We start from the raw sequence: 57671 nt of genomic DNA on the forward strand, positions 1-57671 counted from the left end.
CGCTGCCGACGAAAGGCCGGGATCTCCGGCTGGACCTGTTCCGAGGTGTGGCAAATTGGGGAATCTTCCTCGACCATATCCCCAACAACATCGTGAACTGGGTGACAACGCGCAACTACGGCTTCAGCGATGCCGCGGATCTCTTCATCTTCATTTCCGGCTACACGGTCGCCTTCGTCTTTGCGCGGATGATGCTCGAACGCGGGTTTGTCATTGGCGCGACCAGGCTTCTGAAGCGCGTCTGGCAGATTTATGTCGCCCACGTCTTCCTCTTCGTGCTCTATCTCGCCGAAATCGGATATGTTGCGCAGAGATCTGGCAACTCCGGTTTCACCGACGATTTCAACATCCGGGGCTTCCTGGCAAATCCTGCGCAGTTCCTGTTCGAGGGGCTGATCCTTCGCTTCAAGCCGGTGAACATGGATGTGCTGCCGCTTTACATCGTGCTGATGGGCGTCTTCCCGCCGATACTCTGGCTGATGCTGCGCAGACCCAATATGACCCTGGCCGCCTCGGGGGTGCTCTATTTGGCGGCCAGGCACTTCGGCTGGAACGTTTCGGCCTATCCAACCGGCCTCTGGTACTTCAATCCATTCGCGTGGCAGTTTCTGTTCACGTTCGGGGCCTGGTTTGCGCTTGGCGGATCGGGGCAGGCGATGCCGTTCATCCGGTCGCGGACCGCGTTGGTGCTCGGCATCGGCTATCTTCTGTTCGCTCTGGTGATGACGATGGCGGCTCGGTTTGACGGACTACGGGCACTGATCCCGCCGGAGATCTATGGCGCCTTCAATCCGAACGACAAGACCAACCTCGCGCCTTATCGCCTGCTGCACTTCGTCGTGTTCGCGTTCTTCGTCGTTCGTCTGTTGCCACGCGATTGGCCGGCGCTGGAATGGGCGATCTTTCGGCCCGCAATCAAATGCGGTCAACAGTCGCTCGAAGTGTTTTGCGCCGGGATATTCCTGTCCTTTGCCGCACATGTCGTGCTGGTCGAGGTCTCCGGCGCGATCTGGATGCAGATCGTGGTCAGCATTGTCGGGATCCTGATGATGACCGCGCTGGCGTACTACCGCTCCTGGTCGAAGCGCGTCGACAAGGCGCCGAAGGCCAAGCCGGCCGTTGTGGCGGCAGGCTGAGCGTCGCGCGGGGCGGAGTTTGCAAACACGATTTGCGATGAAGCGCTCACGATTTCATGGATCGATCCAGGCCGTGCTTCTGCCGCCATTTCGGGCCCGGCCCCCGCATGTAGTGAGCTTCGGGGCGGTATCGCATGCGCGGGCCGTCATTCCCCAGGAGGAACCGGAATATGGCCAAAGCAGCCTTTCGGGCCAAGCTCTTCGGATCTCTTGCCAGAGCCGGGTAGATCATCTTCTGTCTCCATCGCCACCGTTGGCAAATGCTTGCGCAGTAGATGAGCTCGAAGGCGTTTGAATTCGAGAGGAAGGCGTTTGTCGTCTTATATGGGCGGTATAGGGACGCCCATGACGGATTCGGTGACCTGAAGCACTGACACCACAAGCTCCTGCTCTGGAGCCTGTACGTTGGGTTAGGCGTCGCTCCCTTTCAATCGGGAATTTGTCGAGGAACGTCCTTCCATGTTCCCGCGCGACTCGAGGCATGAATGGTCTCGACGAGCGTTTGGATGCGCAGGCCCGCGCGGAAGTTGAATGGCTCCGGCTGACGTCCAGCGATAGCATCAAGGTACCCTGCAGCTTCGATCGCTTTCAGGTCATTGAAGCCAAGCTGATGGCCCGGCGCAACGCAGAACAGGCCGTATGGCCGATGGTCCGGGCTCGCCTCGATCCGGCGGAATCCCTGACGGCCACGGCGGTCATCGGTCGAGAAGAAGTGCAACTCGTTGAATCGTTCCTGGCTGAAGGCGAGGGCGCCTTTGGTTCCATAGACTTCGAAGTCGTGTTGCATCTTCCGCCCGGTCGCAATCCAATTCCCCTCGATCGAGCCGGAGGCACCGTTCGCGAAACGGAGGAAGGCTCGCCCGACATCGTCGACTTCGACACGCCTCCGGCCGCCTTTGCTGTCGGGACGTTCCTTGATCATCGTCACGCAATCTCCCATGACCCGGGTGATCGGTCCAGCGGCCGGACCCACTAAGAATTCGGCCGTTGCCAATGCGTGGCTGCCAATGTCGGCCAGCGCGCCGCCACCAGCCGGATCATGCCGGAAGGTGAACGGCCCAGCGCTGTCTGCCATGTAATCTTCGGCGTGGACTCCGCGGTAGCCGCGTAATTCGCCGAGCTCTCCGGCGGCGATCATGTCGCGCGCGAGTTGCAGCATCGGGTTACAAAGGTAATTGAAACCGACTTGTGTCTTTACACCGGCCGCTTCAGCGGCCTCGGCCATTTCGCGGGAGTCTGTGTCAAGCGGAGCCAGTGGCTTCTCGCAGTAGACATGTTTGCCACCGGCAATCGCAGCCAGGGCCATTTCCTTGTGGAGCGCGTTGGGCGTGGTGATGTTCACGACGTCGATGGCTGGGTCCACCACGAGCGAGCGCCAGTCGGAGGTCCCGCGCGCGAAGCCCAGGGCCGAGGCTGCTCTCACCGCCGCCTCGCCGCTGATATCCGCAATCGTATGCAGTTCCAGCTCGAAAGGCAGGTCGAAGACGCGCGCGGCTATGGAGTAAGCGAAAGCGTGCGCCTTGCCCATGAAGCCGCTACCGATAAGACCGATGCGAAGCTTCGGTTTGGTCATGTCGGAATTCCCTGTTCATGATGAGGTCGGAGTTGAGGCGACCAGCGCAAAAGTCCAGCGCGGAATGTCGTTGACGTTACCGTCATTGGCAATAATTGTTGCGAAAAAATATGATTGTCAATATTCGATGCGCGAGGTTATGTTCCTCACAAATCGTCGAGGGAGGAGACTACATGACCGGCGCCACAATCCGACTCACAATGGCCCAGGCCGTGGTGCGATGGCTGACTCAGCAGTTCACCGAAATCGAAGGTGTTCGCGCGCCCCTGTTCGCCGGCGTGTTCGGTATTTTTGGTCATGGGAACGTCACCTGCCTGTCCGAGGCGCTGGAGGCGGTGCAGGATCGTCTGCCCACATGGCGCGGGCAGAACGAGCAGTCGATGGCGTTGGCAGCCGTTGGTTTTGCCAAGGCCAAGCTTCGGCGGCAAATCATGGTAGCGACGTCGTCCATTGGCCCCGGCGCTCTGAACATGGTGACGGCGGCGGGAACAGCTCACGCAAATCGCTTGCCGCTTCTTCTCATAGCTGGCGATACGTTCACCAATCGGCTACCGGATCCGGTTCTTCAGCAGGTCGAGCATTTTGGCGACCCGACCGTTACGGTGAACGACGCTTTCAAGGCGGTTACGCGCTATTGGGATCGGATCACCCATCCCGCGCAGATCATTTCTTCGCTCCCGCAGGCCGTGGCCGCGATGCTCGATCCGGCCGACTGTGGCCCGGCCTTTCTCGCTCTGCCTCAGGACACCCAGGAGGTGGCATTCGACTACCCCGAGGCCTTCTTCGAGTCTCGAACCTGGACCATTCCGCGGGCGCGTCCCGATCGTCAGAAACTCGCGGAAGCAGTCGCGCTGCTCAAGACCGCGAAGAAGCCGATCCTCATCTCCGGCGGCGGCGTACGCTACTCGCTGGCGGGAGATGTCGTCGCGGATTTCGCGGTCAAGCGCGGAATTCCTATTGTGGAGACCGTCGCCGGCAAGGGCGCCGTGACCCACTTTCACCCGGCGCATGCGGGCCCGATCGGAATTATCGGCTCAACGTCGGCGAACGCGCTCGCAGCCGAAGCCGACGTGATCGTTGCGATCGGAACGCGTCTTCAGGATTTCACGACGGGCTCATGGACCGCTTTCGGCCCGGATGCGCGCTTCATCTCGATCAACGCGGCCAGGTTCGATGCGGTAAAGCATCGTGCGCTGGCGGTGGTGGGCGACGCGCGCGAGACGGTTGCAGAGCTGGACGCGGAGCTCGGCGCGTGGCGCGTCGACCCAGCCCACATGACGCGTGCCCAGATGCTCTTTAGGGAATGGGACGCGCTGCTCGAGTCATTGCAGGCCGCCAGCAATGCTCCGGTGCCGACCTACGCGCAGATAGTCCAGGCAGTGAATGCGTCCGCCGGCGACAGAGATACCTTGATTTCAGCGGCCGGCGGCCTCCCGGGTGAAGTGGCAAAGGGCTGGCGCGTCAAGGCGCCGAATACCTTCGATCTCGAGTTCGGCTTCTCTTGCATGGGCTACGAGATCGCCGCTGGTTGGGGCCATGCGATGGCCAATTCCGGGCCCGGCGGGCTCGGCGGCACGCCCATCGTGATGGTCGGCGACGGCACCTATTTGATGATGAACTCCGACATCTACTCGACGGTTCTGAGCGGTCACAAGATGATCGTTGTGGTCTGTGACAACGGCGGGTTTGCGGTGATCAACCGGTTACAACAATTCAAAGGCGTGCCGGGCTTCAATAATCTGTTGACCGATTGTCGAGTTCAGAATCGCGACAATCCTCCTCACGTTGATTTTGCCAAGCACGCCGAGTCCATGGGGGCGGCTGCACGGCGCTGCGAGAGCCTCGCCGACCTTGTTGCAGCACTCGAATGGGCCAAAGGCAACGATCGCACCACGGTGCTTTCGATCGCCTCGGACGCCTATTCGTGGGTTCCTGGCGACGCCGACTGGGATGTCGGCGTGCCCGAAATATCCTCGCGCGCGACGGTTCGAGATGCGCGCAAGCAACAAGAAGCTATCCGCGCGAAACAGCGCATCGGAGTGTGATGAGCCATGAAAGCGAAACTTGGAATTGCCCCCATTGCCTGGTGGAACGACGATCTTGCCGAGCTGTCCGATGACGTGAATCTGGAGGAGTGCTTACACCAGGCGAGTGTCGCCGGTTTCACGGGAATGGAAACCGGTCGGCGCTTCCCCATGAACATGGAGGAACTCGGGCCGATACTCGCCCGATTTGGCATTTCCGTGTGCGGTGGCTGGTTCTCCGGCCTTCTGCTCGACGGCGACATCGAACGGGAAAAAGACCGCATCCGTGCCCAGATGGACTTCTTCATTGCGGCGAAGGCGCCCTGCATCGTCTACGGCGAAACTGCGCGTTCGATCCAGGGGGTTCGCTCCGCGCCGCTCGATACCAAACCCAAGCTTTCCGAGGAGGAAGTCAGGGCATATGGACGCAAGATGACGGTTTTCGCTGAGTGGTGTGCGGGGCAGGGAATGCCGATCGCCTACCATCACCACATGGCTGCGGCGATCGAGACCGAAGCTGAACTCGACCTGCTTATGGCGAATTCGGGAGAGGCGTTACCGCTGTTGTTCGATGCCGGCCACATGGCTTTTGCCGGCGGCGACGTCTTGCGTGTCATCGATAAACATCACTCCCGCATCAGCCATGTGCATACCAAGGACGTCCGCAGCAGCGTCATCGAAAAGCTCGACCGGAAGCGAGACAGTTTCCTCGACGCGGTGGTGAAAGGGGCGTTCACTGTACCGGGCGACGGCTCGCTCGACTTTGTCGCGATCATCGCCCGTCTCGCGTCCTATGGCTACGAGGGGTGGTTCGTCGTCGAAGCGGAGCAGGACCCGAAGATCAGTCCGCCGTTGGAAATGGCCAGGAAAGGGCACGCGGAACTGATCCGCCTGATGGCGTCGGCCGGTTATGAGGTCGTGCCATGAACCGCACGGATCGGGTGTCGCCGCATTCCAGGAACCGCTCAGGTCTTGCCCTGGATCGGCGGGGCAATATTGGCACGAGGTTGGGGTGGAGGTGAAATGAGCATCGGAATAGGAGTCATCGGGACAGGTGTGATGGGCGCCGAGCATGCTCGGATACTCCGGCACGAGACCCCCGGTGCTCATCTTGCGGGGATTTTTGATGCGGACGCGGCCCGGGCGCAGGCAGTTGCCTCTGGAGCAACCGTCTTTTCCGATCCTCAATCGTTAATCGCGTCGGATCAGATCGACGCGATCGTGATTGCATCTCCCGACTCAACACATGCGTCGCTAACACGCGCCTGCATCGCGGCGGGCAAGCCGGTTCTCTGCGAAAAGCCGTTGGCGTCTTCAGCGGCTGATGCCCTGGAGGTGGTGAAGGCTGAAGTCGGTTTGGGTCGTAAGCTCATTCAGGTCGGATACATGCGCCGGTTTGACCCCGGCTATCGGGAGATCAAGCGCGTCAAAGACGCCGGTTCCTTGGGTGGGTCCGTGCTATTGCACAACGTGCACCGCAACGTTCGCGCGCCGGATTGGTTCAACGGTCCGATGGCCATCACGAATTCGTTCGTCCACGAGATCGACGCGAGCCGTTGGCTCCTGGGATCGGAGATGGTTTCTGCGCGCGTGGCGGCGGGGCCGGGCGGCGAACCCCTCATGATCACGATGAAAACCGACAAGGACGAGCTTGTTTCGACTGAGGTTTTCGTAAACGCCAGCTACGGCTATCACGTCCATGTGGAGCTGGTAGGTCGGCAAGGCACGATATCGCTGGCTCCGGCATCGCTGACGCTGCTGAACAGAGATCGAGCTGGTGGTCTTTCGTATCCGGACAATTGGGTGCCCAGGTTCGAAGAGGCATACCGCAGGCAGATGGCTGATTGGGTCAGCGCAGTGAAAGCCGGTGCCTCAGTCGGAGCGAGCGCATGGGATGGCTATGTCGCCTCGGCCATCGCGGAGCAAATCGCCGGGGCCCTCGCCGGAGGGGGTGTGGCAACCCTGAAATATGGACCGCGTCCTCCCTTGTATGACTGACCGATAGCAAGCGAACGCCGTTGCACGCGAGACCCGGGAGAGGAAACGATGATCAAGTATGCAGTTGTCGGCGCGGGCTGGATCTCGCAACAAGCCTTTCTGCCAGGGGTCGCGCAGTCCGAAAACTCAAAGGTCAGCGCGATCGTGACGGGCGATCGGGACAAGGCCGCCCGGTTGGCGAATTTCTACGGTGTTGGCCGGATCGTCGACTACGACGGATACGATGCCCTTCTAGGAAGCTCTGAGATCGACGCGGTGTATATTGCTCTGCCCAACGACTTGCATGCAGACCACGCAATTCGCGCCGCTCGGGCCGGCAAGCACGTCCTGGTCGAGAAGCCGCTGGCTACGAGCGAACAGGATGCGCTCGCCATGATCGCCGCTGCGCGTGAGGCCGGCGTGTTTCTGATGACGGCCTACAGGCTCCACAATGAACCTGGAACCGTCGCGGTTCTCGAGCACATCCGCAGCGGTGCGATCGGCCAACCGCTTTTCTTTCAATCGATGTTCAGCTTCCAGGCAGCGGCAGGCAACCACAGACTGAAAGCCGCGAGCTGGGGTGGGCCGCTACAGGATCTCGGCGTTTATTGCGTCAATGCGGCTCGTCACATCTTTGCTGAAGAGCCGATCGAGGCAATGGCGATGGTGAACCGGCCGATCGATGACCCGCGCTTTCGCGAAGTGGAGGCGTCCGTCGCAGCCTTGCTGCGTTTTCCTTCAGGCGGTTTGGCGCAATTCGTCGCCAGCTTCGGGGCCGCCCCCGTCGACACTTATCGGGTCGTCGGAACGTCGGGCGATCTCGAACTCGACCCCGGCTTCAGGTTCGAGACGGCAACAAAGCTGCGCCTGCGCCGCGACGGCGATGTCCGAGAAACCCAGTTTCCGCAGATCGACCACTTTGGTGCGCAGGTAAAATACTTCTCAGATTGCATCATGGCTGGAACGCCGCCCGAGGCTGATGGTGAGGAGGGCTTGGCGGACTTGCGCGCGCTGGTCGCAATTGAAAAAGCCGGCCTGACTGGACAGCCACAATCCATTACATCTCCTCCACGTGGCCGCCATCCAACGCCCGACATGGTGCGACTTACCCCTGCAACCGATCGACGACTGGTTTTATGAGGCGCTGCGTGGCCCTGCGCGCCCCTTGCCGGATGACGAAAGTCGAGAACGTGACGAGCTACCGCAAGTCAGCTCGCGTTGTTCTATTGACCGGTAACTGTTGGAATCCGCGGATTGATGTCGTTCTTCTGTAGTCTTGCTGCCAGCGCCACTGTCAAGGCCTGGGCAAGGCACATCGGAGCGGCAAGGGAACGCGAAAACGTGTACTCATGCTCTGGAACCGCGAACAGGACGCGGGCGCTCTTTGCCAACGGAGACAGTGTGCTGTCCGATATCGCGATGATGGGAATCCCATTGCGTCCGGCTTCGTCCACGACATTGACGACCTCGTTTGCGTAGAACCGGAACGATACCGCCAGGAGCACGTCCTTCTTGCGGATCGTGCGCGCGATATGTGTCGCGAGTCCGCCGCCTGCGTCGAGCAAAACACAGCGCTTGTTCAGCATGGTCAATATGTAGCGAAGGAATTCGACGACGGGTGCCGAACGCAATTGCCCGATCAGAAAAACGGAATCGGCCTTTTCAAGGAGGGTCACCGCGTCCGAGAGAGCTTTCGGCGAAATGTCCGCGAGCATGTCCTGGAGGGAGGCAATGTCACGGACCACCAGGTCGCGTAGGAAACCAACTTCGCTGCGATCAGCGCGGGCGCCCAACTCGATGTCGAGAGCTTTGATGCGTGCCTCGAAACCCGGGGCGGCGGTTGACAGGCGCCGTTGAAATAAGGCTTGAAGCTCCTTGAAACCTTCATAGCCAAGTGACTGGGCGAAGCGCACGAAGCTTGAGGCATGGATGCCGCAGCGATCGGCGATAGCGTTTACCGATAGGACCGCGACATCATTCGGGTTCTGGGTCAGATAAACGGCGATCTTTTGATAAGACTTGCTCATGTCATCATGGCGATCGTGGATGACACGGATCAATTCCTCATAGTCTTCCGGTGTCTTCACGTCCTGCATTTAAGGTGCTCTCACTATTGGTTTCATCGCGAATGCCGACAACGTCGTTCCCGTTCGGAGCCTGACCGTTGACGACGGACTAAGACCCAGGGGACTCACGTGGCCTCGCACGAACATCGTGGTGGCGCAGAATCATCGACGACGCCAAAGAACAATTATTGACAGTTTTGCACATCTGCAATAACTCTTGCAAGTAAATCGAACATGTGTCGGCGGGAGGAACGGTGGCGATCAAATTTGCATTGCTCGGATGCGGGCGCATCGGCGTCATGCATGCTCAGAATCTAGCCCAGGCGGACGGCGCACGCCTGGAGACGGTATTCGATCCGAACGTAGCTGCTGCCGAGGCGGTCGCCAGAGCAAATGGCTGCACGGTAAGCACAAGTGCGGAAGATGCCGTTGATAAGGCCGACGCGGTTCTGATCGCGACGTCAACTGCCACGCATGCCGATCTGATCGAGCTCGCTGCAAAGGCCGGCAAGGCGATTTTGTGCGAGAAGCCGATTGATCTCAGTCTCGATCGGGTACGAGCATGCCGCAAGGCCATCGAAGGTTGCAAGGTACCAATTCAGATTGGCTTCAATCGCCGCTTTGACCCCGGGCATAGGGCCGCGCGCGACGCCTGTGCAGCGGGCAAGATCGGGAAACTTGAGCAAGTCGTCATCACGTCGCGCGATCCCGGCATGCCGCCGCGAGGTTACACTGCGGTCTCGGGCGGTATCTTCCGTGACATGACGATCCACGATTTTGACGTGGCGCGTTTCATGCTGAACGACGAGCCGACCGAGGTCTTCGCGACCGGCAGCGCGCTTGTTGATCCCACCATCGGATCCGAGTTTGGCGACTTCGACTCCATCATGGTGATCATGCGCAGTGCTGATGGAAAGCTGTGCCATATCAACAACTCTCGACGCGCAAGCTTCGGCTACGATCAGCGGATCGAGCTGTTTGGCAGCGAGGGGATGATCATCTCTGACAACAAGAAGGCGCACGAGCTGAAGCTCTACGGATCGACCATGACTGATGCGGCCGAGCCCTACCTCAACTTCTTTATCGAGCGCTACGCGGAGGCCTACCGAGCCGAGATCGCGGCATTTATTGCGGCTATTCGCGATGGTCGGCCGACCCAGGCGACTTTTGACGACGGTTACCGCGCACTCGTGCTCGCTGAGGCTGCCGTCGAGTCTGCCAGGACCGGCAAGAAGGTTGAGGTCCGCGATATCGGATGACTTTGAATGGGGCCTGCTTGCGGGTGTCGAGCAGGGGAGGCAAGCTCAGCAGCGCCCTCACCAACCGTTGGGAAACTTGAATGACGTCGATGCATGGAAAGATCGCGATCGTCACCGGCGGTACGCAGGGACTCGGTGCCGCCATCGCCAAACTTTTTGCCGAGCGTGGTGCCAAAGGCATCGTAACGTGTGGTCGTGACGAGGTGAAGGGCCGAGCGAAGGCCGACGCGATCGCCGCGGCGACAGACGCAGCAGTCGTATTTGTGCGCGCCGACCTCACAAAGATCGAGGATTGCGCCAGAGTCGTGGCTGAGGCGGACAGAGCCTTCGGGCGCGTCGACGCCCTGGTAAACGCCGCGGGTGACACGAGTCGCGGCACGATCATCGATACGACCCCCGAATTGTTCGATAAGATTTTCGCCATCAACACGCGCGCGCCCTTCTTCCTCATGCAGGACGCGATCAAACTCATGCGTCGCGACAGGGTGCAGGGCACGATCGTCAACATCTCGTCGATGTCGGCGATGGGTGGCCAATCCTTCATAGCTGCATATTGCGCATCGAAAGGGGCTCTTGACACTCTGACGAGAAATGCGGGCCACGCGCTGTTGCGCAATCGCATCCGAGTGAATGGTCTCAACATTGGATGGATGGCCTCGGAAGGCGAGTTCAATACGCAGCAGGTCTTTCACGGCCGTACTGCGGACTGGCTCGAGGAAGCCGCCGCGCGACAACCCTTTGGTCGGTTGCTCAATCCCATCGAGGTGGCGCGCGCCGTCGCGTTCTTGTCGTGTGATGAGTCTGGCATGATGACGGGAGCCACGATCAACTTCGACCAAAGTATCTGGGGCGCGTACGATACGTCACCGCAGCCCGAAACGCCGCTCTGAGAAATTCAGGCAGAGGCTTTTTCTGAAATGTGCAGGCGCGGGTATGGCATCGCGCCAGGCAAGCGGGATGTGGTCTCGCGCACTCCCGATTTTCACTCGTTTCGCTCAAACCGCAACGAGTGCTCATGCAACGCCCATGAAATAGATGTTGCGAGATTGAGATTTGTGCAATATTAATTGCATCGATCGGGGAGGTGAGGCGGCCGGATAGAGCTGCCACCGCACGATGGAGGGAACGCGTGGCTTTGCTTGATGTGCGGAGCATCTCGAAGAGCTTTGGTGCCATTCGGGCACTGCATGACGTCAGCTTTTCGGTCGATGCGGGGGAGGTGGTCGGGCTGATGGGCGACAACGGCGCCGGCAAATCGACCATGGTAAAACTGATTGCCGGAAACTTCCCGCCGACCGAGGGGGCCGTCGTCGTTGATGGCAAGGCATGCCATTTCCACAGGCCGATCGAGGCCCGGGCTGAGGGCATCGAAGTTGTCTATCAGGAGCTCGCGCTTGCCGACAATCTGACCGCAGCGGAGAACGTCTTCCTCGGACGCGAAATCAAGAAGGGGATCTGGCCGCTCCGCATCCTCGACAAGCAGGCGATGATCAAGCGCGCCGGCGAGCTCTTCGCGGAACTCAAATCGGAAACGCGTCCCCGCGACCTCGTAAAGAAGATGTCAGGGGGACAGCGCCAGGCTGTTGCGATCGCCCGGGCCCGGCTGTCCAATGCCAAGCTCGTCCTGATGGACGAGCCGACCGCGGCGATTTCTGTACGACAGGTCGCCGAAGTGCTCGAGCTCATCCGCCGGCTGAAATCTCGGGGAGTATCGGTGATGCTGATCAGCCACCGCATGCCCGACGTGTTTACGGTCTGCGACCGCATCATTGTCCTTCGGCGCGGCTCAAAGGTTGCCGACAAGGAGACCGCGGCGACCTCACCGGAGCAGATCACCGGCCTGATTACGGGAGCGATCCGTGAAGCCTAGTGTCGCCAAAGCAATAGAAGAAACGCACGCCGCAATCAGTGACGTCGTCGGAGTTCGTGAGCAGACCACCCTCCAGCGCCTGATGGCAAGTCAGGCATTCTGGGTAGCCGTCGCACTTTTGGCTCTGGTAGTCTTCATGACGTGGTTGGAGCCGACCTTCGGCACGGCCGACAACGCGACGAACGTCACGCGCAACTTCGCTCCGCTTGCGATCATGAGCCTCGGCATGACTGTGGTCATCATCACGGGAGGTATTGATCTGTCCGTCGGCTCGGTGATGGGGCTCGTCGCCATCGTCACCGGGTTGCTGCTGACCTGGCACTATTCCTGGTACGTCGCCTTCGCGGCCGGGCTTTTGGCGGGATTGGCATGTGGAGCCTTCAATGGCTTCTTCGTTGCCTATATTGGTATGCCGTCCTTCGTCGTAACGCTTGGTATGCTGTCGATCGCGCGCTCGCTCGCCGTCGTGATCTCTGGGAATCAGATGCTCTACCAGTTTGGCCCAGACGCGCCGATCGTCAGGGCAATCGGCCAGGCGAAATGGCCGCTGCATGCGCCAGCCGGCTGGGCACCGCGCTGGATACCGGAGTTCTCCTCCCATTTTTGGGTCATGGTGATCCTTGCCCTCATCCTCGGTGCCATCTTCATCTTTACAGCGTGGGCGCGTCACCTCTATGCGATTGGCTCCAACGAGAACGCTGCGCGCCTGACCGGCGTGCCGGTCGACTGGATCAAGTTCCAGGCTTATGTGTTTTCGTCATTCACTGCCTCTGTCGCTTCGCTGCTGCTCCTCGGCTACAGCGGCTCAGCCATCAACGCGATGGGCACCGGCTACGAGCTTCGCGTTATCGCCGGCACCGTCATTGGCGGCGCCAACCTGATGGGCGGCTACGGAACTGCATTCGGGGCCGTGATAGGCTCTGCCTTTCTCGAAGTGATCCGCAACGCGCTTCTGATGGCCGGCATCGACTCGAACTGGCAGGGCGCCTTCGTTGGAATGTTCATCGTTATTGCCGTGCTTCTGGGCATGCAGACGAGCGGAACGTCGCTTGTTGCCACGGTCCGCGAATGGGTTGCCTGGAAGCGTGGCTAGGAATCCGACCACAAAAAGGGCGGAGGCTTGGCGTCAACAAACATGGAGGAGACACGTGAACAAGCATATTCTGATGGCGGCCGTCGCGTTTTCAGCGCTGATGGGAGGACAGGCCTGCGCGCAGCAGAAGTTCACTTTTGCGCTCGTTCCCAAGAACATGAACAATCCGTTCTTCGACCAGGCGCGCGACGGCTGCAAGAAGGCGGAAGCCGAGTCCAAGGGGGCCTTCCAATGCATGTATATCGGCCCCGGCGAGCATGGTGGTGGCGAGGAGCAGGTGCAGATCGTGCAGGACCTCGTCGCAAAGAAAGTGGACGGCATTGCTGTGTCACCGTCCAACGCGGCTGCGATGGCGGTTGCGTTGCAGGCCGCCAAGAGTGCCGGCATTCCCGTGCTGACCTGGGACTCGGACTTGCTGCCCGAGAACAAGGACCTGCGCCTTGCCTATATTGGCACCCATAACTACGAGATCGGCGTCAACATTGCCAAGATCGTGCAGACCATCAAGCCGAAGGGCGGCTCGATCTGCATCCAGTCCGGCGGCGCAGCAGCGGCTAACCACAACGAGCGCATGAAGGGCATCCGTGACACGCTGGCGGGCAAGGAGGCTGCCCAATCGCCCGGGGAACGGTTGACCGGACAGAATGGCTGGAAGGAGATCGACGGCTGCCCGCTCTACACCAACGACGATTTTCCGCTGTCGGTGCAGCAATTCCAGGACACCATGGCAAAGAACCCGAGCCTCGACGCGTTCACGCCGACGGGCGGCTTCCCGCAATTCGTGCCGGACGCTAACCGTGCTGCAGTCACGCCTTACAAGGACAAAATCGCCAAGAAGGATCTTGCGTTGGTGGTTGCCGACACGCTGCCGGTTCAGATCGACCAGATGAAGGAAGGATTCTCGCTCGGCCAAGTGGGCCAGCGTCCGTTCGAAATGGGCTACAAGACCATGTTCGCTTTGAAGGACGTCAAGGAAGGTAAAGCCCCGCCTAAAGATCCGACCTATACGGGCCTTGACGTTTGCACAACCAAGAACGTCGATACCTGCATCGCGAAGTAGTCCGTGCTTCAGGGCAGCGGGCGAGATCTTGCCCGCTGACTCCCTCATCGACACCACTGTCACTCTTGGAACGCCGGGCTGACCTTCGTAGAAAATCGCCAACGGTCAGGCCGCTTTAGCTGACTGGTGGCACATCAACCCGAGAAGCGGTCTGTCGGGGTAGAAGAACTTTGCGGCTGCTGCGGTCGCAAGAAGTGCTGCATTCTGCCCACTAAATTCGATTGATCTCGGAACGAGGTGTCCTCCGAGTGCGGCGACGGTCCCTGACAGGACGAAAGCGGACCAAAACAATACCGAACGCGGCATCCGCGTCGAAAAATAGAGTCCCATGGCCGCTGCGATGCCAAGCGTGATCACAGCGATCGCCAGACGCTCCGACGGGCCCCCGCTGTCGATGATCCAGTCCGCGCATGCGCTGGCGGCGGTTTGGGTCAGTAGTGCCGTGATCCAGAAGAAGCCGCGAACATTGGAGCGGTCTGTCGGGCCTGGCAGGTTTCCCGTGAGGCGATAGCAGATCACGAACGAGAATATGAGCAGGATGGCGATCAGCAGAATCGCACCGATGTCGCCGCCTCCCATCGAGATGTCGGCCGTCTTTGCCAGCACCGCACCCAAGAGACTGAGCAAGAATGTGGTGGACCAGAAGATTGTCCGCGGAAACCGCCGGGTCGCTCCCTGCAATATCGACATCGCAAGGAAGCACAGCAACAGCGCGACGATCACTCGTCCCGAGCGGTGAAGGTAGATATGACTGAGCGCACGGCCCGCGATCTCGCCCGCCATGGCAGCGAGAAGCCAGTAACCCCAGAACGCGGCCGTGAGCTCTCGGACGATACGCGTGCGAACCGACAGCGTGCCATTCTGGGCCCTCATGTCATCCTTCGTCTCGGCGTTCATCCTGCAAGCTCCGGATTGACAGCGGGACGGGGAGAGCGACGCGCCGCGCGCTTGCGTGCGAACCAGTCGCTGACGTTCTGGAGGTAGATGTAGACCACCGGCGTCGTGAACAGCGTCAAGAGCTGGGAAACGATCAGGCCGCCGACGATCGCGAAGCCGAGCGGCTGTCGCAATTCCGATCCGGTCCCCGTGCCGATCATCAGCGGAACGCCGCCGAGCATCGCGCACATGGTCGTCATCAGGATCGGACGGAATCTGGCCTTGCAGGCCTCCAGCGCGGACTGCTCAGTCGAAAGTCCCCGATGGCGCTCGGCGTGAAGCGCGAAATCGATCAGCATGATGCCGTTCTTTTGCACGAGGCCGATCAGCAGAACGATCCCGATCAACCCGATAACGTCGAGCCCGAAGCCGAACGTCCAGAGCGCCATGAGCGCGCCGAGCCCGGCGGATGGCAGCGTCGACAGGATCGTGACCGGATGGATCGTGCTTTCATAGAGCATGCCCAGGATCAGATAGACCGCGATAATCGCGGCCAGGATCAGGACGGGCGTGGAGGCGAGCGCAGACTGGAACGCCTGGGCGTTGCCCTGGAAGCTCGTCGCAATGGTCGAAGGCATATGCAGCGCGGCCGTCTCCTGCTGCACGGCGGCGACTGCCGTGCCGACCGCTGTGCCGGGCGACAGGTTGAAGCTCAGCGTGACCGACGGAAACTGGTTCTGATGGTTCACCGCCAGCGCCGCCGAGCCATATTCAATGGTCGTGAACTGACCGAGCGGCACCATCGATCCGTTCGATGAGCGGACGTAAATGCGGTTGAGCGCGTAGGGGCCGGTTTGGAACGACGGATCCACCTCGAGGATCACGTAGTAAGTGTTCAGCGTGGTGAAAAGTTGGGCGACGTGACGCTGGCCGAACGCGTCGTACAGCGTATTGTCTACCGCCGCCGGATCGATGCCGAGGCGGGAGGCGGCATCGCGGTCGATCTTGAGCTTGAGCTGGCGCGCGGCGTTGGCCTGATCGCTGGCGACGTCGGCGAACTCCGGCCGCTTTTTCAGTTTCTCGAACAGCTTGCCGGCCCAGCTGTTCAGCTCGTCCTGGTTCACATCCGTGAGCGTGAACTGGTACTGGGTCTTGGACAGGCGGCTGGCGAGATTGATGTCCTGCGTCGCCTGCATGAAGACTGCGATCCCCTGAAGCTTGGCGAGCTTGGTATCGAGCTGCCGGATTACCTCGTCGGCGCTGAACTGGCGCTCGTTCCGCGGCTTCAGCAGCACGAACAGTCGGCCGTTATTCTCGGTCACGGTGGGCCCGCCCGGGCCGATATAGCCCGTGGCGTTGGCGACCGAAGGGTCCTTCGCGATCACGTCGATCACGCCCCGTTGCAGCTCCGCCATCTCAGCCGGCGAGACGTCGGCCGAGGCTTCCGTGATGCCGGTGATCATGCCGGTGTCCTGCTGGGGAAAGAATCCTTTCGGAATGCCAGCGAACAGCACGCCCGTTGCCACAACGCTCGCAAGCATGACCACCAGCGTCGCCAGCTTGAAGCGCAACGCGACGGACAGAACAGCCTCGTAGCCGCGCTGGATCGCCACGAATCCGCGTTCCAGCGTTCGCGATATTACGCCCGGACCCCTGCCGTGGTCGGAGAGCAGGTAGGCGCACATCGTCGGTGTCAGCGTCACCGACACGAGCACGGAGACGGCGATCGCGACGCACACGGTGACCGCGAACTCCTGGAACATCCGTCCGATCACGCCACCCATCAGGAGCAGGGGAATGAACACCGCCACCAGCGACACCGAGATCGATATGATGGTGAAGGCGATCTCGCCGGCGCCCTTCAGCGCGGCCTCCAGCGGCGACAATCCCTCTTCGATATGCCGCGAGATGTTCTCGATCATGACGATGGCATCGTCGACGACGAAGCCGACCGCGATCGAAAGCCCCATCAGCGACAGATTGTCGAGGCTGTAGTTCAGGAGATACATCACGCCGAACGTGCCGATCAGCGAGATCGGTACTGAAATCGCGGGAATGATGGTCGCCCAGAAATTGCGCAGGAACAGGAAGATGACGCCGACCACGAGTGCGATGGTCAGGAGCAGCGTGAACTGCACGTCCGCGACGCTGGCGCGGATCGTCTGCGTCCGGTCCGATGCGATCGTGACCTTGATATCCGAGGGCAGGCCCGCGACCAGCTGCGGCAGCAGCTTCTTGATGCCGTCCACCGTGCTGATCACGTTGGCGCCCGGCTGGCGCTGAATGGCGAGGACCACTGACGGCTTGTCGTTGTACCAGCCGTGCAGCGTCAAATCCTCCGCCGCGACTTCGGCATGGCCGATGTCACGCAGCCGGACCGGTGCGCCGTTCCGATAGGCGATGATCAGATCGTCATAGCCCTTGGCGGTCAGCACCTGATCGTTGGTCGCGAGCGTGTAGGCCTGCTGATCGCCGTAGAGCACGCCCTTGGGCTGGTTGACGGTGACGTTGCCGAGCGTCGCGCGCAATTGCTCGAGATCGATGCCTGCCGCGGCGAGTTTCGCCGGATTGACCTGAACGCGGATCGACGGCTTCTGCATGCCGCCGATCGTGACCAATGACACGCCTGGCACCTGCGACAGTTTCTGCGCCAGGATGCTGTCGGCATAGTCGTCGACCTTGGTGAGCGGCTCGGTATCCGACGTCAGCGCGATCAGGAGCACCGGCACGTCGGCCGGATTGACCTTCCGGAAGATCGGCGGCGACGGCATGGTTTTCGGCAATTGCCCGGCCGCCGCATTGATCGCGGCCTGCACGTCCTGAGCGGCCGCGTCGGTGCTGCGGTTCAGTGCGAATTGCAGGGTGATCTCAGTGTTGCCGAAGCCGCTCGACGAGGTCATGGCGGTCAGGCCCGCGATCTGCCCGAACTGGCGCTCCAATGGCGTGGCGACCGAGGATCCCATGGTCTGAGGATCTGCGCCGGGCAGTTGCGCGGTGACCTGGATCGTTGGCGTGTCGACCGCCGGCAGGGCCGAGACGGGCAGCCTGAAGAAGGCAACCAGGCCGATCATCGTGATGCCGATTGCGAGGAAGGCCGTGGCGACGGGGTTGCGAATGAAGCCTCGGGAGATTCCTTGGGAGATGCTCATGGCAGCATACCTGCGCTTGCGGTGGTGGCGTTCTGGACCATGTCCTTGCGATTGTCGGGGACGACCTCGACCGATGTCCCGGGCTTCAGCCGGTACTGACCGGCGGTGACGACGGTTTCGTCACCCGACAGGCCCTGGTCGATCAGCACCTTGTCTTCGCGCGACTGGCCGGCTTTGATGTCGCGCGCGCTCACGATGTGGTTCGCATCGACGACGTAGACGAAGGTGCCGCCTGGTCCCTGCTGAACAGCCGTCAGCGGCACGGTTACGGCGTCATGGCGGAGCGCGACGGTGAGATGGATGTTGACGAAAGATCCTGGCCAGAGATTCTTCCTCTCATTCGGAAAGGACGCCTTCAGCCGCACCGTACCGGTCGATGCGTCCACCTGATTGTCGATCAGCATCAAGCTGCCATGGTCGAGCTTGTGGGTGTTGGCCGCGTCATAGGCGTCGACGGACGCCTCGCCGGACGCGATCGATTTCTGCACCTCGGGAATGTCGGTCGAGGGCAGGGTGAAAATGATCGAGATCGGCTGCAGTTGCGTAAGGATCACGAGCCCGATCGTGTCGGTTGGATGCACGATATTGCCGGGATCGATGTGGCGGATGCCGGTGATCCCGTCGAAGGGCGCGGTGATCGTGGTGTAGCTCAACTGGGTTTGCGCAGCCTCCAGCGCCGCCTTGTCGAGCGCGACCGTGCCCTGGCCCTGCGCCACCTGGGAATCCTGAGTGTCGAGCAATTGCTGGGTGGCAAATCCGCGCGTGGCAAGCGGCTGCGTCCGGGCGAGGTTGACTTGCGCGTTCTTCAAGGCCGCCTGATCACGGGCGAGGGCGGCCTCCGCCTGATCGACCTGTGCCTCGAACACGCGCGGATCGATTTTTGCCAGCACGTCGCCACGTTTCACGTTCTGCCCCTCGACGAAATCCACACTGTCGAGCGTCCCCTGGACCTGGGTGTGAATGGTCGCGGTGTTGATCGGTGTCACGGTGCCGAGCCCTTCGAGCACGATGGGCACGTCGCCCTTGTGCGCATGCGCAGCCGTCACCGGAACGGGCGGTGCTGCCTTGGATGCGAGCTTGGGCTCAGCCGCATGGCCAGGCGCGGCGTCGTGCAGGACATAAGCACCGATTCCGGTTCCGACCACGAGAGCCGTGCCGACGAGGAGAAAAGTCTTTCTGGACAGCATCGCTTTACACTCCATAGGGGCGGATTGGGCGGGTCGCATTCGCGACCAGCTCCTGGACGAAGGTTTCGGCGGCGCTCGCCGCGGCTCGTACATCGTTCGCAGCGCCCGAAGCGAACCCGATGATCCGCGTGTCGATATCGGCAGCGCGCAGCTCGCTGATGAGGTCGACCGGCGTGTCCTCGCGATCCTCGCCGCGCACGACAAGTCGGATGGCCGCGGCGGTAGGGACGATGCGAAACGATAGCGCCGTGCGGGATACGGCGATCGCAAGGAGGCCGGCACAGTCGATGGCTCCTTGCAGCACGAGTTCGAGCGCGGCACGGGCCGCTTGACCCTCCGCAATCAGGATCAGCCGGTGCGCATCGTGTCGTGCGAGCACGGAGGCAACGCCGCGCAAAATCTCATCAGGATCAGTGCTGCGTACGGAAACGGTGGACCATAGAGCGAGTGGCGTCAGACACCACCAGCGGCCAAGTTGTTCCGATGTCGCAACCAGCGCGGAGTTCGGCCCAGCAATGACGGCGACCGTGACCCGTGCGGCAGTGCGCGCGGGCCGCGCGGCGATCCTGTATGGCGAGCGCGTTGACATGGCTTGAAGTTGGACGCCGCGCCGCTATTATTCAAATGAATTGGTATAATCTACCAATTCACAATGTGCATAGAAGCCTCATGAGACTCCGCAACCTCGATCTCAATCTGCTCCTGGTGTTCGACGCGGTGTTGCGCGAGCGCAGCGTGATACGTGCCGCAGACAGCCTCGCCATCAGCCAGCCGGCCGTCAGTCACGCGCTCAACCGGCTGCGTCATGCGTTGAAGGACAAGTTGTTTATCCGCACACCCGCGGGAATGAGCCCGACCCCGAGAGCCGAGCAGCTCGCGCTTCCGGTTCGCAAGGCGCTCAACGAGCTGCAGCTCGCGGTCGAGGGGGACATCTTCGACCCCTCGACGGCAGACCGGCGTTTCACGATTGCGGTGAACAATTATGCCGCCGTGGTCGCGGTGGGACCGATCGTGGCTGCGGTGCGCGCACAGGCGCCAGCCGTGCGCCTGTCATTGGTGCCCAGCGGGACCCTGGATCTCAGGGACAAACTCGACCGCGGCGAGCTTGATCTTGCGTTGTCGGCGCAAGCCCTGGGCGGAGAGCGGTTTGCCTCGGAGCAGCTCATCGAGGATCGCTTCGTGGCCGTGCTCCGCAGCGGCCATCCAGCACTGCGGAAGCGGTTGACGACGGCATCACTGGCCGAGCTGCGGCATTTGGGGATCAGCTCGAGCGGTGAGAATTTGGAGTTCGTGGATACGTTCCTGAAGGCCCGGAAGAGCGCTCGTTTTGTCGCTTCCGAGGTGCCCTATCTCTCCGCAGGGGCGGTTCTGGTGCAGTCAAACCTGGTCACCATCCTCGGACGAAAGCTGGCGCTGGAGTTCCGCCGCGCCTATCCGATCGAGATCAGGGATCTGCCGTTCGAAGCGCCCACGCTGCACAGCGTGATGAGCTGGCATCGGCGCTTTGACGATGTTCCTGCCCACCGATGGCTGCGCAGCACTATCATCGGAGCCGCCACCACCTTGTGAATAGTGAACGCTCGTTGTCTCAAGTGGCCACGAACTCTCTCCGCCATACCGTCTGCATCCCTCACACCAATTAGCGCGTCGACTGCCACGCCAATAGTCTGCGCTCGGCCAGGGACATGGCAATCGACGTGACGTAGCCCGTCGCCCCTAGCAGGATCACGCCGGCAAACAAATCGGCAGAGCGGAATGCGCGTGCTGACAACAACACCCAGTGGCCGAGGCCGTCGAGCCCGGCGAGCACCTCGCAGACCACGGAGAGGATCAGCGCGACCGTCAGGCTGAGCCGCATGCCGGCGAGGATGTCGGGCAGGGCCGACGGCAATGCAATCTTGAAGACGATTGCGGGGCGCGACATCTGCAACGCGCGCGCGACCTCGTAGAGGCGCGGCTCGACGGCGGCGAAACCGTGAATGGTCGCAAGCATGATCGGCCAGATCGCACCGAAGGCGATCACAAACAGGGCCATCCCCTGCGTCAGGCCGAGCATCGCGATCGCGACGGGGATGATCGCGGATACCGGTAGTGGACGCAGGAATTCCAGCGATGGCGCGATGTAGATGCGCATCAGGCGAGACGATCCGATCAGGGCGCCGAGCGCAATGCCTGCAACCGAGGCAGCGAGCCAGCCATAGGCCATGTGTTCCAGCGTGCCGACGAGCTTGCTCGTGAGATCGCCGGTCGCAAAGCCACGCATCAGTGCGGCCCAGGCGCGGTCGGGGCCGGGCAAGAACACAGGTGAGATCAGCTTGAGGTTGGCGATAAGCTGCCAGAGCCCGACAAAGCCAGCCGCGACCGCAAAACTCGCAATACGCCAGATCATTGCGGTGGCGCTCATGAGCCTGCCCCGGCGATCGCGGCACGGCCGAACATGCGGCGCTGGACGACGACCAGCGCGAAGTTGAGCCCGTAGCCTATGATGCCGATCCAGACGAGATAAGCGAGCATCAGGTCGGCGCGCAGCGCCTGCTGCGCCTGCATGATGCCGGCGCCGAGGCCGAGCGGATTGATCGCGATCTCGACCGTCACCGCGACGATCAGTGCGATGCCGGCGGACAGGCGGAATGCGACGAAGATCCGCGGCAAAGCGGCTGGAATGATGATCTTGATGATCCGCTGCACCGGCGTCAGGCGCAGCGCCCGTGACACCTCCATCAATCGCGGCTCGACGCGGCGGACCGCGGTGCGGCTCAGGATCAGCATCGGCCAGACGCAGGCAAAGGCGACAATCACGATCTCCATGCGATAGCCGAAGCCGAGCGCGATCAGTGCGATCGGCAGCAGCGCGATCGACGGAATCGGTCGGATCGCCTCGATGGTTACTTCCATCAGCCGGTCGAGCATGCTCGAAACGCCGAAGGCTATTCCGAGCGCAAGCCCGATGACGCTGCCGATCGTGAGCCCCGCGAACGCCGCGAGCAAAGTGTCACGGGTAGCGATCGGAATCGTGAGGTCGGCGAGTGCTGCGGCCAGAGCGGCCAGGACTGCGCTCGGAGGTGCGAGGCTGTCGCTCTGCAAATGGGCGAGGCGGGCCCAGAGTTCGAAGACGAGCAGCACCACGAGCGGCAGCAACAGCGGTTTGGTGCGTTCGAGGCTCAATGTTCGGTCGCCTTGATGAAGTCGAACAATTGCCGGCGCAGCCGCAGGAATTCCGGGTGCTCGCGGGTGGCAAGCTGGTCGCGCGGGCGCGGCAGGTTCACATCCAGCTCGATCCCGATCCGCCCGGGATGCGGCAAGAGACCGATGACACGGTCGCCGAGATAGATCGCTTCGTCGAGATCGTGGGTCACGAAGACGACGGTCGTGTTGCTTGCCGCCGTCAACGACAGCACCTCGTCCTGGAGACCTTGCCGCGTCATCGCATCCAGCGCGCCGAATGGCTCGTCCATCAGCAGCGTGGTAGGCTCCTGTGCGAGACAGCGCGCGATCTGCAAACGCTGCTGCATGCCGCCGGACATTTCCGCCGGATATTTCTCGGCATGGGCGGGAAGGCCGACCTTGCGCAGCAACTCAGCGATCCGGTCGGGGCGCTCGCGGACGGGAATTCCGCAGGCCTCCAGCGCAAGCGAGATGTTGCCGGCTGCGGTTCGCCAGGGCAGCAGCGCCTTGCCATAGTCCTGGAATACGATCGCGACCTCGCGACGTGGTTCGAGCATCGGCTGGCCGTCGAAGGTGACGGCGCCGCCAGTCGGACGATAGAGGCCCGCCGCGAGCCGCAGCGCAGTGGTCTTGCCGCAACCGGAGGCGCCGACAATGCAGAGGAATTCGCCAGGACGCACCTCGAGATCGAGATTCTCGATAATGGTCTTGCCGCCGAGCCGAAGCGTCGCGCCGTTGAAGGTGATCAATGGCTTTTGCTGCCGCGCCGCCTTTGCTTCATCAAGTCTTGCAAGGACGGTCATCGGTCACTCTCGTTGGCGGGCGGGTAAACGAAATTGATGGTCGAGTGCAGGTGTCCCTCCAGCATTTCTTGAGCGCTTGGGACGTCCCGCGCCAGCACGCGGTCGGCGAGCATTTGATGGCTGCGGATGAATTCTGCACCGCTGTCGATCGCACGCATCATCACGCGCCGATAGCGGTAGGCCTGGTCATAGAGGTCTGAATGCGCACCGAGCATCCGCTGCGACCCGCAGGCGGCGAGCAGGGCAGTGTGAAAGCCCTTGTGCAGGCGGTCGAAATCGGCAGCGCCCTCGCGGAATTCGTTGCCAGTACGCTCGATGTGCCGGCGCATCTGATGCAGCGCGCTCACGATACCGGCCTCCCAGGCGTCATCGCCGTGGATGATGGCGAGCCGGACCGCCTCTTTTTCGACGGCAGTGCGCATGCAGGTGATGTCGGCCAGGTCCTCGCGGCTGACCTCGGCGACGCGAAAGCCGCGCTGGCCGATGCCGACGATCAATCCGCGCGACATCAGGCGCGACAATCCCTCGCGGAGCGGCGTGGCGCCGATCTCATAGCGCTGCACGAGATCGACGATGCCTAGCCGCGCCCCCGGCGCCAGACGTCCGGCGAGAATGTCCTGCTCGAGGAGAGTGGCAGCGCGCTCGCTCAAGGTGCCCGCCTCGCCGTTCGGACGTTCGACAGTGCGTTCGGAAGCCGGCATCGTATGGGTCCTCAGTTCAGCACCAGTTTGCTCGTATCGAGATTCGATTGCAGCATCTTCTGCGACGACATCACGTCGATCCACCAGGCGAGGCTTTCCGGCTTCAAACCCGGCTCAGACTGATTCGGAGGCGTCGCCTTGACGAGATCGAGCGGCTGTTTGGTGAACTTTGCGATCGAAGCGGAGGCCTTCTCGCGGTCACCGTTGACGATCACTGCCGCTTCCGCGATCGCATCGCGAAACTTCGTCACGGTCGCGGCGTTCTTCTCCGCCCATTCGCGCGAGGCGGCATAGAAGATGATCGGGTCGGTGCGGGCGAGGTCGACCGCGTAGCGCGCACCGACTGAGCCGAGGCCCGCATTGGTCATGCGGGTGACAAATGGCTCGGCGGTGAGGACGGCATCAACGCCCCCGGACTTGATGATGTCGGCCATGGTCGGGAAGGTCACCTCGACGAACTTGACGCTCTTGGGATCGACGCCTTTCTCCACCAGCCACTTCACGAACAGCACATGCAGGAAGGCGTTCAGCCCCGGTGCGCCGACTTTCTTGCCGACGAAATCCTTCGGCTCTTTGATGGTGATGCCGTTTCGGACGAAAGCCGTAATGGCGTTGTTCGACGTCGTGTTCATCACCGACGCGCCGGCGATGCCGACCAGATCGAGGCCGCCGTCGACGGCCTGGAGGAAGACCGTCGAAGTCGGTCCGCCAATCTCGATCGAGTTCGACAGGATCGCGGCCGGGATGTTCGAATTGATGGCAATCGGCGTCATCTCGACGTCAAGCCCGTGCTTTCTAAAAATGCCCTCGTCGACCGCGATCATGGCGGACGCACAGTCGGAGGTGGCCGTGCAACCGATCTGGATTTTCGCCTGTGCCGCCGCGGAGCCTGCCAATGCGCAAGACATCCCAAGCGAAATTCCGAGTGTGATTGCCAATCCTGCAAACTGCCTTTTCAAGCTGTCCTCCCAGTCCGCATTTTTTTCTCTTGATTATCGATATTTTATTCGATCATATATTTTTATCCAGAGCAAGGGGGTCCAAGGTGAAACTCGCTACATTCAGGTCGGCTGGTCAGGACAAGATCGGCGTGGTGCATTCCAATGACAGCCGGATCTTCGATATCGCTGCGGCCGCGGCGCGCGATGGACAGGATCCCGCCTTTACCTCGATGCTGGCGCTGATCGATGCCGGGCCACGCGCGCTGGAGCAGGCGGCGGCGCTGCTCGAGAAGCACGGCAAGGATCCGGCGCTATCGTCGGCGATAAGTTCGGTGGACGTCCTCGCGCCCGTGCCGGAGCCCCGGCAGATGCGCGACGGTATGTCGTTCCCGCTGCACATCCTGCAAGCGCCACGCGGGCAGCGGAAGCTCGTGGCGCGCGCCAAAGGAGACATGGCGGAACTGGCGCGGATCGACGCGGAGCCGCTCGGCGAGCTGCCCGAGGTCTATCGCAAGCAACCGATCTTCTACATTACCAACCGTTTCAGCGTCCGCGGCACCGACACCACAGTCAGGTGGCCGCGCTACAGCAAGGTGATGGATTACGAGCTCGAATTCGGGATCATCACCAGGAACAGGGGCGCGAATATCTCTGCGGCGAAGGCGAAGGATCACATCTTCGGCTACACCATCTTCAACGATTTCTCGGCGCGCGACGCGCAGCGCATCGAGATGGAAGGGCGCCTCGGCCCCGCCAAGGGCAAGAGCTTTGACGGCGGCAATGTGATGGGGCCGTGGATCGTGACACCGGATGAGATCGGCGATCCCTACAAGTTGAAGATGGAAGCGCGTGTCAACGGCGAGACCCGCTCAACGGGCGTCTCGGATGGGATGCTGTTCTCGTTCGAGGAGATCATCGCCCATGTTACGCAGGACGAGACGCTGATGCCGGGTGAATTCATCGGTTCGGGCACGGTGGGCAATGGCTGCGGGCTCGAGCTCGGTTGGTTTCTCGAACATGGCGATACGGTCGAGCTCGAAGTCGAAAAAATCGGGATCTTGAAAAACAGGGTCGAACGGCAGGACGCTTGAGCTCTCAACGGACAAGAAGAGGCAACGAGGAAACACCATGGCGCGCAAACTGATCGATATCTCCGTACCGCTGCAAAACGACGTGCCGGCCGATCCGCCGGGCAATCATCCGACCATTCAATACATCGATCATCAACAAGGCTTGCCACGCATGCTCCAGTTCTTCGATGGGCTGAAGGCGGAGGATCTGCCCGACGGTCAGGGTTGGGCGGTGGAGATGGTCAATCTTTCCACTCATAATGGCACCCATCTCGATGCCCCCTGGCACTTCCATCCCACGATGAACCGCGGCGAGCGCTCGTGGACCATCGATGAGGTGCCGCTGGAATGGTGCTTTCAGCCCGGTGTGAAGCTCGATTTCCGCCATCTTCCGGACGGATATGTGGCGACTGCCGGGGATGTCGAGGCCGAGCTGAAGCGGATCGGGCATACGCTGTCGTCGCTCGAGATCGTCGTCGTCAATACCAGCGCGGGCGTCAAATATGGCCGCCAGGACTACGTCACCTCGGGCTGCGGCATGGGCTATGAGGCGACCATGTATCTGCTGGAACGCGGCGTCCGGCTGACCGGGATCGATGGCTGGAGCTGGGACGCGCCCTTCGTCTACACCGCGAAGAAATATGCGGAGACCAGGGATGCCGGCTTGATCTGGGAGGGTCACAAGGCCGGACGCCACATCGGCTATTGTCATCTGGAGAAGCTGCACAATCTCGAGCTTCTGCCCTCGACCGGCTTCATGGTCTCATGCTTCCCCGTGAAGATCGAGCGGGCATCCGCGGGGTGGACGCGGGCGGTCGCAATCGTTGAGGGCTAAAGGTCGCAAGCAAATACCGGATAGATGGGTATTTCTCTATCGGTTCCTGGCGCGGCGCGTTCGATAGGTGTGGATCTACAGGCGTACGACTTCACCGGTTCGAACGCTCTCGTCGGCGGCAAAGACGATGCGGAGTGAGTTGATCGCGTCCTCGTGATGCTCGGACAGATCCACCTCGCCACGGACCGCACGCAGAAACAGCCGCTGCTCGCGCTCGCAGAGCTCCTGATGGTCGGGTTCATCCGCGGTCGAGATCAACTCGTCCGGCTTCGCAAAGCGGTCTTCGGTGTCGCGCGCTGCGTGATGGATGCGAAGCGCGTTGGTCCGTGTATGCGTGTCATGTTCGGCCGAACGCACGCCCGCATCGCTACTCTCTTTCGCGACGATCGACACGCTGCCGTTAGGGCCGATCATGTCCTTCACGAAATGAGCGGTCTCGCTCATCATTGGACCCCAGCCGACCTCGTACCAGCCGACGGATCCGTCGTCGAACATGATGTGAAGATGGCCGTAATTGTACACGGCCGGCGCGATTTCGCTCGTCAGTCGCGCCCCGACCGCGTGGACCGCGACGGGACGCGCTCGCGTCACTTGGCACATGATGTCGACGTAGTGGACGCCGCAATCGACGATCGGTGAAGTCGACCGCATGAGTCTCTTGTGCACCTCCCAGAAGGAGCCCGCAGACTGCTGGTTGAGATTCATGCGCATCACGAGCGGCTTTCCGAGCGTTCGGCCGATTTCGACGAACCGCGACCATGCGGGATGTACGCGCAGGATATAGCCGATCAGCAGCGCCTTTCCCGTCGCGTGTGCAGCGCTAACGACTTGTCGCGCCGCATCCAGCGTGTCGGCCAGCGGCTTTTCGCAGAAAACATGCGCGCCAGCAGCGAAAGCCTGCAACGCCATGGCGGCGTGATGCTCGGTGTAGGTGCAGATCGCGACGGCATCGGGACGCAAACTCGTGAGCGCCTCGTCGAAGCTTTCGAAGCGCGGAAGAGCGGGAAACTCGGCCTCGAGATCGTCGCGATCGGCCGCGCGAGAGGTGCAAAGACCGACGAGCTCGAAACCCTCGACCGATTGATAGGCGCGGGCATGGCTGGTTCCCATGGTGCCGAGGCCAACCACGAGAACGCGAACATTTTGCGGAGTCGAAATGGAGAGCGAGGACATGGCTCGATCGCGTCCTTAGTCAGGTGTTGTCCGCCGCCGCATCGTGCTCAGAGCCGTTGGGGGGCTGGCCTTCGATCCAGGTTTCCAGCACCCGCAGCTCGTCGTCGAGATGCACGAGGCTCGCGAGATAGCCTGGTGCGATTCGGCCAAGTTCAGTATCGCGCCGGAGAAACGTCGCCGGAACGCGTGATGCCATTGCGAGGGCATCGGCGAGCGGAAGCCTGACGACGTTGACGGCATAGCGCACCGCCTCATCCATGGTTAGAATCGAGCCGGCGAGCGTCCCGTCGTCGAGCCGCAGGCAACCGTCTGCACTCGTCACGCGGCGGCCCTGAAGATCGAAATGATCGGGGCCACCGGCCGCCGGCGGCATCGCGTCGGTAACCAGCATGAAACGATCGTGCCGCTTGGCGGCAAGCGCGTTGCGCAAATTCGCCTCGTGGACGTGATGGCCGTCGGCGATGAGGCCGACGAACACATCGTCGAGATCGAGCGCGGCGCCGACCATGCCCGGCTCGCGCCCGGTCGGCGCGCTCATCGCGTTGAACAAATGGGTGAACGCGCGCGCGCCTGCTTGCACGGCCCTGCGCGCCTCCTCGTAGCTCGCGTCGGAGTGGCCCAGCGAGACGAGCACGCCATGCCGCGCGAGCTCGGCGATGCTCTCGGTCGCGACCCGATTGGGCGCCAGCGTCAGCATGACCGCGCCGCAATTCGCCTTGGCGATTGTCGCGACGTCATCGCGCCCGAGGTCGCGGATGTAGCTGAGTTCATGCGCACCCTTGCGGCGCGGATCCAGGAAGGGCCCCTCCAGGTGAATGCCGAGTGCCGCAGGGGTCAGGCGCCGCGCCTCGCGCGTCGCAGCGATGGCAGCGGCCATCACCTGCGGCGCGTCGGTCACCAGCGTCGGCAGCAGCCCGATGGTCCCGTGTTTACGGTGCGCGGCCGCGATGCGTGCGATGCCTTCGGGCGTCGGGTCCTGGTTGAGCAGGACGCCGCCGCCGCCGTTGACCTGAACGTCGACATAGCCGGGCGCAAGCAGGCCGCCGCCGAGATCCCGCGCTGCGCCGTCAGGTCTCTCGGAGTGGGGAACGATTGCGGCAATGCGCGCACCTTCGACGACAACCGCGTGGTCATCGAGAAAGCGTTCTCCATCGAAAATCCGCGCGCCGGTCAGAACGATCATCAGACGGTCTCCGTTACCTTGCGCAGATTGCGCGGGCGGTCGGGATCGCGCCCGAGCCGGAGCGCAAGCGCTTCGGCAAGCCGGTAGAAGCGGTGGATCATGACGATGGGCTCCAACAGGGGAGCCCCGACTCGTGCCGTAGCGAGACGATCCGACTCATCGGCGCCGCCCGCTTCGATTGTGATCACCGTCGCGCCGGCGTCGGCCAGCGCCGTGAGCGTCGGCAGCATGCCTTCGCGCGCCGCGTCGGACGGCAGGAAGGCGATGACGGGGAAGCCCGGAGCGACAAGTTCGGCCGGGCCGTGCAGCACCTCGGCCGCGGAGTAGGCCTCGGCGTGAATCGCGCAGGTTTCCTTGAGTTTGAGTGCCGCTTCCGCGGCGATCGCAAGTGTTGCGCCGCGGCCGAGCACGAAAGCGCTGCGGGCATTTGCAAGTCTCTCCAGTATCGTCGCGGGCGGCGGCGCTGCTTGGGCGCGCAGGACGTCCGGCAGGCCGGCGAGGGCGGCTGCGAGCTGCCGATCCTCGCGCCAGGCCGCGACGAGGCTCGCCCCCCCGACGAGGCCGGCGATCATCGATTTGGTCGCGGCGACGGAACGTTCCGTGCCGGCGCAGAGCGGCAGCAGGATTTCGGCCTCTTGCGCGAGTGGCGAGGCCACGTCGTTGACCAATGCGAGAGCGAGCGCACCGCCGTCTCGTGCGGCACGCTGCATTTCCACGATGTCCGGGCTCCGCCCCGATTGCGAGATCGCGACGGAAACGCTCCCTGCGAGCCGCATCGGCGTCCGATAAAGCGTCGCAATCGAGGGACCGATGGAGGCACAAGGCACCCCCGAAAGAATCTCGACGAGATATTTCAGATAGAGCGCGCAGCAATCCGACGAACCACGGCCGATAGTTGCGACGAGCGGCGGGTCGAGGGCACGCAGACGTGCTCCGAGTTCAGCGAGTCGCTCGGCATTTTGACCGAGCTGGCGCGCAGCCGCGTCGCCTGCCTCGCCGATCTCCTGAAGCATCTGTGTCGTCATCGGTGCGTCTTTCGGGCCAGGGGCGACAGCGTGAGTTCGGAAACGAAATCATAGGCGTCGGCACGGTACCAGGATTTCGTGAACTCCACGCAGGCTCCGTCTGCGAGGTAGGCGATGCGCTGGATGTAGAGCGCCGGGCTGTCTGGCGCGACCCCGAGCAGTTCAGCATCGGCTTGATCGAGGAGGGTCGCGCGCAAGCGCTGCAGGCCCCGGGTTGGCCTGAAGCCCCTTGCGGAGAGTGCCTCGTAGAGCGAGGCGCCGACCGAATCCTGTCCAGGAAGAAAGCGTATCGGCACGGCGGCGCGTTCGATTGCCATGGGCGAACCGTCGGCCAGGCGCAGGCGTCCGAGTCGGAACACGCGGTCGTTTGGTCGTACGCCAAGCATCATCGCCTCTTCCGGCGTCGGCAGGAATACGCCGCGTTCGAGTTCGCGCGAGCTTGCCTCCAATCCGCGCAGCCGCATGTCTTCCGTGAAACTCGTCAGACGCGACGAGGGCTGTTCGACGCGCGGCGTTGCGCGATGGATGAAGGTGCCCGCGCCGTGGCGGTGAAACAGCACGCCTTCGGCAATCAGATCGGCGATCGCCTTTCGCAGCGTGGTGCGCGATATGTCGAGCAGCTCGCACAACACGCGCTCCGCCGGAAGCAGTTGCGTCTCCACGAAGCGTCCGGTCTCGATCTCGCGCCGAAGCGCGTCGACCACGGCACGATAGAGCTTTTGGCCCGGCGCCGTTTCGACCGTCATGGACATGCCGTGTCCTCCGCGAGCGTTCCGCCGGCGAGAAGGATCGCGCCGTCGACCGCGTCGCGCCGCGGCTGGGCGAGGCGCTTGGCCACATCAGGCGGCAGGAAGGGGCGCAAGGGCTCGCCGAAGCCGCCCGCGAGCGCAATGCGCTCGGCGCCGAGCGCGTTCAGCGCGTTCGCGAGCGCCGCGATCGCGCTGGCCGCTTCCCCGACGATTTCGCGCGCGCGCATATCTCCGGACCTGGCGACAGCCAGGATTTGGGGCGCGAAGGAGCCGTAGTCTCTGGGTCTGGCCTCCGCTGCCCAGCGGCTCATTCGCAACGGATCATCGTTGAAATGTCGCCCGAGCGCCTGGGCAAGTCCGCTCATCGGCTCGAGGCCGTCGATCGCACGCAGCGTCGCGCGCAACGCCGATTCGCCGAGGCGTGCGGCGGATCCGTCGTCGCCCAGCCAGAAGCCGCGTCCGCCGATGATAGTCGTTCGCGCTCCGACGCGAGCGATGCCCGCCGAGCCCGTGCCCGCGATGATCAGGCCGCCGTCGCCGACCCCGTTGGCTCCCACGCAGGCGGCGACAGCATCATTGACGGCGACGATACGCGCGAAGCCGGGCAGGGCGTCGGAGACACGCTCCGCTTCATTGTCGTCCGAAAGCCCGGCAAGGCTCAGGCCGACGGCGATCTCCTGCCGTGACGCGCCGGCACTGATCGCGGATTCGATGGTTTCGCGCACGACCCGCATCGCCTCGTCGAAGTCGAGATAGATGTTCGAAGCCGGCCCGAGGCCACGCCCGAGCTCGCGGCCAGACGAGTCCCGCAGTCTCGCGCGGCAACGGGTGGCGCCGCCGTCTACTCCGAGAAAGAACCGGGCTGTCGCCAAGGGGCCTCCTAAAAATATTCTTAACGCCTCTAGACAAGTGGTATGTCACGTGGATAAAACGAATACAAGAGGTATCTACCATTGGTATTCGCGATGTCGGTGTTGCCGAGTTTGGAGACGGGCGGAGAGAGGTGCGGCGGCACCACCGACGTCGTGACGACCGATGAGGCGATGTTTGCGGACGCAATGCTCGCCTCCTACCGCCGGGCGATTGCTTCGGTCGCGACTGTCTCCAGGGACATCCGCACGGCGGCACTTCGGCTCGCCGCCGTTTGGCGGGCCGGCGGGCGTCTGGTCTATGCCGGTGCAGGGTCTTCCGGCCTTGCGGCGGCCGAAGATGCTGCCGAGCTTCCCGGTACGTTCGGCCTTGACCAGAGCCGCATCGCGATCGTCTTGCCCGGCGGGACCGCCGAGCCATTTCGCATCGACAGCGCGGCGGAGGACGATGCCGCAGCCGGTGAGCGGTCCATGACCGAGCTTGGCGATCTCTCCCGCGACGCAGTGATTGCTGTATCGGCGAGCGGCTCGACACCGTTCACCGTCGCTGCGGCCGCAGAGGCGCGTCGCCGCGGTGCCTTCGTGGTCGGCATCGCGCACCATCCGGCCTCGCCGTTGCTCATCGGCGCCGACGCGTCGATCCTGCTTGAAAGCGGGGACGAGGCGCTGCGGGGCTCGACGCGGCTCGCGGCCGGAGCGGCGCAAAAGGCCGCGCTCGGCATGCTCTCATCATTGATGGGACTCGAGCTCGGTCACATCCACCAGGGGCTGATGGTCAATCTGAAGGCCGATAACGCGAAGTTGCGCGAGCGGGCGCGCGGAATCGTCGCAGCGATCGCAAGTGTCAGCGATGCCAAAGCGGCGGCGGCGTTGCGTGAGGCCGGCGGCGATGTCAAGCCAGCGGTGCTGATTGCCTGCGGCATCGCCAGCATGAGCGAAGCCGTCAACTGGCTCGCTGCTGCGGAAGGCCGCATCGACGACGCGTTGCGCCGCGCAAGGGTCAACGGAATCAAGGGCGAAGGCCCGAACAAGGGAGCGTAGCATGAGACGGACATTCAAGGCCGCATTGGGAGCTGAGGTTGCCGCGTTGGCATTGCTCGCGGGGCTGGCGTCGGCCCAGGCAGGCTCATTGAAGATCGAGAGCTGGCGTAATGACGACGCCGACATCTGGAACTCCAAAATCATTCCCGCCTTCAACAAGCACTATCCCGACATCAAGATCGAATTCGCGCCCTCGGCGCCCAAGGAATACAATGCCGCCCTCAACGCGCGGCTCGATGGGGGTACCGCCGGCGACCTTATTACCTGCCGTCCGTTCGACGCCTCGCTCGCGCTCTATCAGAAACATCAGCTCGATAGCGTCGACGGCATCAAGGGTATGGACAATTTCTCCGATGTCGCAAAGGCCGCATGGCAAACCGACGATGGCAAAACCACTTTCTGTGTTCCGATCGCATCCGTTATCGCCGGGTTCATCTACAACAAGGAGGCCTTCGCAAAGGTCGGCGTATCTGAGCCGAAGACGCTCGACGAATTCCACGCCGTACTCGAGAAGCTGAAGAAGGACGGGACCTATGTCCCGCTGGTGATGGGCACGGCTGACCAATGGGAGGCCGCAACCATGGGATTCCAGAACATCGGTCCCGACTCCTGGAAAGGCGAGACGGGTCGAGCCAATCTGATTACTGGCAAGGAGAAGCTCACCGACCCGCAATACGTTGCGGCCTTCAAGGAGATCGCAAGCTGGGCGCCTTATCTCGGATCGGGCTTCCAGGCGCAGACCTACGCCGACAGTCAGAATCTGTTCTCGCTCGGCAAGGGCGCGATCTATGCGGCTGGCTCGTGGGACATCTCGACGTTCCGGGGCCAAGCGAAATTCGCGATGGGTGCATTCCCGCCGCCGCAGCCGGCCGGCACGACGGATTGCTATATCTCAGATCACACCGACATCGCGATGGGCGTCAACGCAGCTTCGAAGAACAAGGAGGACGCCAAGAAGTTCCTGGAATGGCTGACGACGCCGGAATTCGCAACGATCTACACCAACGCGCTTCCCGGCTTCTTCTCCCTTTCCAAGACTCCGGTGAAGGTCGAAGACGATGTCGCTGCGGCGATGGTCGGATGGCGGCAGACCTGCAAGTCGACGATCCGCAATTCGTATCAGATACTGTCGCGAGGTACGCCGAATCTCGAAAACGAGCTCTGGAACGTGTCCGCGCAGGTGGTCAACGGCAAGCTGACGCCCGAGGCTGCCGGCAAGCAGCTCCAGGATGGTCTCGACAAGTGGTACAAGCCCGCCAAGTGATGTAGGTCCTAGGTCCCCTCTCTCCGCATTCGCGGGGAGAGGGACTGTCCCTCCCTGGTCGACAGTTGCTGCACGCTCCGCCAAAAGATGGCGCGAGCCGCAAGCGGACAGCGACGATAATTTACGGTAGGTGCACTCTTCCCGTCATGCCTGAACCGCTCTCGAACATCACCGTCCAGATGCCTCGCGCAAAACTCGCGGGCCTTCTGTTGTTCTTTCTCGGCCCTGCGGTGGCGATCTATTCCCTGTTTTCGATCTATCCGCTTGTCGCGACGATGGCGCTCTCCACCTACACGAGCGATCCGTCCGGAGCCCGATCTTTCGTCGGCCTCGCCAATTTCGAAACGCTGCTCGGCGATGCGCTTTGGTCAAAGCCATTCTGGAATGCCCTCGGAAACAATCTGATATTCTTCGCCGTGCATATGTGCGTGCAGAATCCGATCGGTATTGCGCTCGCAGGATTGCTCAGCCTGCCGGGTGTAAGGCTTAAGGGCTTTTATCGAACCGTGATGTTTCTCCCGACGATGCTGTCGGTAGTCATTGTCGGCTTCTCCTGGAACTTGATTCTTTCGCCGCTCTGGGGCGTGGCCGCTGGCGCTTTGAAAGCCGTCGGATTGGGCTCACTATTTGCTCCCTGGCTGGGACTCGAATCGAGCGCGCTCGTCACCCTGTCCCTGATGTCTGTCTGGCAATTCGTCGGCATCCCGATGATGTTGATCTACGCCGCGCTGCTCAACATCCCCGAAGAGTTGATCGACGCGGCACGTGTCGATGGGCTCGGACAGTTCCGCATCTTCTTCCACATCAAGCTTCCACTCGTCCTGCCGACGATCAGCCTGGTCTCGGTCTTGACCTTCGTCGCCAACTTCAACGCTTTCGATCTGATCTACTCGGTCAAGGGCGCGCTTGCGGGGCCGAATTTCACCACCGACATCCTCGGTACGTTTTTCTACCGCACTTTCTTCGGAAATCAGCTCCAGCTCGGCAATCCGACGATGGGCGCCGCGGTCGCGACCGTGATGTTTTTCATCATCCTTCTCGGCCTCTGCCTCTATCTCTTTCTCGTGCAACGGCGCATCCGCCGTTACGCTTTCTGAGGGGGAAGGCATGACGACGGACCAGCGCGCAAGGAGCATCGGTGTCCATCTCGTCCTGATTGCCTACAGCCTTCTGGCGGTAGGTCCAATCCTGCTCGTCGTGATGAATTCGTTCAAGGTGCGCAGCGCCATCTTCGGTAGCCCGCTCGCGCCGCCGGACGCATCAACCTTCAGCCTGGTCGGCTATGAGAAGGTGTTTCGCTCCTCACATATCCTCACGTACTATTCGAATTCGTTGATCGTGACCCTCGTCAGCATGGCGCTCGTCCTGCTGTTCGGGGCGATGGCGGCTTGGGCGCTTACCGAATATCGCTTCCGCGGTTCGACGGCGCTGGCGCTGTTCCTGTCGATCGGCATCATGGTGCCGATCCGGCTTGGCTCCGTCGCAATCCTGAACATGATGCGGTCCGCTGGCCTTAACGACACGCTGACGGCCTTGGTCCTGGTCTATGTCGCGCAGGGCCTGCCGATGTCGATCTTCATATTGAGCGAATTCATCCAGCAGATTCCCAAGGATTTGCGTGATGCCGCGCGCTGCGACGGCGTGCCGGAAACTCGCATCTTCTTCGAAGTGGTCGCTCCACTGCTGCGACCGGCCATCGCAACGGTCGCTGTCTTCACCATCGTGCCGATCTGGAACGACCTTTGGTTTCCATTGATCCTGACCTCGAGCGATTCGACCCATACGGTGACGCTCGGCGTGCAGCAGTTTCTCGGCCAGTACATCACCGACTGGAATTCCGTGCTCGCCGCACTGTCGATGGCGATCCTGCCGGTCGTCGTGATCTACGTCATCCTCTCGCGCCAGCTCATCGCAGGCCTCACCTCCGGCGCAGTCAAATAGGTTCTCAGAATGGCCAATCTGCGCATCGAGCACCTCAACAAGCGTTATGGCGCGACGACAGTGCTCAACGACGTCAACTTGAGCATCGGGGACGGCGAATTCGTCGTTCTCGTGGGCCCTTCAGGCTGCGGCAAGTCGACTCTGCTGCGGATGATTGCCGGGCTCGATGGTGCATCGGGTGGGGACATCCATATCGCTGACAAGCTTGTCAATACGCTCGCGCCCGCCGAACGCGGCATCGCGATGGTGTTCCAGTCCTACGCACTCTATCCGCACATGAATGTGCGCAAGAACATGACGTTCGGATTGAAGTTCACGGGCGTGCCGCCGACCGAGCGCGAGCGGCGCGTCGCGAAAGCGGCTCGCATGCTACGTCTCGAGGAGTTGCTCGAACGCTATCCGCGCGATCTCTCCGGCGGTCAGCGTCAGCGTGTCGCGATCGGCCGAGCGATCGTGCGTGAGCCCGCTGTTTTCCTGTTCGACGAGCCGCTCTCCAATCTCGACGCGGCCTTGCGTGTCTCGACCCGCGTTGAGATCGCGAATTTGCACAGGCTGCTGAAATCGACGATCGTCTATGTCACGCACGATCAGGTCGAAGCGATGACGCTTGCCGACCGCATCGTCGTGATGAACAAGGGATGCATCGAGCAGGTCGGCAAACCACTCGACCTCTATTATGAACCCGCCAATCTGTTCGTTGCCGGCTTCATCGGCTCGCCTGCGATGAATTTCTTCGAGGCAGAGGTCGGAGGCATCGAGGGCGGACGCGCGCGCGTGGCCGGCACCGCGTTTCGCAACTTCGATATGCCGGCGGCATCGCTGAAGGTCGGTGACGCGCTGACCGTCGGTGTCCGTCCGGAGCATCTTGTTCGGGGTGGGGCCGGTCCCTTCCTCGCCGAAGGCATCGTCGAGCTGGTCGAACGGCTTGGCGAGGCCTCCTTCGCCTATCTGCGCCGCGTTGACGGCAGGATATTCGTAGCGGAGGTCCGCGGCCGCCAGACGCCGGCGCCCGGCGAGACGGTGACACTCGTTGCCGCGAGTCCTGATGTCCACGTCTTCGACGCCTTAGGCCTGCGCGTTGCGACATAAACCCGTTGACGGAGGCGATGCGATGCCGACTGCAAGCAGGTGTGAAGGCGCGATCGTTCAGTCATGACGAATGTCGTACGCTATCTGACCCATCCTCAGGTGAATATCGATCCGTCGGTTCCCGTTCCTCGTTGGGGCCTGAGTGAGGTCGGCAAAGCGCGTACGGAAGCCGTGACGGCCACGGGGCTGCTGTCGGGTACCACGCAGGTCATCTCCAGCGGAGAGCGAAAGGCGATCGAGACTGCTGAGATCATTGCTGCAAAGATGGGGGTCGACGTGGAGGTGCGCGAAGCGATGCACGAGAACGACCGATCGGCCACAGGCTTCCTCGTCCCCGACGAGTTCGAGGCGATGGCCAATCAGTTCTTCGGGCATCCCCACACCAGCATTCGTGGCTGGGAACGAGCGATCGACGCCCAGCTGCGCATTGTCCGCGAGGTCGAGCATGTGCTGAGCCGCAACACGCCGGGCGACGTACTTCTTGTCGGCCACGGTGGCGTTGGTACTCTCTTGTACTGCCATTACTCCGGTCTGGGGATTGATCGCGCCCACGACCAGCCCGCTGGCGGCGGTTGCTTCTTCGCGTTCACCTCGCATGGACGTCGCGTGCTGCATGGCTGGCGTCGCCTCGAGGAGCTGTGATTTTCGCGAAAGGAAGCAGGGGCGGAGCAGGTTCAGAAGCGGCAGGCCGAGGGCTCGGTGGATTCACCACCAAGTCGTCGAGGGATACTGGCGGCAGCACAACCGAGCGGTATATTCCTGTTGGCGCGCCAGTCTTACGCCAGCACAACGACCGCTCGCCAATATCGAGACCCGTGCCAGACCATCCATCGCCGGCCCTTCGCGTTGCAGGGCACGCAGCTTCACGCCGTCAGCGAGCCACGCGAGGAATATAGTGTTCGAGTTCGGGATCCGGGAAATAGATGGTCCGGCCGAGTTCCGCGGAGCGATAGAGCCCCATCAGCATTTCCATGACGCCGACCCCGTCATCGAAGGTCTCTGTCGGACTCATGCCTCGCCTGAATGCCTCCACCATATGACGGTTCTCATCGGTGTAGCCGTAGATGCCGGCTTCGTCCTCGACAACCGGCATCAGACCTTGCTCGGAATTCTGCTTCTCGACCAGGTCTTCGCCCTCTGATCCTTTGATCGCTCGGGAGAGAAAGACCTTGAGGCCCGTCGAGAGTGAGGAGAACTCCATCGAATATTCGGGACCAAGCAATTCAAGTTGGATGCGCAGGCCGGCGCCGACATAGGCCCATGAGGTTGTCGCCTCGATCATCAATTGATGTCCGTCGGCATCTTCCAGCGTCAGCATCCCGCGCGCGAAATCCTCGACCGGACGTTTGGTGAAATCGACTCCCATTCGCGCCTTGAGGTCGGCAGCGTAGTGGGGGCGGGTCCATTTCAGATTGGCCGTCGTGGCGCTGGCGCTGAGCAGCCGCAAGGAGTCGCGCTTTGCGCCTGGCGCGGTCAGCATGAAGCGCGCGACCTCGACTGAATGGCACATCATGTCGGAGAGCACGCCGCCTCCTTGTTTGTCGCCTTGCCAGAACCAGGGCTCGTGCGGTCCCGAATGCTCCTCGGCGGCCCGCGCGAGATAGGGGCGTCCACTGCCGGGCACGGCTCGCCGCCAGATGATGTCCTTACCGCGCATCACCGCGGTCGAGAAAAGCTGGTTCTCCAGATAGCCGTGAAGCAGGCCTGCATCTTCGACGAGCCTGCGCATTTCCCGTGCTTCGGCAAGCGTACGGGCAAGGGGCTTTTCACAGGCAATGGCGCGCAGGGGAGCCCCTGCCTTGGTCACGCGGTGGATCTCGCGCATGATGTCGAGACGGCTGTCGTTCGGCGTCAGAATCCAAAGCGCATCGACCTCGCCGGACATCGACATCGCTTCGATGCTGTCAAACACCCGCGCCGGCCCAAGGCCAAGACTGCGCGCCTTGTCCGCGATGCGCGTGCGCCGCTCGGCAGAACGGCTGTAGACGCCGCCGACGCTGACGTTACGCACGCCGAGCATGGATTGCAGATGGAACGCGGCGATGAAGCCGCTGCCGACAAGGCCGATGCGCAGCTGGGGAAGTTCCGGGAGCTTCTGCATGTCAGAGACCCTTCTCAATGAAAATGCGGCGGTTCAGAGGGATTTGGGCATTCTGCGTTGTCTACCTGGGATCGCGGCCAAAAGGGCCTGTGTGTAGGGATGCTCCGGTCGATTCAGAAGATCTGCGGTTGGTCTGATCTCGACGATCTCGCCGAGGCGCATCACTGCGATCCGATCGCAGACCTGGGCAGCGACATTGAGATCGTGGGTGATGAACAGCACGGCCAACCGCAGCCGCGCCTTCAATGTCTCGAGCAGGGCGAGCACCTGCGCCTGGACCGAGACGTCGAGTGCTGACACTGGTTCGTCGGCCACCAGCACCTCCGGATCGAGTGCCAGCGCGCGCGCAATTCCGATCCGTTGGCGCTGTCCTCCTGAAAATTCATGCGGAAAGCGTCGCCCGGCCCTGGGGTCGAGACCCACCAGCGTTAGCAGCTCTTCGGCGCGCGCATAGGCCTGCGCCTTCGGGACGCCGTGCGCGATCGGCCCGTCGGCAATAATCTGCCCGACCCGGCGGCGCGGATTGAGCGAGGCGAAGGGATCCTGGAACACCATTTGGACGTGCTTGCGGGCGTCCCGCAGGCGGGCCCCACGGGCCTCGGAGAAATCCAGTTCGCCGATGCGGACCACGCCTGCATCGGCGTCGGTGAGACGCATCACCAGCCGGCCGATCGTGCTCTTGCCCGAGCCGGACTCTCCAACCAGGCCGAGCGTCTCGCCGCGCCGGATTTCGAAGGTCACATTTTTCACGGCGGCGACCTCGGTCGGCGAGCTGAACCAGTCGTTGCCACGATAGGTCTTTGCAAGTCCGTTCGCCGCGCAGGCGATCGGTTCGTCCTCAACCTCGGCTCGGGCCGGCGGGGTCCCGCCGGGCACCGCGGCGAGCAGCCGACGCGTATAGGGATGCTGTGGGCGTTCGAGCACGTCCGCCACTGACCCCTGTTCGACGACGCGGCCCTTCTCCATGACTGCGACGCGGTCCGCGATGTCGGCGACGACGCCGAAATCATGAGTGATGAACAGCACCGCCATGCCGCGCCGCTGCTGAATGTCTCGAATCAACCGAAGGATCTGCGCCTGCGTCGTGACGTCGAGTGCCGTGGTTGGTTCGTCCGCGACCAGGATCGACGGTTCGAGCGCGAGTGCCATGGCGATCATGGCACGCTGACGCTGGCCACCCGACAGTTGATGCGGGTAGCTGCGGATGATCCGCTCCAGATCGCGCATGCCTACCTCCTCGAGGAGGGCGCGCAAGCGGGCGTGCCGCTCAGTTGGCGTGAATTGGCCGTGCGCCTCGAACGCTTCCATGATCTGGTCGCCGATCCTGATCACAGGATTGAGCGCTGTCATCGGTTCCTGAAAGATCATCGCGATGCGTCGCCCGCGCAGCGTCCGCCATTCTACTGCCGGGAGGTTGAGCAAATCGCGTCCCTCAAAGTGAATGGCCCCTGCAACCGGGCGAATCGCCTTGGGCAGCAGGCCCATCACGGCGGCGGCGCAGACCGATTTGCCGGAGCCGGATTCACCGACGACGCAGAGGATTTGCCGCCGATAGAGAGCAAGTGAAAGGTCCTCGACGGCAGAGGCACGATCGGCGCCGGCGGGCAGCGCCAGCGTCAGCCGTTCGATCGTCAGGACCGCCTCTGCCATCTCGCTCATGCTGTCCGATCCGATATCACGGTGCTTCTCATCCTGGTTCACGCCGCCAGTGCAATGCCGTCCTTGCGATGGTCCGACGCGCCGAACATGACGCCCCTGGAAAGATCGACGTGAACGGCTTGGCAGCCTCCAAGCGGTTCGTCCGCCCGGATCACGCGATGACCGCGCGCAATCAATTCGTCAGCCACAGCGCCGGGAATCGTGGGTTCGAGCGTCAGAGTGCCATCAAACGCAAAGCTGCGTGGCGCATCCGAGGACTGCTGAATGTCGAGCCCACGATCGAGCACGCCGCTCAGGATCTGCATATGGCCCGCCGCCTGGTATTGTCCACCCATGACGCCAAAGGCCATGATCGGCTTGTCCCGCTTCGCCAGCATGCCCGGAATGATGGTGTGAAAGGGACGCTTTCGCGGCGCAATAGCATTGGGATGTCCTTCGACGAGGGAGAATCCCGAACCACGGTTCTGCAGGAGCACGCCCGAGCGGGGGGCGTAGATGCCGCTGCCGAAGGCGAAGAACAGCGAATTGATGAAAGACACCATGTTGCCGTCGCGGTCCGCGACGGCAACGTAAGCCGTGTCACGATGAACAGGCATGTCGAAATGCGCTGCTGCGCTGGCACGTTTCCGGTCGATGGAGGAGGCCAATGCCGTGACTGACGCATCCGAGAGCAGCGAGTCGGTATCGAGCGGATGGAATGCCGGATCGGCGACCAGCGCGTCACGCTGCCGGTAGGCGGTCTTGGTTGCCTCGGCAAGGAGGTGGATGCGATCCGCCTCATCGAGCGCCGGGTTGGCCATGTCGAAGCCAGCAAGGATGCGGGCGATCAGCAGCGCCGCGACGCCTTGTCCGTTAGGCGGACATTGCAGGATTTGATGGTCGCGATAGTCGGCGCTGATCGGCTCAACGTACTCCGGTCTGGCACTTGCCAGATCTTCAAGCTGCATCACTCCGCCCATCGCCTTCAATGTTGCGATGATTTCCTCGGCAACGGCACCTTGGTAAAACGCGGCGCGTCCCTCGCGTGCAATCCGGCGCAGCGTCGCGCCGAGTGCGGGATGATTGAGCCTGCTGCCGACGGCGGGCGCAGCGCCGCCGGGCAGATAGACCGGTACACCGGACTGATGTCGTTGGATGCGATCGGCGTAGCGTGCCCAGTCCAGCGCCGCGCGGGGCGTCACCACAAAGCCGGTTTCGGCCGCGCGGATCGCCGGCGCCAGAACCTCGTCAAGGCCTTTCGAACCATAGTCGGCAGAGAGGCGGCACCAGGCATCGACCGCACCTGGAACTGTGACGGCATGGGGTGAATCGTCCGGGATCGACGTCAGCCCCTGTTGCCGAAACCAGCCGAGCCCGGCTTTCGCCGGCGCTCGGCCCGAGCCGTTGATCGCGACAGCTTTGCCGGATGCGGGGGCATAGATCGCAAAACAGTCGCCACCGATGCCGGTCATATGCGGATCAATGACACCCTGGAGCGCGATCGCGGCAATGGCGGCATCGACTGCATTGCCGCCTGCGCGCAGGATCTCGACCGCAGCGAGCGTGACGGCCGGATGAGAGGTCGCGGCCATGCCCCGGTCGCCGACCGCCAGCGAGCGCCCCGGCACCATGAAATCGCGCTGTCCCCAGCTCATGCCGTGCTCCGGTTGTTGGGCCGTGTTGTGAGCGCCGCGGCAGCCGGTTCATCGCAAAGGATATCGACGTCTATGCCCAGCAGCAGCAGGTCGATGCCACCGGCAGCCGCAATCTGCGCCTCATAGCGCGCGGCCGCGCGCTCTGCGACGGCACTCACATTGCCTACAACCTCAATTCTGGGCGCGTGCTCCTTCATGCCGCGACGTCTGCCGCCGAGACGGGAAGAGCCAACGGGCCGGCATCCCTGCCGATGCCAAACAGCGAGCGATGCACGAGGTCGAGCGCGCTGCCGATCGCGCCGATCAGCGTGGCGCGATTGCCGAGCGTGCTGAGCTCGATACGAACGGGCTCGCGCATGCAGCGTCCCAGATGTTCATCGATCCGGAGCTTCAACTCGGGCCGTGCGCCGATACTGCCTCCCAAGATGATGATCTCCGAATCGAGGATGCTGTGCACGGCCAGGATCGCGGTCGTGAGGATCCGGCTGACCTCGTCGATCGTGATCCGTGCCGCCTCCTCGATGTCGAGCCGATCGAAGACATCGCGCACCGTGCTGCCGGGGCTGCCGCCGAGCCCGACATAGCGCTCGATGATGCCGACACTTCCGATGGCGGTTTCCAAGGTACCGTACCGAAGGCCGCGCGCATCGAAGGGATCGCCCCCAAGCGGCAGGTAGGCTATCTCGCCGGCCGCGCCGCGCGCACCGCGCACGAGATAGCCGTCCGAAAAGATGCCCATGCCGATGCCGGTGCCGACTGCGACGAAGGCGAAGCTGCGGGCTTTGCGGCTGTTGCCGCGCCAATGCTCGCCGATTGCCGCGAGATTGACATCATTCTCGATGGCGATGTCGATCCCGAGCCGTTCGCGCAGCGCGGCCCTCACGTCCAGGCTGTCCAGTCCGGGGATATTGGGCGCGATGACGATGCTGCCCGACGCCGGGTCGACCATTCCCGGACTTCCCATCACGCCGCCGCGCAAACGTTGTGCCGAGACAGAGGCCTGCTGAAGCAGGGCATCCTTCATGCGCTCGATCTGGGTGACCACGGCAGCGCCGCCGTCAGAGGATGTTGGTTCGATGCTCTCGGCGACGATCTCACCGTGCAGATCGGCAAGTGCGACGTGCAGTTTGGTGCCGCCAAGGTCGATGCCGAGCACGAAGGCGGCGTCCGGCCGGAGCGCATAGGTGACGGCACTTCTCCCCACGCTGCCCTGGATTTGCCCATCCTCATGGACCCAGCCGTCGCGCTCGAGATCACGCATCACTTCCGAGATGGTCTGCTTGGACAGGCCCGTGCTGCGGGCGATTTCGGCGCGCGATACCGAGCGATCACGCAGCAGGCGCTCAACCACAAGGCGCACGGATTGTTGTCGCGCCACGGGCGACGAGGGAGCGTCTTGCATGAGTCTGAGTCCAATTAGTCAATACTCCGAACTAATACGCCATCGAGCTTGGCGTCAAGAGGGGGTATGCGCAGATTTTATCCGCCAATGGGCCGCCGAACTGTAACTAAATTCCATACTGCAGCTCAATTCGTTCGAGATGTTTACAAATTGAATTGGGCATGCTTGTCTTGGCCCCCAGCGGCAGAGCCTGGGAAACGGCCTCGGAACGAAAGGAATTCCGTATGAAGCGGATCGGGACGGCGTTGGCGGCAATTCTGATGATCGTATCGGGCATTGTCTCGGCGAGTGCCGCGACATTGCGGGTCGGCATTCAGGACGATCCCGATGCGCTCGACCCGGCGCTCAGCGGCACTTACGCGGGCCGCTTCGTGTTTGCGGCGCTGTGCGACAAGCTCGTCGATATCTCTCCCGACCTCAAGATCGTGCCGCAGCTGGCAGAGGCATGGGAGTGGGCAGCGGACGGCAAGTCGATCACCTTTACGCTGCGCAAGAACGTCACGTTCCACGATGGCACCGCGTTCGATGCAGCGGCAGTCAAGTTCAATATCGAGCGCATGAAGACGATGCCGGATTCCAAGCGCAAGGCCGAACTGGCGCCGATCGCGAGCGTCGAGGTGCTTGCCGCCCACAAAGTGAAGTTCAACCTGTCGGAGCCGTTCGTGCCGCTGCTTGCCAATCTCAGCGATCGTGCCGGCATGATGGTCTCGCCCAAGGCTGCCACGGAGAAGGCTGGGGAATTTGCAGCCGCGCCGGTCTGCGCCGGTCCGTATCAATTTGTCGAGCGCAAGTCGCGCGACCTCATTCGCGTCAAGAAATATCCCGGCTATTGGAACGCTGCACAGGTCGGCTATGACGAAGTCGTTTATTACTACGTTCCTGACTCGACCGTGCGGCTGTCGCGTGTCCGGGCGGGCGATCTCGATCTCGCGGAGCGTGTCGCGCCGACCGATCTCAAGACCGTGCGCGACGATCCCAACCTCGCCCTGCATTCCGGCCAGGGACTTGCCGTCTCGCATTTGATGTTCAATGTCGGCGCTGGCGCGAAGGCCGATACGCCACTCGGCAAGAACGCGACGCTACGTCAGGCCTTTGAGCTCGCGATCGACCGCAACGTCATCAATCGCGTTGCCTTCAATGGCGAGTTCCTGGCGGATAACCAGATGATTCCGCCGTCATCTCCCTTCTACGATAGTGCGCGCAAGGCGCCGGCGCGCGACGTTGCCAAGGCCAAGGCAATGATCGCCGCCGCCGGGATGACGCATGTTCCGGTCGAAATCCAGTACGAGAATACGGCCGGCGATTCACGGGTCGCACAGATCATCCAGTCGATGGCGGGCGAGGCCGGCTTCGACGTCAAGCTGCTGCCCATGGAAACGACGACGGCGATCGAGCGCTACCTGAACGGCAATTTCGAAGCCTATATTGGCAACTGGAGCGGTCGCGCTGACCCGGACCCGACGCTGGTCGCCTTTTTCAGTTGCACCGGCTCTCAGAACGTCAACAAGTACTGCAACAAGGATCTCGATGCGATCCTGATGCAGGCCCGGGGCGAAGCTGACGAAGCCAAGCGCAAGGCACTCTACGCCAAGGCGACGGACATTTACCTGACGGCGCTTTCGTCGATTCCCTTGCATCACCCGAACTGGTTCTTTGCAGCCCGCAAATCGGTCGGCGGCATCGTCATGGTGCCGGATGGTCTCTTGCGTCTGGTCGGTGTCAGGCCTGTGAATTGATGCGCGCGCCCACCGACGCGCTTGCCATGGTGAGGACCAGTCTGCCCCGATGAAGACCCTACTTCTGCGCCGGCTTGCCGTTTTGCTTCCGACCCTGTTGCTGGTGTCGATGATGGTGTTCGGTCTGCAGAAGCTGCTGCCCGGCGATCCTGCGCTGGCGCTCGCCGGAGAGGAGCGTAATCCCGAAGTCGTCGAGTATCTTCGGCAGAAGTATCGCTTCAATGATCCGATCCCGGTGCAATACGGCGTCTGGTTGAAAGCCCTCGTGCACGGTGACTTCGGCACTTCGGTTCGCACCCGATTGCCGATCGGCACCATGCTGGTGGAAAAATTGCCGGTGACCTTTGAGCTTGCGATCCTGTCGATGCTGGTCGCGCTGCTGGTTGGGTTGCCAATCGGGATCTTCGCGGCGTTGGGGCGCGGGACGGTCTTCGACTATGGGGCCAGTCTGTTCGGGCTTGCCGGACTGTCGATCCCGCATTTCTGGCTGGGGATCATGCTGATCCTTCTGTTCTCGGTGAATCTCGGCTGGCTTCCGGCCGGAGGTTTTGTTTCGCCGTTTGAAAGCGTGCGAGGCAATTTGGTTTCGATGCTGATGCCCGCTCTGGTGCTCGGCACGGGCACCGCCGCGATCATGATGCGCCATGTCCGCAGCGCGATGATCGAGGCGATGAAGCAGGATTACGTGCGCACTGCTCGCGCGAAGGGCGTCCGCGAAAGCACCATTGTGCTGCGTCATGCGTTGCCGAACGCGCTGATCCCGGTGGTGACGCTGGGCACATTGCAATTCGGCGAATTGCTGGCCGGTGCGGTGTTGACGGAGCAGGTCTTTTCCATCCCGGGTTTCGGCAAGATGGTCGTCGACGGCGTATTCAGCCGCGATTATGCGGTGGTTCAGGCGGTCGTGCTCTGCACAGCAGCCGTATTCCTCCTGATGAGCCTGATTGCCGACATGGCTTATGTGCTGCTCAATCCGAGGCTCAGGTCATGAGCGCGATTGAGACCGCACCGGTCGCTAATCACGCGGGCGCCGCCGCTCGTTCGGAAATTCGTCGCCTGCTGCGCGAACCATCCGCCGTCATCGGGGCCACGATCATTCTGTTTTTCGTCGTGCTGGCGGTGTTTGCCTCGTGGATTGCGCCGTACGATCCAAACTCGCCGGACTGGATGGCGATCCGCGCGGCACCCGGTGCGGCACACTGGTTCGGCACCGACGATCTCGGCCGGGACGTGCTGTCGCGCGTGATCTTCGGCACGCAAGCCTCGCTTGGCGCCGGCCTGGTCTCCGTGACGGTCGCGGTGCTGATCGGTCTTCCGCTCGGTCTCATGGCCGGCTATTTCGGTGGCCTCATCGACATGGTGATCTCGCGCCTCGCCGATGCGCTGCTCGCTTGCCCCTTTCTGGTGCTGGCGATTGCGCTTGCCGCGTTCCTGGGCCCCAGCCTGCAAAACGCGATGATTGCCATCGGCATTTCCGCCGTGCCGGTGTTCGTTCGCGTTGCGCGTGCCGAGACGCTGGTTGTCTGCACCGAGGATTACATCGCGGCGGCCCGGTCCCAAGGCCTCGGCCATCTCGCCATCCTGATCGGACAGGTGCTGCCGAACGTGCTGGCGCCGACGATTGTGCAGGCGACGTTGACCATGGCGATCGCGGTTCTCGCCGAGGCGAGCCTGGCCTTTCTGGGGCTTGGCCAGCTTCCTCCTGCTCCGTCATGGGGCGCCATGCTCGATGTTGCCAGGCAATTTCTCGGCGAGGCGCCATGGATGGCATTCTGGCCCGGGCTCGCAATCATTGCGCTCGTCATCGGCTTCAACCTGATGGGTGACGGCCTGAATGATGCTCTCAATCCAAGGCGTTAGATGGAAGCCGCACTCTTGTTCGGCGAGGAGATCCGCTGATGAGTGTTTTAGCCAGTTGCGCCTGACAACGGGCTAGCCCAGAGCGTCGGCTTTTCCGATCAAGCACATCTGAGCAGGCTGTTCAGGCAGGCGTTTCGTCAGAGTCCAGCGAGCTGGAGGCGCGACCTTAAGAGCCGGCGCGGATGAGGACTATCCAACAGTGAGCGGTCAGAGTCATCGTCCAGTTTGTGCTCGATGATGGTGGACTCCGTTAGGGGAAGCGGGTGCCGACGTCGCTCCGCTGACGGAAGGCGTGCAGACTGCTCGCGCGTCATCCCAGATCCTCGGTTCTAGACCGCTGCATCCGCTGAGGGCGCCGCACCTTTCTCCAAACACCATGGTTCGCGCCTGCAGAACTTTGTTCGGTCTCGGTCATTGGAAAGGTGAGAAGGAAGTAAAATCCTTCGGTGACGCAGGACGTATGAACGCGGCCGCCCAAACTGCAGGCCAACTCGCCGACTATCGTAAGCCCTCGACCGTGCCGGACGGCTTCAGGTGCCGATCCATTGTCAGAGACAACGCACTTTACGATCTTGCCTGCGAGCACCAATTCCACTCGCAGTTCCGGATGTCTACAGTCGAACTGTGCATGCCGTGCCACATTGGTCATTAGCTCGGATACAATCAATCCAAGCTTCCAACAGCGTTCTCCTTCAAGCTGCAGGTCATCTGCTGAAAACAAGACACTTATCGCCAATCCAGCCAGTCGGTATTTCGTGATGGAGACGCAAACCCGCTGGAGGTACCTCGCGGCGTCGATGAGGCGCTCCTGAGCAGGCATCTGCAGCGCCCGATGAACATCGGACCATTGATGCAGGTGGTCTACGACGTCGAGCAGCGCGGTCTTGACCACCACGCTATTCGACTGCATCGCTTTGGCCGAAATCGCGCATATGGCGCAAGTGAGTTCGTTTTTGATTCTGTGGTCCAACTCTCGAAGAAGCAATGATCCACCGGAATCCGATAGCTGCGTCATCTCGTGCTCCACGAATGTTCATGACCCCTTGGTTAGGACACCGTTCTCAGCAAACCAGGAGTGTCCTCGCCCAAACACAGGAAGCAATGTCGTCGCAACGATGCAGATTTGGACACGTAACTTGCTCCTCTCGATGCTGATGCAGTAGCGGACCTGCTTCGCACGGTCTTGTTCATTCGTGTTCCACTTAGACGGTTGCTGCGCAGTCCTTGCGCAAAGCCGAGACACTGGTCGTCTTCCAAAATTCCCGCCGGCGGACGCATATCAATTGAAGGGCGATTTGAGGCGGCGGGCCGGGGCGGTTTGAAATCACCAAACGGACGATTTCGGGCATACCAGCGTATCAACGGTGGCTCTTTGACGGACTATGAAGTTGCCGCCTGGCGAGCTATGCTGGCCGGCAGTACGATAACATCGCTTCACGATAGTGGTTCTCGCGATGTGGCAATCGCCGCAGCCGATAGCGTTGTCCAGTGAGGTGCGGGATGAAGAGACTAGCCATTCTTGCACTGGCGATTACGGCGAGCTGCGGCAGTGCCTCGGCCCAATCGAGTGACAAAAAATACGGTCCCGGTGTAACCGATCAAGAGATCAAGCTCGGGCAGACGGCGGCGTATAGCGGCCCCGTTTCGACAGGCGCTGCAATTGGGCGGGGAGCGCTCGCCTACTTTGAAAAAGTGAATCGCGAAAAAGGCGGAGTGAACGGTCGAAAGATCAAGCTCATATCGCTTGACGATGCCTACAGTCCGCCGAAAGCCTACGAGCAGACACGCAAATTGGTCGAGGAGGACGGCGTTTTGGCGATTGCCGGTTCGGTCGGCTCCCCGACTGGCATTGCTGCTCAAGCCTATCTGAACAAGGCCGGCGTGCCGCAGCTATTTCAAATCTCGGGCAATCGCAAATTCAATGATCCAAAGAACTCGCCCTGGTCAACAGCTTTCTTTATTCCCAATTTTGTCGAGGGCCAGATCTTCGGAAAGCTCATTTTGAAGTCCAGGCCAAATGCGAAGATCGCTGTGCTGCACCCCCAGGATGAACTGGGGCGTGAGTACCTCGCCGGACTACGTTCCGGTCTTGGCGACAAGGCCGATACGATGATTGTGAAGGTGGCTACCTACGAATCTTCATCACCTACTATCGATTCACAGGTCGCCCAGCTTTCGTCGTCCGGCGCGGACCTCTTCTTCAATGCAGCGGTGGGCAAGTTTGCCGCTCAATCGATACGAGCTGCCCGATCCATGGGATGGAATGCGAGAATGATCGTTCCATCGATCTCCAACTCGGTTGCCACAATAATCAGACCGGCTGGCGTGGAAAACGCGAAGGGTCTGATTGGCGCGCAGTGGCAGAAAGATCCTACCGATCCAGAATGGTCGAATGACAAGGACGTCAAGGACTATCTGGAGTTCGCCCGGACGTATCTTCCGGGGGCGGACTTGGCGGATTTGGCATACGCGACAGGCTACATGGTCGGTAACCTGATGGAAGAAATCCTGAGGCGCTGCGGAGACGACCTCACGCGCGAGAGCGTGTTGAAGCAGGCGACGAACCTGAAGGGCATCTCGCTGGAATTGGGCCTTCCGGGCATTACCTACGAAAACTCCCCGGAAGACCACAACCTCATTCGCAACTTGCGAATCGTCGAGTTCGATGGAGTGAAATGGGCGCCATTCGCTGCACGGATCGGGAATTAAGTGGCGGTCGAGTCCTGGCCGGACGCCGCCTCAGCGAAGCGGCTTCTCATGATCTCCCAGCTCATCCAACAGTCGTTTCGCCGCGATCAGATCGGCTGTGCCGAAGCCCTCCGTAAAGCGATCGTAGACCGGCTGGAGGCAAGCGATAGCATCGACGGCGCGGCCTTGGCGGCGCAGCAGGCGGGCGAGGCTCGTCGCCGCGCGCAGCTCCCATGACAAGGTTCCGTGCTCGCGCGCCACATCGAGCGCCTCCCTGAAGTGGGTCTCCGCTGACTCAGCTGCGCCAGACATGCCCTGCAGCAGAGAAAGGTCGCCCTTGAGGCGGAGGAGTTCCGGAGTGAACATACTCGGTTCGGTCTGCTCGATCCCGGCCTCGATCATCGCCAACCCGTCTGTGATCCGCCCGGACTGGCCCAGGGCCTCCGCCAACAGCGTGAGAGGGGTCATCGGGAGAAAGCCGAATTTGGTATCAACTGCCTCGACGTGCCCGCCGGGCTGAGCGCCGGCCCTGATGGCGAGAATTTGTTCATACCTAAGGCCGAACGACCCCCAATGTGGCAACACATGCCGTCGTGACAAATCAACCAGCATGGCAGTGTAATGGGCGGCAGCCAGCTGGTCGCGCGCCCAGAAGCCGATCTCGCACGCCGCCATGGCGAGGGCCTCGCACTGTGACTTGGCGTGGCCCGTCGCCTCGGCCTCCCGGAGGCTCTGCTCGACCATGAGCACGGACTGATCAGAAAATCCCTGCAGCCACAGCACCCGTGCGAGCCATATCCGCGCTGAAAGGCGCGGGTCGGTGCCAAACCGGACGACATCGCGGAAGTTGATGACATCCCGTCCCTGAGCCTTCAAGGCATCCTGCGCCAGCACGCGCTCCAGATGGCTGCGCGCACTCTTCTGGTCGCCGATAAGGTGGTTGGCCAGCCCCATCGTGCGCTCGCCGAAGATCACGTCGCCCGGATCCGATCCGCGTAGGGCCAGCTCATGGAATTCCCGCGCGAAGCCGTGCGCCGTGTGAAAGCGCCCAATCGCGGTGTGGTAGAAATACAATCCCCTGAGGGCGCGTAGCTGATACTCGGCGTCGGTCAGGCGCCTGGCCATATCGAGCGTCTTGGTGAACGCGGCGACCATCTCGGGAGCCTCAGCCGTCGATGCACCCAGGGCGGCGTGTAATCGTAGTTCTTCATGTGGATTCTCGACCGACGCGGTGCCAAGTGCCTGGTGAACACGACGACAACACTCCTCGAGCATGGACAGGCGCATCCAGAAGGGGACGGCGGCGGCAGTCAGCGCCCGCGCGATCAATCCATCGCCGCGCGCCGAAAAGGCCCAGTCGAGTGCAGCGCGCAAATTGGCGATCTCGTCGGCATAATCGGCCAGCCGGTCGAGTTCGGCGCCTCCGAAGAGATTTAGGTAGTAACCGGCGTGCCGCCGCGCGAAAGCTTGGCGCTGATCGCTCTTGTCGAGTGTCTCGGTCGCGAAGGCGCGGGTGGTCTCAAGCAGCCGAAACCGCGGTTTGGTTCCGCTTACATCCACGACGATCAACGATTTCGCCACCAGATCGGCCAAACGGTCGAGCACCTCGCTGCCTATCGTTGCCGAGTCCATCGCGACGGCTGCGGTCGCCTCGACGGTGAAGCCGCCAGAAAATATGCCGAGAGCCCTGAAGAAGGTTTGTTCACTTTCGCCGAGCAGGCCGTAGCTCCAATCGATCACGGCTCGCATCGTTCGGTGGCGCGGAACCCGTCCCCGACGGCGCGATCCCAAAAGTGGCAAGCTGTGGTCCAGGCGAGCGGCAAGGCCTTCGAGTCCGAGCACCTCGACGCCGGGTGCGGCGCATTCGATCGCGAGCGGCAAGCCGTCGAGCCCATGGCAAATTCTGACCACCAGTGGGGCGTTCTCGTCGGTCAGTGCGAAGTCTTCGACGATCGCGGTTACACGCTCGACAAACAGTTGCACGGCCGGGAAGGTTGCCGCTTCTGAGGCGGACACCTTGGAGGAGGTCGGGGGGCTCCCGAGCGGTCCCAGGCGGTACTCGTTTTCCCCCGCTACCCGGAGCGGTTCCCTGCTTGTCGTCAGAATATCGACGTCCTTCGCTCCGCTGAGAAGCGCCGTCGCCAGGCTCGCCACCTCGTCGATGACATGCTCGCAATTGTCGAGGAGCAGGAGCATTCGGCAGTCCCTGACAGCGGCGACCAGGGTGTGAATCGGATCTTGTTCGCTGATATGAAGGCCGAGCACGGTCGCAACCGCGCTCGGCACCAGGCGCGCATCACCGAGCGATGCCAGGTCGATCAGCCAGACTCCATGTTCGTATTCGGCGATCACTCGCTCGGTGACGGCGAGGGCGGTCGTCGTCTTGCCGATACCTCCGGGGCCCGCGATTGTCACTAGGCGCTCGCGCGACAGTCGCGAGATCAGCGCTTCCACGGCCTCCGCGCGGCCAATCATCCGCGTCGCGGCGAGCGGCAGGTTGTGCACCGCTGCCGCCGAGACGGTCGCGGTCGGAGGCGGCCGGATCCGCGATGATTGGTCGATGCCTACCGGCGCAACGAAATTGTAGCCCTGTCCTACCACGGTGACGATGTAACGATTGCCGCCCTGACCATCGCCGAGAGCGCGGCGCAAGGCGCTAACCTGAATCTTCAAGTTGGCCTCTTCGACGAATGTTTGCGGCCAGGCGTGAGCCATCAGTTCTTCCTTGCCGACCACCTCGCCGGCGCGCTCGACTAGAGCTGCGAGAATATCGAAGGCACGGCTGCCGAGCCGCACCGGCTTGTCGCCCTCAAGCAGAAGGCGCTCCTCTGCATGGAGTGAAAACGGGCCAAACGAGATTGCGCGTCGGTTCATCGAACGAGGCCTGGCTTTGGGGCGACCTTTTTTACCCAATTTTACTTGACGCAGGCCAGAGCGGTTAGCAATCGCGCGAACCCAGTGGCGTCCACGGGGTGCAGCCGGCGCGGATCAGCGCTCATTGCTGAAGCACGAGCCGACCGCTTGCGCGCCAGGTTGCTGTAAAGACTGTGGTTTTGCCGTGTGCGCGTCGTCGCTTGAGTTTCGCGGCGCGACGCTTCGGGGCATTGCTCGACCTACTGCGGGGCTGTCTCGGCTCGGAGGCGGACCCTTCACCAGCGGGATGCTGCGCAAATATACCGAGATTAACTGGTCGGGCCGGACTGACCTGCGATCAAATGCTCAAGCCATGAGCGGACGCCCAGTCATAACGAAGCGGCCGCTCGCCGGGAATTTCACGTCAATTGGGCAGAGAGACGATCCTCTTAATCGAGCGGGGCTAGGCATGCCGCCTGATCAACGTCGTTCAATCGAGGCAATCAAGATTCGGTTCGAGCCCTTCGAATTGAACGTCCTCGAGCGCTCACTCAAGAAGGCAGGCGAGACCATTCCGCTCGGCGGGCGGGCCTTTGACCTTCTTTTGGCTCTCATCGAGCGATCCGGCGAGACCGTTGGCAAGGACGAACTGATCGCGCATGTGTGGCCCGACGTCACTGTCGAGGAGGGCAGTCTGCGCGTCCATATGTCGGTCCTGCGCAAAGCACTGGGCGACGGGCAGTTGGGCCGCCGAAGATACATAGCCAATGTTAAAGGCCGGGGTTACTGCTTTGTCGCGCCAGTCACCCGCCAAACGCGAGACAATGACCCGCGCAACCTACTGGCTCAGCCCTCTCGTATACCAGTCCAACCGGGATGCACGGCTGATGGGGACGAGGCAATTCTGAGCCTCAAAGCCATGCTTCAAACTGAGAGATTAACAAGAGCCCTTGGTATTGGTCGCTCTGCGATCGATCCGAAACTGGAAAAGATGAATTCCGCCGTCATAGGCGTCGTTCGCATGTTCGCGGACCTGATCGTCAGCCTACTCGATACAGCGGAGCAGGTCGCACAAGCCGAGGAAACTGTCATTGCGACGCGCGATGAGCCCGTTGCAGAAGGCATTTCGCCGCAGAGTAGGCGACTGGCTCAACACGCCGCGACAACGTCTGCTGATTGCGCCAGATGGCAGACGAAACCAGCCTTGTCGAAGGAGCAGGATCATGTCGACGACAGCGGACCATGCCGACGATATTCCGCCGCCAATCGACGCGCGGCAGTTCGTCCCTCCGGCGAACAACCTGGTCGAGCTTCTTCGTACAGCGGAGCGTGAGCTCGAGCCCGACCAAGCAACGGCGAAGGCGGCGCTGGACACGGCGTCATCTATCCTGCGATCGGAAGTCGAGCGGTGTTCGCACATTCAGGGCGCCGGACCCGGCGCATTGGCGGCCTGGCAGACCGCGCGCGTGCGCGCTTTCATCGAGGAGAATCTGCACCGCACCATCCGCGTCAAGGACATCGGCGCCGTAGCGCAGCTCAGCGCAGCCCATTTCTCGCGGTCCTTCAAGCAAGTCATCGGAGAATCACCGCACGCCTACGTGGTGAGGAGAAGGCTGGAGAGGGCATGTCAACTGATGATCACCGGCTCGGCATCGCTGCGCGAAATAGCCCAGAGCGTCGGCTTTTCCGATCAAGCACATCTGTCCAGGCTCTTCAGGCAGGCGTTTGGTCAAAGTCCGGCCAGATGGAGGCACGACCTTGAGAACCGGGGCGGATGAGGACAATCCTATGACGGGCGGTCAGAGTCTCCGACTTGGCCGCCGCCGACGTTCTCGACGGCCGGGCGACCCAGCTTGTCGACCTTGCGAAGGTAAATCTCTCCCGTTGGCCGCGGTCAGCCGGATACGACAATCGCGCGGTGCTCGACGTGCTTGTTCTCGGCGCGACCAAGCAGAGAGCGCTCGGGCGGCCCGCAGGCTATTCGGTTCTGATCTCGCTCGGCGATTTCTTCGTCCAGCGGCGAAAGGCGCGGCGGAAATTGGCCGCGTCGCTGAATCCCAGCGCCAGCGCGATATCCTCGTTGGCGAGCTTCGTCGTGCGTAGATATTTCAGAGCGAGGTGGCTCCGGAGCTCATCCAGGAGGCCGCGGAAGGAAATGCCCTGCTGCCGAAGCTGGCGCCGCAACGAGCGATCACTGATGTCGAGCAGCGTTGCGACGGCAGCGAGCGTCGGAGGGTTGGCGATATCCCGCAGCAGAAGCACGCGGATCTCGCCGGCGATCCCGACCCGCAGTTTCAGCTCATCGAGAAGCTCATCGCAGAGCGCCACGATCATTGGATAGGTCGTCTTGTTTCCGAGACGTGCGGCCTGATCCAGCCAATCGGAGCGGAAGACGATCCGATTGAATCCATTGGAGAAGCGGATGGGACATCCGATCAGATCGGCGGGCAGACGGAAATCGTCAGCTTCCGGATAGGTGAGGCTGATGTGATCCGGGACGAATGCCGCGCCCATGATGTCGCGCATCAGCGAAATATGGATGCCGATCTGCATCTCCGCAATAAAGCGGTAGACCCGTGGGTCGATCGCTGCGCGCGCGTTGGGCTCAATTGTCCAGCTCGCGAATCCCTTCTCTTCCCTGAACTCTATCGTTGCGAGCGGCGCGGCAAGCGAGTGATAGCGCCATGCAAAGGACATCGCGTCGCGAAAGTCGGGGCAACAGAGAATGGCAAAACCATACATGCCGTAGGTCGATATGTGGATGGATGCGCCGATGCGGTAGGGCAGACGCCGATCGTTCGAGACCCGAATGGCGTTCTCGCAAGCCGTCATCAATTCCGTGAGCGAGATCCTGGTCTTTGGAGAGTGCACCTCCGGCACCTGGAGCGCGATGTTTCGCAGAATTTCCTTGGCAGAGGTCCCCTGAGCCGCCAGTTCGTCGAATAGAGCCGCGAGCTTGGTTGACTCGTAGACACGTTCGTCCATTCCCACGACGAGCGCGTTCTTTGCATCGATCGTCTTGTCGGGGTGCCTGGGATCGCTCAACTGAACCTGCCTCCGGAGACGGCCTTAACGCGCAAGCCAGCATGGCTGGGCAAACAGCATAGGCTGCATTGTTGTCGAGACGGAATAGCCGCATTTTCGATCGTCCTAAGGCTTGCCAGGTCGATCGTTGTGCGACGCGGAAGGCCAGATGGCAGCAGTTTTATTCAAGACGCATCACGGTTCGTGGCGCAGCGTGTCCGGCCCGGACCGGGCGTTGTCCGTTCCGGACCTTCACAAGGACGAGGCCGCGCGCGAGGCTTGTGCTCGTGTCGTACGACGAGCTCGTCGTGAGGCAAGTCGGCCTGCGATCCGCGCGCTCAGAACTGCGGACGCGACCAGGGGCCGCGGGGATGAGACGTCGAGGGAGGCCGCCATGGTGGGAAGGCTGATTCAGACCGCCAAATCCGCTTATCAGTTCCCTTTGATCTTCAAGCAGTTGTGGCACACGCCGCTGGTGCAGGCACCGAACCAGGAGATCGTGTATCGCGATCTCAGGCGCTTCACCTATCGCCAGATCAGGGATCGAATCGGCCGTCTGGCGTCGGCCTTGAGCAAAGCGGGCGTAGAGGCCGGCGACACCGTCGGCGTCCTCGACTGGGACAGCCATCGTTTCCTCGAGGCATTCTTCGCGATCCCGATGATGGGGGCCGTGCTCCAGACGGTGAACGTTCGCCTGTCGCCCGAACAGATCGCCTACACCATCGATCATGCCGGGTCGTCGACGCTTCTCGTGAACGATGAGTTCGTCGGACTGCTGGAGGGATTGAAGTCGCAATTGCCCAAGGTCAAGCGGCTGATCGTGATGTCGGATGCGCCCGTGCCGCAGACCGGCAGCCTGTCCTTCATCGGCGAATATGAGAACCTGTTGTCCGCAGCTTCACCCGACTACGACTTTCCCGACTTCGACGAGAACACGCAGGCGACCACCTTCTACACGACCGGCACGACCGGACTGCCGAAGGGGGTCTATTACAGCCACCGCCAACTCGTGCTCCATACGCTGGCCGGGCTTGCGATGTTCGGGATCGCGGGGACGCAGGGCCGCTTCTCGCGTGACGACGTCTACATGCCGATCACGCCGATGTTCCACGTCCACGCCTGGGGTTTTCCCTGGTCGGCGACACTCGCCGGGGCCAAGCAGGTCTATCCCGGGCGCTACGAGCCGGCGATGCTGGTCAAGTTGATCAAGGATGAAGGCGTGACCTTCACCCACGGCGTGCCGACTATTTTGAGGATGTTGCTCGAGGCCGCCGCCAAGGCGAATGTCGATCTGAAGGGTCTCAAGATGGTGATCGGAGGCTCGGCCTTGCCGAAGGCGCTGGCGAAACAGGCGCTCGCCGCAGGCATCGACATCTTCGCAGGTTACGGGATGTCGGAGACCGGCCCCCTGGCAGCCGTATCCCATGTCAGATCAAAGGACCTCTCCGGCGACTCGGAGGGGGAGGTTGAGTTCCGCACTCGCGCCGGCATGGCAGGGCCGCTGGTCGATCTGCGCATCGTCGACGACGACATGAAGGACGTACCGCATGACGGCAAGTCCTCCGGAGAGATCGTCCTGCGCGCGCCCTGGCTCA

51 protein-coding genes and 1 pseudogene (2 of these 52 cut by a window edge) are annotated in these 57671 nt (G+C 62.1%); 28 read left to right on the top strand and 24 right to left on the bottom strand.

Annotated features, from left to right (window positions below):
* A protein-coding gene (locus FXB40_RS07490) for an OpgC domain-containing protein (protein ID WP_148771568.1) crosses the window boundary here: on the top strand, positions 1–1136 show its 3' portion. Its footprint begins 16 nt before the window's first position; the window shows 1136 of its 1152 coding nt (coding positions 17–1152); its start codon lies beyond the left edge, outside the window; it ends in the stop codon at positions 1134–1136.
* Between the two features lie 427 nt (positions 1137–1563).
* Here the strand turns inward: FXB40_RS07490 and FXB40_RS07495 are convergent, their stop codons facing one another.
* Complete coding sequence (locus FXB40_RS07495) at positions 1564–2709, bottom strand: Gfo/Idh/MocA family protein (protein ID WP_148771569.1); 1146 nt, start codon at positions 2707–2709, stop codon at positions 1564–1566.
* Between the two features lie 173 nt (positions 2710–2882).
* Between FXB40_RS07495 and iolD the strand changes: the two genes are divergently transcribed.
* The 4 genes from iolD (at position 2883) to FXB40_RS07515 (ending at position 7850) form a co-directional block, all read left to right on the top strand.
* On the top strand, positions 2883–4754 hold the full coding sequence (gene iolD, locus FXB40_RS07500) for a 3D-(3,5/4)-trihydroxycyclohexane-1,2-dione acylhydrolase (decyclizing) (RefSeq protein ID WP_148771570.1): 1872 nt from the start codon (positions 2883–2885) through the stop codon (positions 4752–4754).
* 6 nt (positions 4755–4760) lie between these two features.
* Positions 4761–5660, top strand: coding sequence for a myo-inosose-2 dehydratase (gene iolE / locus FXB40_RS07505; protein WP_148771571.1), 900 nt, complete (start codon positions 4761–4763; stop codon positions 5658–5660).
* 96 nt (positions 5661–5756) lie between these two features.
* The gene (locus FXB40_RS07510; RefSeq protein WP_148771572.1) at positions 5757–6731 is read left to right on the top strand and encodes a Gfo/Idh/MocA family oxidoreductase; all 975 of its coding nucleotides are present in this window, start codon (positions 5757–5759) and stop codon (positions 6729–6731) included.
* 48 nt (positions 6732–6779) lie between these two features.
* Complete coding sequence (locus tag FXB40_RS07515; RefSeq protein WP_148771573.1) at positions 6780–7850, top strand: Gfo/Idh/MocA family protein; 1071 nt, start codon at positions 6780–6782, stop codon at positions 7848–7850.
* Positions 7851–7933: 83 nt separating this feature from the next.
* On the opposite strand, the gene FXB40_RS07520 is transcribed toward FXB40_RS07515, so the two are convergent.
* Positions 7934–8806, bottom strand: a complete 873-nt coding sequence (locus tag FXB40_RS07520) for a MurR/RpiR family transcriptional regulator (RefSeq protein WP_148771574.1) — start codon at positions 8804–8806, stop codon at positions 7934–7936.
* 224 nt (positions 8807–9030) lie between these two features.
* On the opposite strand from FXB40_RS07520, the gene iolG reads away from it, so the two are divergent.
* The 5 genes from iolG to FXB40_RS07545 all read left to right on the top strand — a co-directional run bounded on the left by iolG (position 9031) and on the right by FXB40_RS07545 (position 14058).
* Positions 9031–10035: an inositol 2-dehydrogenase gene (gene iolG, locus FXB40_RS07525; protein WP_148771575.1), complete on the top strand. Its 1005-nt coding sequence runs from the start codon at positions 9031–9033 to the stop codon at positions 10033–10035.
* An 80-nt stretch (positions 10036–10115) separates the two neighbouring features.
* Positions 10116–10925: an SDR family oxidoreductase gene (locus FXB40_RS07530; protein WP_148771576.1), complete on the top strand. Its 810-nt coding sequence runs from the start codon at positions 10116–10118 to the stop codon at positions 10923–10925.
* 239 nt (positions 10926–11164) lie between these two features.
* A complete protein-coding gene (locus FXB40_RS07535) occupies positions 11165–11905 on the top strand; it encodes an ATP-binding cassette domain-containing protein (RefSeq protein ID WP_148771577.1) in 741 nt (246 codons plus the stop codon).
* Entirely contained in the window at positions 11895–12998 is a 1104-nt protein-coding gene (locus FXB40_RS07540) for an ABC transporter permease (protein ID WP_148771578.1), read from the top strand. Before FXB40_RS07535 ends, FXB40_RS07540 begins: the two co-directional genes overlap by 11 nt.
* Before the next feature lie 55 nt (positions 12999–13053).
* The gene (locus FXB40_RS07545; RefSeq protein ID WP_148771579.1) at positions 13054–14058 is read left to right on the top strand and encodes a substrate-binding domain-containing protein; all 1005 of its coding nucleotides are present in this window, start codon (positions 13054–13056) and stop codon (positions 14056–14058) included.
* A gap of 105 nt (positions 14059–14163) precedes the next feature.
* Here the strand turns inward: FXB40_RS07545 and FXB40_RS07550 are convergent, their stop codons facing one another.
* Genes FXB40_RS07550 through FXB40_RS07565 form a run of 4 tightly spaced genes read right to left on the bottom strand, consistent with a single transcriptional unit; the run spans position 14164 to position 19667 of the window.
* Complete coding sequence (locus tag FXB40_RS07550) at positions 14164–14955, bottom strand: hypothetical protein (RefSeq protein WP_148771580.1); 792 nt, start codon at positions 14953–14955, stop codon at positions 14164–14166.
* The gene (locus FXB40_RS07555; protein WP_148771581.1) at positions 14952–18083 is read right to left on the bottom strand and encodes an efflux RND transporter permease subunit; all 3132 of its coding nucleotides are present in this window, start codon (positions 18081–18083) and stop codon (positions 14952–14954) included. Before FXB40_RS07555 ends, FXB40_RS07550 begins: the two co-directional genes overlap by 4 nt.
* Positions 18080–19270, bottom strand: a complete 1191-nt coding sequence (locus FXB40_RS07560; protein WP_246207437.1) for an efflux RND transporter periplasmic adaptor subunit — start codon at positions 19268–19270, stop codon at positions 18080–18082. Before FXB40_RS07560 ends, FXB40_RS07555 begins: the two co-directional genes overlap by 4 nt.
* A 4-nt stretch (positions 19271–19274) precedes the next feature.
* Positions 19275–19667, bottom strand: a complete 393-nt coding sequence (locus FXB40_RS07565; protein WP_246207439.1) for a hypothetical protein — start codon at positions 19665–19667, stop codon at positions 19275–19277.
* 173 nt (positions 19668–19840) lie between these two features.
* Here FXB40_RS07565 and FXB40_RS07570 point away from each other — a divergent pair, with 173 nt between their 5' ends.
* The gene (locus tag FXB40_RS07570) at positions 19841–20839 is read left to right on the top strand and encodes a LysR family transcriptional regulator (protein WP_246207441.1); all 999 of its coding nucleotides are present in this window, start codon (positions 19841–19843) and stop codon (positions 20837–20839) included.
* A 70-nt stretch (positions 20840–20909) separates the two neighbouring features.
* Here the strand turns inward: FXB40_RS07570 and FXB40_RS07575 are convergent, their stop codons facing one another.
* From FXB40_RS07575 to FXB40_RS07595, 5 genes are read right to left on the bottom strand one after another with little or no spacing between them, the layout of a single operon-like run.
* Positions 20910–21674 (bottom strand): ABC transporter permease, encoded by a 765-nt coding sequence (locus FXB40_RS07575; RefSeq protein ID WP_148771582.1) that lies wholly within the window; start codon positions 21672–21674, stop codon positions 20910–20912.
* Entirely contained in the window at positions 21671–22435 is a 765-nt protein-coding gene (locus FXB40_RS07580) for an ABC transporter permease (RefSeq protein ID WP_148771583.1), read from the bottom strand. The genes FXB40_RS07575 and FXB40_RS07580 overlap by 4 nt, the downstream gene beginning before the upstream one ends.
* Positions 22432–23238, bottom strand: a complete 807-nt coding sequence (locus FXB40_RS07585; protein WP_148771584.1) for an ABC transporter ATP-binding protein — start codon at positions 23236–23238, stop codon at positions 22432–22434. Before FXB40_RS07585 ends, FXB40_RS07580 begins: the two co-directional genes overlap by 4 nt.
* Positions 23235–23939 carry a GntR family transcriptional regulator gene (locus FXB40_RS07590; protein WP_148771585.1) on the bottom strand — a complete coding sequence of 235 codons (705 nt, stop codon included), beginning with the start codon at positions 23937–23939 and terminating at the stop codon, positions 23235–23237. The genes FXB40_RS07585 and FXB40_RS07590 overlap by 4 nt, the downstream gene beginning before the upstream one ends.
* 11 nt (positions 23940–23950) lie before the next feature.
* Positions 23951–24763 (bottom strand): ABC transporter substrate-binding protein, encoded by an 813-nt coding sequence (locus tag FXB40_RS07595; RefSeq protein WP_246207443.1) that lies wholly within the window; start codon positions 24761–24763, stop codon positions 23951–23953.
* Between the two features lie 25 nt (positions 24764–24788).
* On the opposite strand from FXB40_RS07595, the gene FXB40_RS48685 reads away from it, so the two are divergent.
* From FXB40_RS48685 to FXB40_RS07605, 3 genes are read left to right on the top strand one after another with little or no spacing between them, the layout of a single operon-like run.
* Entirely contained in the window at positions 24789–25046 is a 258-nt protein-coding gene (locus FXB40_RS48685) for a hypothetical protein (RefSeq protein WP_210352143.1), read from the top strand.
* The gene (locus FXB40_RS07600) at positions 24985–25971 is read left to right on the top strand and encodes a fumarylacetoacetate hydrolase family protein (RefSeq protein ID WP_148771587.1); all 987 of its coding nucleotides are present in this window, start codon (positions 24985–24987) and stop codon (positions 25969–25971) included. Before FXB40_RS48685 ends, FXB40_RS07600 begins: the two co-directional genes overlap by 62 nt.
* A gap of 37 nt (positions 25972–26008) precedes the next feature.
* Positions 26009–26785 carry a cyclase family protein gene (locus FXB40_RS07605; protein WP_148771588.1) on the top strand — a complete coding sequence of 259 codons (777 nt, stop codon included), beginning with the start codon at positions 26009–26011 and terminating at the stop codon, positions 26783–26785.
* A gap of 75 nt (positions 26786–26860) precedes the next feature.
* Here the strand turns inward: FXB40_RS07605 and FXB40_RS07610 are convergent, their stop codons facing one another.
* From FXB40_RS07610 to FXB40_RS07630, 5 genes are read right to left on the bottom strand one after another with little or no spacing between them, the layout of a single operon-like run.
* Positions 26861–27958: a Gfo/Idh/MocA family protein gene (locus FXB40_RS07610; protein ID WP_148771589.1), complete on the bottom strand. Its 1098-nt coding sequence runs from the start codon at positions 27956–27958 to the stop codon at positions 26861–26863.
* A gap of 19 nt (positions 27959–27977) precedes the next feature.
* Positions 27978–29141 (bottom strand): N-acetylglucosamine-6-phosphate deacetylase, encoded by a 1164-nt coding sequence (gene nagA / locus FXB40_RS07615; protein WP_210352135.1) that lies wholly within the window; start codon positions 29139–29141, stop codon positions 27978–27980.
* Entirely contained in the window at positions 29141–30166 is a 1026-nt protein-coding gene (locus FXB40_RS07620; protein ID WP_148771591.1) for an SIS domain-containing protein, read from the bottom strand. Before FXB40_RS07620 ends, nagA begins: the two co-directional genes overlap by 1 nt.
* Positions 30163–30918: a GntR family transcriptional regulator gene (locus FXB40_RS07625; RefSeq protein WP_246207445.1), complete on the bottom strand. Its 756-nt coding sequence runs from the start codon at positions 30916–30918 to the stop codon at positions 30163–30165. The genes FXB40_RS07620 and FXB40_RS07625 overlap by 4 nt, the downstream gene beginning before the upstream one ends.
* The gene (locus FXB40_RS07630) at positions 30909–31787 is read right to left on the bottom strand and encodes a glucosamine kinase nucleotide-binding domain-containing protein (protein WP_187436721.1); all 879 of its coding nucleotides are present in this window, start codon (positions 31785–31787) and stop codon (positions 30909–30911) included. Before FXB40_RS07630 ends, FXB40_RS07625 begins: the two co-directional genes overlap by 10 nt.
* Positions 31788–31880: 93 nt before the next feature.
* On the opposite strand from FXB40_RS07630, the gene FXB40_RS07635 reads away from it, so the two are divergent.
* The 6 genes from FXB40_RS07635 to FXB40_RS07660 all read left to right on the top strand — a co-directional run bounded on the left by FXB40_RS07635 (position 31881) and on the right by FXB40_RS07660 (position 37761).
* Positions 31881–32825: an N-acetylmuramic acid 6-phosphate etherase gene (locus FXB40_RS07635; protein WP_148771593.1), complete on the top strand. Its 945-nt coding sequence runs from the start codon at positions 31881–31883 to the stop codon at positions 32823–32825.
* 1 nt (position 32826) lies between these two features.
* Positions 32827–34089 carry an ABC transporter substrate-binding protein gene (locus tag FXB40_RS07640; protein ID WP_148771594.1) on the top strand — a complete coding sequence of 421 codons (1263 nt, stop codon included), beginning with the start codon at positions 32827–32829 and terminating at the stop codon, positions 34087–34089.
* 146 nt (positions 34090–34235) lie between these two features.
* A complete protein-coding gene (locus tag FXB40_RS07645; protein ID WP_148771595.1) occupies positions 34236–35186 on the top strand; it encodes a carbohydrate ABC transporter permease in 951 nt (316 codons plus the stop codon).
* Between the two features lie 10 nt (positions 35187–35196).
* Complete coding sequence (locus FXB40_RS07650) at positions 35197–36030, top strand: carbohydrate ABC transporter permease (RefSeq protein ID WP_148771596.1); 834 nt, start codon at positions 35197–35199, stop codon at positions 36028–36030.
* Between the two features lie 9 nt (positions 36031–36039).
* On the top strand, positions 36040–37119 hold the full coding sequence (locus FXB40_RS07655) for an ABC transporter ATP-binding protein (RefSeq protein ID WP_148771597.1): 1080 nt from the start codon (positions 36040–36042) through the stop codon (positions 37117–37119).
* Between the two features lie 63 nt (positions 37120–37182).
* Positions 37183–37761 carry a histidine phosphatase family protein gene (locus FXB40_RS07660; protein ID WP_148771598.1) on the top strand — a complete coding sequence of 193 codons (579 nt, stop codon included), beginning with the start codon at positions 37183–37185 and terminating at the stop codon, positions 37759–37761.
* Between the two features lie 229 nt (positions 37762–37990).
* On the opposite strand, the gene FXB40_RS07665 is transcribed toward FXB40_RS07660, so the two are convergent.
* From FXB40_RS07665 to FXB40_RS07685, 5 genes are read right to left on the bottom strand one after another with little or no spacing between them, the layout of a single operon-like run.
* A complete protein-coding gene (locus FXB40_RS07665) occupies positions 37991–39220 on the bottom strand; it encodes a Gfo/Idh/MocA family protein (protein ID WP_148771599.1) in 1230 nt (409 codons plus the stop codon).
* Positions 39221–39253: 33 nt separating this feature from the next.
* The gene (locus FXB40_RS07670; RefSeq protein ID WP_148771744.1) at positions 39254–40870 is read right to left on the bottom strand and encodes an ABC transporter ATP-binding protein; all 1617 of its coding nucleotides are present in this window, start codon (positions 40868–40870) and stop codon (positions 39254–39256) included.
* Positions 40871–40917: 47 nt separating this feature from the next.
* The gene (ggt, locus tag FXB40_RS07675) at positions 40918–42513 is read right to left on the bottom strand and encodes a gamma-glutamyltransferase (protein ID WP_148771600.1); all 1596 of its coding nucleotides are present in this window, start codon (positions 42511–42513) and stop codon (positions 40918–40920) included.
* On the bottom strand, positions 42510–42710 hold the full coding sequence (locus FXB40_RS07680; protein WP_148771601.1) for a hypothetical protein: 201 nt from the start codon (positions 42708–42710) through the stop codon (positions 42510–42512). Before FXB40_RS07680 ends, ggt begins: the two co-directional genes overlap by 4 nt.
* A complete protein-coding gene (locus tag FXB40_RS07685) occupies positions 42707–43915 on the bottom strand; it encodes an ROK family transcriptional regulator (RefSeq protein ID WP_246207447.1) in 1209 nt (402 codons plus the stop codon). The genes FXB40_RS07680 and FXB40_RS07685 overlap by 4 nt, the downstream gene beginning before the upstream one ends.
* A 224-nt stretch (positions 43916–44139) precedes the next feature.
* Between FXB40_RS07685 and FXB40_RS07690 the strand changes: the two genes are divergently transcribed.
* The 4 genes and pseudogenes from FXB40_RS07690 to FXB40_RS50325 all read left to right on the top strand — a co-directional run.
* On the top strand, positions 44140–45651 hold the full coding sequence (locus FXB40_RS07690; RefSeq protein WP_148771602.1) for an ABC transporter substrate-binding protein: 1512 nt from the start codon (positions 44140–44142) through the stop codon (positions 45649–45651).
* Positions 45652–45700: 49 nt separating this feature from the next.
* A complete protein-coding gene (locus FXB40_RS07695; protein WP_148771603.1) occupies positions 45701–46642 on the top strand; it encodes an ABC transporter permease in 942 nt (313 codons plus the stop codon).
* Complete coding sequence (locus FXB40_RS07700) at positions 46639–47511, top strand: ABC transporter permease (protein ID WP_148771604.1); 873 nt, start codon at positions 46639–46641, stop codon at positions 47509–47511. Before FXB40_RS07695 ends, FXB40_RS07700 begins: the two co-directional genes overlap by 4 nt.
* An 84-nt stretch (positions 47512–47595) precedes the next feature.
* Positions 47596–47697: pseudogene (locus FXB40_RS50325) on the top strand (AraC family transcriptional regulator); the annotation flags it as partial.
* 124 nt (positions 47698–47821) lie between these two features.
* On the opposite strand, the gene FXB40_RS07710 reads toward FXB40_RS50325, so the two are convergent.
* Positions 47822–48526: an ATP-binding protein gene (locus FXB40_RS07710; protein WP_148771605.1), complete on the bottom strand. Its 705-nt coding sequence runs from the start codon at positions 48524–48526 to the stop codon at positions 47822–47824.
* A gap of 485 nt (positions 48527–49011) precedes the next feature.
* Here FXB40_RS07710 and FXB40_RS07715 point away from each other — a divergent pair, with 485 nt between their 5' ends.
* On the top strand, positions 49012–50220 hold the full coding sequence (locus FXB40_RS07715; protein WP_246207449.1) for an ABC transporter substrate-binding protein: 1209 nt from the start codon (positions 49012–49014) through the stop codon (positions 50218–50220).
* A 30-nt stretch (positions 50221–50250) separates the two neighbouring features.
* Here the strand turns inward: FXB40_RS07715 and FXB40_RS07720 are convergent, their stop codons facing one another.
* Positions 50251–53073 (bottom strand): ATP-binding protein, encoded by a 2823-nt coding sequence (locus FXB40_RS07720; RefSeq protein ID WP_148771607.1) that lies wholly within the window; start codon positions 53071–53073, stop codon positions 50251–50253.
* A gap of 448 nt (positions 53074–53521) precedes the next feature.
* Here FXB40_RS07720 and FXB40_RS50330 point away from each other — a divergent pair, with 448 nt between their 5' ends.
* Positions 53522–54385, top strand: a complete 864-nt coding sequence (locus FXB40_RS50330) for a winged helix-turn-helix domain-containing protein (protein WP_187436722.1) — start codon at positions 53522–53524, stop codon at positions 54383–54385.
* Entirely contained in the window at positions 54276–54830 is a 555-nt protein-coding gene (locus FXB40_RS07730; RefSeq protein WP_187436723.1) for a helix-turn-helix domain-containing protein, read from the top strand. Before FXB40_RS50330 ends, FXB40_RS07730 begins: the two co-directional genes overlap by 110 nt.
* Before the next feature lie 199 nt (positions 54831–55029).
* Here FXB40_RS07730 and FXB40_RS07735 read toward each other — a convergent pair whose 3' ends face one another.
* Positions 55030–56097, bottom strand: a complete 1068-nt coding sequence (locus FXB40_RS07735) for an AraC family transcriptional regulator (RefSeq protein WP_148771610.1) — start codon at positions 56095–56097, stop codon at positions 55030–55032.
* Positions 56098–56470: 373 nt separating this feature from the next.
* Between FXB40_RS07735 and FXB40_RS07740 the strand changes: the two genes are divergently transcribed.
* Positions 56471–57671 carry the 5' portion of a fatty acid--CoA ligase gene (locus tag FXB40_RS07740; RefSeq protein ID WP_148771611.1) on the top strand. The gene runs 452 nt beyond the window's last position, so only the first 1201 of its 1653 coding nucleotides appear in the window; its start codon is at positions 56471–56473; the stop codon falls past the right edge of the window.

It is taken from the genome of Bradyrhizobium rifense (genome assembly GCF_008123425.1).
GTDB lineage: Bacteria > Pseudomonadota > Alphaproteobacteria > Rhizobiales > Xanthobacteraceae > Bradyrhizobium > Bradyrhizobium rifense.

What these genes read in the sequence shown, in the direction of transcription:
- FXB40_RS07555 (WP_148771581.1), bottom strand. Translation starts at nt 18,083, where the DNA reads ATGAGCATCTCCCAAGGAATCTCCCGAGGCTTCATTCGCAACCCCGTC.
- FXB40_RS07655 (WP_148771597.1), top strand. Translation starts at nt 36,040, where the DNA reads ATGGCCAATCTGCGCATCGAGCACCTCAACAAGCGTTATGGCGCGACG.
- FXB40_RS07635 (WP_148771593.1), top strand. Translation starts at nt 31,881, where the DNA reads ATGTCGGTGTTGCCGAGTTTGGAGACGGGCGGAGAGAGGTGCGGCGGC.
- FXB40_RS07530 (WP_148771576.1), top strand. Translation starts at nt 10,116, where the DNA reads ATGACGTCGATGCATGGAAAGATCGCGATCGTCACCGGCGGTACGCAG.
- FXB40_RS07590 (WP_148771585.1), bottom strand. Translation starts at nt 23,939, where the DNA reads ATGCCGGCTTCCGAACGCACTGTCGAACGTCCGAACGGCGAGGCGGGC.
- FXB40_RS07670 (WP_148771744.1), bottom strand. Translation starts at nt 40,870, where the DNA reads ATGGCAGAGGCGGTCCTGACGATCGAACGGCTGACGCTGGCGCTGCCC.
- ggt (WP_148771600.1), bottom strand. Translation starts at nt 42,513, where the DNA reads ATGAGCTGGGGACAGCGCGATTTCATGGTGCCGGGGCGCTCGCTGGCG.
- FXB40_RS07690 (WP_148771602.1), top strand. Translation starts at nt 44,140, where the DNA reads ATGAAGCGGATCGGGACGGCGTTGGCGGCAATTCTGATGATCGTATCG.
- iolD (WP_148771570.1), top strand. Translation starts at nt 2,883, where the DNA reads ATGACCGGCGCCACAATCCGACTCACAATGGCCCAGGCCGTGGTGCGA.
- FXB40_RS07730 (WP_187436723.1), top strand. Translation starts at nt 54,276, where the DNA reads ATGTCGACGACAGCGGACCATGCCGACGATATTCCGCCGCCAATCGAC.
- FXB40_RS07595 (WP_246207443.1), bottom strand. Translation starts at nt 24,763, where the DNA reads ATGATCGCGGTCGACGAGGGCATTTTTAGAAAGCACGGGCTTGACGTC.
- FXB40_RS07685 (WP_246207447.1), bottom strand. Translation starts at nt 43,915, where the DNA reads ATGCAAGACGCTCCCTCGTCGCCCGTGGCGCGACAACAATCCGTGCGC.
- FXB40_RS07700 (WP_148771604.1), top strand. Translation starts at nt 46,639, where the DNA reads ATGAGCGCGATTGAGACCGCACCGGTCGCTAATCACGCGGGCGCCGCC.
- nagA (WP_210352135.1), bottom strand. Translation starts at nt 29,141, where the DNA reads ATGATCGTTCTGACCGGCGCGCGGATTTTCGATGGAGAACGCTTTCTC.
- FXB40_RS07620 (WP_148771591.1), bottom strand. Translation starts at nt 30,166, where the DNA reads ATGACGACACAGATGCTTCAGGAGATCGGCGAGGCAGGCGACGCGGCT.
- FXB40_RS07570 (WP_246207441.1), top strand. Translation starts at nt 19,841, where the DNA reads ATGGCGAGCGCGTTGACATGGCTTGAAGTTGGACGCCGCGCCGCTATT.
- FXB40_RS07645 (WP_148771595.1), top strand. Translation starts at nt 34,236, where the DNA reads ATGCCTGAACCGCTCTCGAACATCACCGTCCAGATGCCTCGCGCAAAA.
- FXB40_RS07550 (WP_148771580.1), bottom strand. Translation starts at nt 14,955, where the DNA reads ATGAACGCCGAGACGAAGGATGACATGAGGGCCCAGAATGGCACGCTG.
- FXB40_RS07520 (WP_148771574.1), bottom strand. Translation starts at nt 8,806, where the DNA reads ATGCAGGACGTGAAGACACCGGAAGACTATGAGGAATTGATCCGTGTC.
- FXB40_RS07720 (WP_148771607.1), bottom strand. Translation starts at nt 53,073, where the DNA reads ATGAACCGACGCGCAATCTCGTTTGGCCCGTTTTCACTCCATGCAGAG.
- iolE (WP_148771571.1), top strand. Translation starts at nt 4,761, where the DNA reads ATGAAAGCGAAACTTGGAATTGCCCCCATTGCCTGGTGGAACGACGAT.
- FXB40_RS07715 (WP_246207449.1), top strand. Translation starts at nt 49,012, where the DNA reads ATGAAGAGACTAGCCATTCTTGCACTGGCGATTACGGCGAGCTGCGGC.
- FXB40_RS07695 (WP_148771603.1), top strand. Translation starts at nt 45,701, where the DNA reads ATGAAGACCCTACTTCTGCGCCGGCTTGCCGTTTTGCTTCCGACCCTG.
- FXB40_RS07585 (WP_148771584.1), bottom strand. Translation starts at nt 23,238, where the DNA reads ATGACCGTCCTTGCAAGACTTGATGAAGCAAAGGCGGCGCGGCAGCAA.
- FXB40_RS07640 (WP_148771594.1), top strand. Translation starts at nt 32,827, where the DNA reads ATGAGACGGACATTCAAGGCCGCATTGGGAGCTGAGGTTGCCGCGTTG.
- FXB40_RS07625 (WP_246207445.1), bottom strand. Translation starts at nt 30,918, where the DNA reads ATGTCCATGACGGTCGAAACGGCGCCGGGCCAAAAGCTCTATCGTGCC.
- FXB40_RS50330 (WP_187436722.1), top strand. Translation starts at nt 53,522, where the DNA reads ATGCCGCCTGATCAACGTCGTTCAATCGAGGCAATCAAGATTCGGTTC.
- FXB40_RS07575 (WP_148771582.1), bottom strand. Translation starts at nt 21,674, where the DNA reads ATGAGCGCCACCGCAATGATCTGGCGTATTGCGAGTTTTGCGGTCGCG.
- FXB40_RS07650 (WP_148771596.1), top strand. Translation starts at nt 35,197, where the DNA reads ATGACGACGGACCAGCGCGCAAGGAGCATCGGTGTCCATCTCGTCCTG.
- FXB40_RS07710 (WP_148771605.1), bottom strand. Translation starts at nt 48,526, where the DNA reads ATGACGCAGCTATCGGATTCCGGTGGATCATTGCTTCTTCGAGAGTTG.
- FXB40_RS07610 (WP_148771589.1), bottom strand. Translation starts at nt 27,958, where the DNA reads ATGTCCTCGCTCTCCATTTCGACTCCGCAAAATGTTCGCGTTCTCGTG.
- FXB40_RS07495 (WP_148771569.1), bottom strand. Translation starts at nt 2,709, where the DNA reads ATGACCAAACCGAAGCTTCGCATCGGTCTTATCGGTAGCGGCTTCATG.
- FXB40_RS07510 (WP_148771572.1), top strand. Translation starts at nt 5,757, where the DNA reads ATGAGCATCGGAATAGGAGTCATCGGGACAGGTGTGATGGGCGCCGAG.
- FXB40_RS07660 (WP_148771598.1), top strand. Translation starts at nt 37,183, where the DNA reads ATGACGAATGTCGTACGCTATCTGACCCATCCTCAGGTGAATATCGAT.
- FXB40_RS07560 (WP_246207437.1), bottom strand. Translation starts at nt 19,270, where the DNA reads ATGCTGTCCAGAAAGACTTTTCTCCTCGTCGGCACGGCTCTCGTGGTC.
- FXB40_RS07515 (WP_148771573.1), top strand. Translation starts at nt 6,780, where the DNA reads ATGATCAAGTATGCAGTTGTCGGCGCGGGCTGGATCTCGCAACAAGCC.
- FXB40_RS07665 (WP_148771599.1), bottom strand. Translation starts at nt 39,220, where the DNA reads ATGCAGAAGCTCCCGGAACTTCCCCAGCTGCGCATCGGCCTTGTCGGC.
- FXB40_RS07605 (WP_148771588.1), top strand. Translation starts at nt 26,009, where the DNA reads ATGGCGCGCAAACTGATCGATATCTCCGTACCGCTGCAAAACGACGTG.
- FXB40_RS07680 (WP_148771601.1), bottom strand. Translation starts at nt 42,710, where the DNA reads ATGAAGGAGCACGCGCCCAGAATTGAGGTTGTAGGCAATGTGAGTGCC.